A 56,862-nucleotide genomic window follows, 5' to 3' on the forward strand; every position below is an offset into this window, starting at 1 on the left:
AGGGATCCGCACTTCGCAAGATTGCGGAGGGCAATCGAACGGTCGTCGGAATTCCTTGCTACGCTGACGATGTCAGGGCGCTTAATAGTCTGATCGATCATGAGCTGGCAAATGAAAGCCTGCGCATCACGCCGGCCGCGCGCCACATGCTGCTCGAACTTCTAGGTGGCGACCGGATCGCCTCGCGGAATGAAGTCAGGAAGCTCGCACTCTATTGCAGCGGCCTCGGCACGATCGACGAAGACCATGTGGGCGACATTATCGGTGATGCGAGCGCAGTCTCCGCCGATGACGCAGTCGACGCAATATTGAAGGGCGACACAGAGTCCTTCCTTCACGCGACGCAAAAAATCACCTCGTCGAAGACGTCGATCTTTCTCGTCCTGCAGGGTTGCCTGCGGCAATTTCAGCTTCTGGATATCATGCGCGCAGAGATGGATGAGAAGCGTCTCGCAGCAACTCAAGTCATGCAGACACATGGGCGGCACCTGCATTTCAAGCGAAAACCGATTATTGAAAAGGCGTTACAGACCTGGACCGCGCCAGCCATCTCGCGCGAAATGAATAGGCTGCAAGCCGCCATTTTTCAGAGTCGTCAACGCCAAAGCATCGAAGACAGCATTGCGCTGCAGACATTGCTATCCACAACGCTGCAAGCCGCGCGAAAGAATTGACCCAAAGCAAATGGCGCCTAGCGGCGCTCCAGCAGTCTGCAGATCTCCTCCAGCTGCTCAAGACTCTTGTACGCGATGCGAATTTGACCGCCACTTCCCTTGTGATTGATGATCACATCGAGGCCGAGAGCATCTGACAGCGTTCGCTCGAGCGCAACGGTGTCGGAATCCTTGGCGTCACGAATACTCGTTGCAGGACGAGGATCGCTTTGAGCCTTGATATCGTTCTGCGCCAGACGTTCGGCATCGCGCACCGACATACCCTTGGAAACGATCGTACGGGCGAGCGACGCAGGGTCCGATGTGGACACCAGCGCACGGGCGTGTCCAGCGGAGAGACTGCCACCGGCAAGCAGATCGCGAACGGAATCCGGCAACTTAAGCAGGCGGAGAGAATTCGCGACATGGCTGCGGCTCTTGCCAATAATCTCACCAAGATCATTTTGTGTGTAGCCGTGCTCAGCAATCAGCTGCTCGTAGCCCTGAGCTTCCTCAAGCGCATTCAGATCTGCGCGTTGAACGTTTTCAACGATGGCAATTTCAAGCGCGGTCTTATCGTCCACATCGCGGACGATAACGGGAATTTCGATCAGACCCGCGAGTTGGGCAGCGCGCCAACGTCTTTCGCCGGCTATGATTTCATATCGGCCGGCGGAAACCGTCCGCGCCACGACAGGTTGAACAATGCCATGCTGGCGGATCGACGCCGCCAGATCGTGAAGCTCGGCCTCATCGAAATAACGTCTAGGATTCTTAGGATTTCGGCTGACAAACTCGATCGGAACCATTCGATCAGGATTAACCGTCGGCCGCCCGGCTTCCACAGGATCAGGCTGATCCATCTCGCCAATGAGAGCGGCAAGACCCCGCCCTAGACGTCGCTTTGAAAGATCATCGTTCATTGCACATCACTCACTCTTTCACACGACGAATGGTCAGGCAGCAGCTTTAGCTTTCCGCTGCCGCTCTCTTTGAATAACTTCCGACGCCAATTGCAGATAGGCTTGGCTTCCAGCACACTTCAAATCGTAAAGAATTGCCGGCTTCCCATACGAAGGTGCCTCCGACACGCGCACATTGCGAGGAATCAATGTATGGTAGACCTTTTCCCCGAGATGCGTCCGGACATCGCTAACCACCTGCTGCGCAAGATTATTCCGCGCATCAAACATGGTTAACACAATGCCCTGAATATCGAGCGACGGATTAACGGTCCGTCGAACCTGCTCGACTGTTTCCAAAAGCTGGCTGAGGCCTTCCAAGGCAAAAAACTCGCACTGCAACGGCACCAGAACGGAGTGCGCCGCGGCCATCGCGTTCATCGTAAGCAGGTTGAAAGAAGGCGGGCAATCGACGAGAATATAGGAAAACGCCTGGGCATCCGCTGCCTGAAGCGCCCTCCGCAGCCTAAAAACACGGTCGCTTTGCTGCGAAATCTCCATCTCGACCCCAAGCAGGTCCATTGTCGAAGGAACGATATAAAGGTTGGGAACCGCCGTTTCCACGACTGTCTCTCCGATTCCATGGGTCCCAACCATGACATCATAGGACGATAACTTGCGATTGCGGCGTTCGATCCCGAGGCCGGTGCTAGCGTTACCCTGCGGATCAAGATCAATTATGAGAACGCGCTCACCGATGGCGGCCAGCGCAGTTGCCAAATTGATCGCCGTGGTCGTCTTGCCGACCCCACCCTTTTGATTTGCAACAGTGATAATCCGGTTTCGTTCGCCTACCATGCCCGCACACCACCCGACTATGTTAGATTTTTCGTCGCGGCCTGGTTATTTCAAGAATAACCGAGTCCGGATCGACAACACTGACGTGTTTTAACAGATCAAATTCCCAACGACCACGGGCTTTATCCACTTCGCGCTGGTAATCCCGCCCTTTGTGCAGCAAAAGCCTTATATTCTGGTTGCTGGACGCCCACGGTGCAGCGTGGTCAAGCAGAGAATCCAGCTCCGCTAGGGCGCGCGCCGAAATTGCGTCACAACTAGGGATCAATCGAGCTGCCGCATCAATTCGAAGGGCACGCACGGTCCCCCGGGCATCACATTCCTGCAAACAGACACGCAAGAATGCAGCCTTTTTCAGATTGCTTTCAATGAGATCAACGTGCCCATCCCCGTATTCCGCGAGCAAGATCGCAGTTACAACGCCCGGAAAGCCCCCACCGCTGCCAAGATCAACCCAATGGAGAGGCCGCGGCGATAGCTGAAATATCTGAGCACTATCAGCGATATGACGATCCCAGAGGTCCTGAAGTGTCGAGGGCGCCACCAGGTTTATGGATCGCGACCACTTCTGAAAGAGGGCGGCAAAGTGCTCCAATCTCCCTTGTGTTTCACGTGAAACACGTACGCCGTTCAATCGCATCACAGGACTCTCACACCTTGCAAATGGTTCAGGTCAGGCAGATTTTCGAAGAGCCGCCGCCTCAGACTTCCGCAGATGTGCGATAAGCAATGAGAGCGCCGCGGGCGTCATCCCATCAAGCTTGGCAGCCTGCGCAATATTGTTCGGACGGCCGCGGCTTAACTTGAGCTTCAGCTCATTGGAAAGGCCGGGCAAATCTGAAAAATCGAATTCCGGTGGAATAACCTTGTCTTCTTCCCGTTTCGTCTGCGCAATGTCGGATGATTGGCGATCCATATAGACTGCATATGCCGCCTCGATCTCAAGTGCCTCGACCGAGCGCTTATCAATATTGGCCAATTCTGGCCACAACTTCGAAAGAGACGGTATCGAGTGTTCCGAATAGGACAAAAGTTCATAGGCAGTCCGCCGCTGCCCATCCTGGTTCAAGTGAATGCCAGCCCGCTCTGCCTCGCGCGGCGTAACCCTGAGGTCACGCAATACCGCACGTGCAGCGTCCATATTTGAAATATGACCCGCGAAACGGCCGGCGCGCATTTCACCAACGCATCCAATCGCGAGGCCGACCGGAGTCAATCGAAGGTCTGCATTGTCCGCCCGCAGTGATAAGCGGTATTCCGCCCTCGAGGTAAACATTCGATAAGGCTCGGTAACGCCGCGAGACGTCAGATCGTCGATCATGACACCAATGTACGACTCGGCACGGCTAAAATGAATAGCGCTCTCCCCGGCAGCATATTTCGCAGCGTTAAGACCGGCGACCAACCCCTGCGCCGCCGCCTCTTCGTAGCCGGTCGTTCCATTTATCTGGCCCGCGAGAAACAATCCCTGCATCTTCCGCATCTCCAGGGAACTTGTGAGCTCACGCGGGTCTACGTGATCATATTCGATCGCATACCCGGGTTGAAGAATATGAGCTCGTTCCAGGCCCGGAATGGTTCGAATGAAGGCATCTTGAACCTTCGCAGGAAGCGACGTAGAGATACCGTTGGGATATACCGTGTCGTCTTCCAAACCCTCCGGCTCCAGAAATATCTGATGGCCATCCCGCTCGCCAAATTTGACAATCTTGTCCTCAATCGACGGACAATATCGCGGTCCGACGCCCTCGATCTGACCGGAATACATAGCCGACTGCTGCAGATTCTCTGAAATGATCTTATGCGTCGCGGGCGTCGTTCTTGTGATGCCACATTCAATCTGACGATTCGCAATGCGGTCCGTCATGAACGAAAAGGGGATGGGTTCCTCGTCAGCACCCTGGCGCCCCACAGAATTCCAATCAATCGTTCGACCATCAAGACGGGCGGGAGTCCCCGTCTTCAAACGTCCGAGAGCGAGGCCAAGTCTCGACAACGTAGCTGACAGCCCCGCTGAAGGTGGCTCGCCAACGCGGCCCGCCGGAGTCTTTTCATTTCCAATATGTATCAAGCCACGGAGAAAAGTGCCTGTCGTCAGCACAACTGAGGCGCATCGAAAGATCCGCCCGTCCTTCAAGATCACCGCCGCGACGGCATGCTCGACGATATCGAGATCAAAGACATCACCTTCGATAATATCCAGATTCGCAATACCGGCCAATTCGGACTGCATCGCCGATCGATAAAGCTTCCGGTCGGCCTGCGTCCGGGGGCCTCGAACCGCTGGCCCCTTTTTTCGGTTGAGCATGCGAAATTGAATACCTGCCGCGTCCGCAACACGCCCCATCACGCCGTCCAATGCGTCGATCTCGCGAACAAGGTGGCCCTTCCCCAATCCGCCAATCGCCGGGTTGCAGGACATCATTCCAATCGTCTCGCGCTGATGCGTAATAAGGGCCACCGAAGCGCCGAGGCGTGTAGCGGCGCTTGCAGCCTCGCAACCAGCGTGCCCACCACCAACAACAACAACGTTATATTTTTTATTGAACATTCGGGCGCCCGCCTTTTGTTCTGTTTGCCATACTGGATTATAGAGTCAAGAAGGTTTCACGTGAAACACTCGATGAGACTCGCATGCCGCGCATCCGGTGTTTCACGTGAATCATTTTCCAATACAAAACTCGGAGAAAATGACGTCCAGTAGATCTTCAACGTCAACATGTCCCGTAATGCGACCCAGACTCTGCGCCGCCAACCGCAAGAACTCCGCTCTAACGTCAAGCCCGCCATCTTGCTCACAAATAGCGGATTTCAACATCCGGGACGCCTCCGTGATCAGCTGCCGATGCCGAAGCCTACTTGGCAGCGCCATGGAATGACCGGGGTTCAAATTAGACAATTCCTGAGCGAGGCAGGCGCGCAATTCTGCCAACCCCGCGCCGGTTTTTGATGACAGCCGCAAGTCATACTCAGCCGGTCCGTCGACAGAAAGATCGAGCTTCGTTCCGACACGGATCACCCGGCCGCTGAAACCATCGAAATTTTCCTGCGCGCATTCGCCGTTCTCCGCCAGCGACAGCACAATGTCCGCCTCTCCAATCGTCTTCAATGCGCGGCGAATACCCTCGCTTTCAACGATCTCATCGGTCTCCCGCAGCCCCGCCGTGTCGAAGAGCTTCACCGCGAAACCGTCAATATCCAGATCGACCTGGAGAACATCGCGCGTCGTCCCCGCGACGCTTGTTACTATAGCCACATCCCGCTGAGCCAGGGCATTGAGCAGGCTTGATTTTCCACTGTTGGGCGCGCCGGCGATCACCACCTTGAGCCCATCTCTGACGATCTCCCCGAAGGCCGCACCAGCGAGGTGGGACTCCAGCTCATCGTGGACGGCTGCCATATCGGCCCAGACGCGGTCGGAGACCGATCCCGGGACATCATCTTCATCGGCAAAATCGAGTTCAGCCTCTATCAAGGCACGCGCGCGAGTAATCCGATCCGCCCACGCTTTATACAGGCGCGATAGACCGCCCGAGCTGTGCTCAACGGCCAGCCGACGCTGCATCTCCGTCTCCGCCGCAATCAAGTCGGCCAAGCCCTCAATCTCGACCAGGTCCAGTTTGCCGTTTTCAAGCGCCCGACGTGAGAACTCACCATGTTCAGCCAACCGACAACCTTCGAAGGTCGACAGCTCCTTCAGTAGAGCCGAGACCAAGGCCTTTCCGCCGTGAATGTGGAGCTCAACGCAATCTTCCCCGGTAAACGAAGCAGGCCCACGGAAGGTCAGCACCAAACCTCGATCTAGCACCAAACCGTTACGAGTCCGAATCGTTCTAAGCGAGGAATGCTGCGGTGGCGGCAATTCTCCAACGAGAGCGGCCGCGGCAAGGAAAGTCAGCGAGCCACTCAACCGTATTACAGCGACGCCTGAGGGCAATCCACCGCTGGAGAGAGCAAAGATCGTGTCACTATCCGTGTTCATTGCCTCAACGCCTCAAATCAATCCGCATCCGAATCGATAATTCGAGCAGATCACCCAACGAAATCGGGCCGCTTATCGCGACCCGAGGAACCTGACATGAATCCGGCTAAGTAAACTAGGTATTCATCGAGTCGAAGAAGTCAGGATTATTCTTCGTCTGCTTGAGCTTGTCGATGAGAAATTCGATCGCGTCCGTCGTGCCCATGGGCGCAAGGATACGGCGCAGAACAAAGATCTTCTGAAGGTCCTGGCGCGGTACCAGAAGCTCTTCCTTACGCGTGCCAGACTTGAGGATATCCATCGCCGGGAAGATTCGCTTGTCCGCAACCTTCCGGTCGAGGACAATTTCCGAGTTACCAGTACCCTTGAACTCTTCGAAAATGACTTCGTCCATACGACTACCGGTGTCGATCAGCGCCGTTGCAATGATCGTCAGCGAACCACCTTCTTCAATGTTACGCGCGGCGCCGAAAAAGCGCTTCGGGCGCTGCAAAGCGTTAGCATCCACACCACCAGTGAGAACCTTGCCTGAGGAGGGAACGACTGTGTTATAGGCGCGACCAAGGCGCGTGATGGAATCGAGCAGGATGACAACGTCACGCCCATGCTCAACGAGCCGCTTGGCCTTCTCGATAACCATCTCAGCCACCTGAACGTGCCGCACGGCAGGCTCGTCGAACGTGGATGACACAACCTCGCCACGCACGGAGCGCTGCATGTCGGTGACCTCTTCCGGTCGCTCATCAATCAGCAGGACAATCAGATAGCACTCGGGATGGTTCGCAGTGATCGAGTGCGCAATGTTTTGCAACAGCACGGTCTTGCCGGTGCGCGGCGGCGCCACGATCAGTCCACGTTGCCCCTTGCCGAGAGGCGCAACCAGGTCAATCACTCGGGGCGACAAATCCTTCGTCGTCGGGACGTCCAACTCCATTCGGAAGCGGTCGTTCGGATAGAGGGGCGTCAGATTGTCAAAGTGAACTTTATGACGGATCTTTTCCGGATCATCGAAATTGATCGTGTTGACCTTCAGCAAGGCGAAATAACGCTCACCCTCCTTCGGACCACGGATAGGACCTTCAACGGTATCACCCGTCTTGAGAGAGAAGCGCCGAATCTGAGAGGGTGAAATATAGATATCGTCTGGCCCGGGCAGGTAGTTGGCATTGGCAGAACGCAAGAAACCAAAACCATCCTGAAGAACTTCGACCACGCCTTCGCCGATAATTTCAACGTCCTGGCTGGCAAGCACCTTCAGTATGGCAAACATCAACTCCTGTTTGCGCATAGTGCTCGCGTTTTCAACCTCTAGCGATTCGGCAAACGCCAGTAAATCGGTCGGAGGTTTGCTCTTAAGTTCTTGAAGCTTCATTTCAGCCATGAAGGGACCATTACTCTGTTTTTAAAGGGGAAAGGCGATGTTTGTCGAATTCGGTACCGCGACGAGAACTCGCGGGCGACTGAATGGATACATGCCACGAAGATGAGATTGGCCGGAAAATAGCGATTCACGTGAAACCCCGCAAGGGGGGTGCTTAAAATGAAGCGAATTTAACCTCAGGCCTATTCCCAGCGTTGTCTAGCTGAAAGGCTTGACAACGGCAAGGACTACGATCGCGATCATCAAAACGGTCGGCGCCTCGTTCATGTAGCGCCAGTAGCGGGCTGACCTACGATTATCGTCGCGCGCAAAGGCCTTAACCGACCTGCTGAAGAAGATGTGGACTACGGTCAGCAGCACCACGAGAGCGATCTTGGCATGCAGCCATGTCCCCTGGAAACCATAGACCGACCACGCAAGGTAGAGTCCGAATATCCAGGTCAGCATCATCGCTGGATTCATGATCACCTTCAGCAGCCGCTGCTCCATCATCTTGAAGGTCTCCGACTGTACAGAACCTGGTGCCGCGTCCGTGTGGTATATGAACAGCCGCGGCATGTACAGCAACCCAGCCATCCACGAAATCACTGCGATGATATGCAGTGCCTTGACCCACAGGTAGAGGTCGGCGGGGTTCCAAATCAAAAGCCCGATGGCCACCGCGACAAAGATACCGATGGCGAGATATGCCCGCCGGCGCGCATAATTGGCCGGTTTCAGATCCGTCTGCTCCTCCATCAGTCAGCCCTTCCAGCTACGGACATGCTCAACGAGGGTCGTCACATGTTGAGGGTCCGCCTGCGGCGTAATGCCGTGACCAAGATTGAATATCAGCGGTCCCTGGCCAAGATGCTCGAGGATATCATCCACGCCCTCCTTTAGAGCCCTGCCGCCAGCCACCACCCGCATGGGATCCAGGTTACCCTGAATCGGCCCCTCCTTCTGCAGTTCGACGGCAAATGGCAGGGGTACCGACCAATCCAGCCCGATCGCATCAGCTCCAGTCTTTTGGCGATAGTCCTTGAGCATAAATCCAGCTCCCTTGGCAAAAGCGATAATTCGAGCCTGCGGCCGCCGTGCTTTTACCGAGGCGATCATCTTCGCGACCGGCTTCACCGCAAAAGCCTCGAACTCACGGGCTCCAAGCACACCCGCCCAGGAATCGAAAATCTGGACGGCGTCGGCTCCAGCATCAATTTGAGCAACCAGATAATCGGCCGAAATCTCCGCGAGCAGCATCAGCAGATGTTCGAAAGCCTCCGGATATCGGTACGCGAATAACCGAGCCGGCGCCTGGTCCGGTGTTCCGTGACCGGCAATCATGTAAGTCGCCACAGTCCAAGGCGCCCCACAGAACCCGAGCAACGTAGTTTCGAAAGGCAACTCGACCCGAAGGCGCCTCAAAGTCTCAAACACTGGTTCCAGATGAGCGAGAACATGATCTGCCCTCAACGCCCTTATTCCAGTCTCGTCGATCGGATCCATTTCCGGGCCGCTACCTTCGTTGAAGCGCACGTTTCGTTTCAACGCATCAGGAATGACAAGAATGTCCGAAAACAGAATGGCAGCGTCAAAAGCAAAACGTCTTATCGGCTGTAGCGTCACTTCAACCGCATAGTCGGGCGAATAGCAGAGATCGAGGAAGCTTCCAGCCTTCGCTCGCGTTTGCCTATATTCGGGTAAATAGCGTCCAGCCTGCCGCATGAGCCAGATGGGAGGAGGGCTGAGCGTTTCACCGCCCAATACCCTCATAATCGTCCGGCTCTCATCACTCAATGGCCAAGTCCCCATATAAAAACAAAGATATTCTTAAGGTTTCTATTTCTAAGAGTCGGTGACTATCAAGGATTAAAAGCTGTCCACACCCGACGCCTTTTGACGCGCATGGGGAAATAGCGCTGGAGAAATAGAGAGACATCGTCGGCAAAACGTGAGAAATTCGGATTCCGCTTTATCAAACAAGGACATGAAGTCTCCGACTGCGGATGTCAGCCTGTGGATGAACTGGGGACAGCGGCAAGAGATCAGGACTTATCCACATCACCCACAGGGTTCATATGGAGTACTGCGAAAAATCGCGAATGTGGAAAACTCGGCAGTTTTCCCGGCGCCTCAGCCATGGCCGCGCGAATCTTTTTGGCTCTCCCCATTTATCAACAGATGACGGAATATAGCGTGGAGAACCGCACAAACTTCTTTCATCTTCACCTGATTTCTGACTCGACCGGCGAGACTCTCATTTCCGCCGGTCGAGCGGTATCGGCGCAATTCCATAGCAGTCAGCCGATCGAGCATGTCTATCCATTGATCCGCAATCGGCGCCAGCTTTTGCCGGTGCTTGAGGCGATCGATACCAGTCCCGGTATCGTCCTTTATACAATCGTCGACCGAGAGCTTGCCGATCTGATCGACGGTCGCTGCCGGGAAATGAGCGTGCCGTGCGTCAACGTGCTCGAACCGGTCATGAACGTCTTCCAAACTCATCTCGGTGCCACCTCCCGTCGTCGTGTTGGCGCCCAGCACGTGATGAACGCGGAATACTTCGCGCGCATCGAAGCGCTCAATTTCACGATGGATCATGACGACGGCCAGATGCCGGATGATTACAATGACGCGGATGTCGTAATTATAGGCATCAGCAGGACATCGAAGACGCCCACCAGCATCTATCTTGCCAATCGAGGCATCAAGACGGCCAATATCCCGATCGTTCACGGAATGGTTTTGCCGGAAAGCCTTATCCAGGCAACGAAGCCTTTGATCGTCGGGCTTGTCGCCACAACCGACCGTATATCGCAGGTGCGCGAAAATCGTATTCTGGGCGCGACTGCCGGCTTTGATCGCGGTGGTTATACGGATCGTGCCACGATTTCCGAGGAGCTAAAATATGCCCGTTCAATCTGTGCCCGACATAATTGGCCGATCATCGATGTCACCCGCCGCTCCATTGAGGAAACGGCAGCGGCCATTGTTGCCCTCCGGCCGAAGCTGCGCTAAGCGCGATTTCCTCCCTGCCTTTTCGAGGTCTCTTTGCTCATGACGCCGCGCCTTATCCTTGCCTCAACGAGCCCCTTCCGCAGGATGCTGATGGAGAACGCTGGGCTGCATTTCGAAGCCGTTGCCGCGGCAATCGACGAACGCGCTATTGAGGCGCCGCTGGAGCGGGAGGGCGCCGCGCCGGATGCGGTGGCGCTGATCTTGGCGAGAGCAAAGGCACAGGAGGTCAGTGCTCGTTTTCCTGATGCGTTCGTAATCGGCTCGGACCAAACAATGTCGCTCGGCGAACTGGTGTTTCACAAGCCGAAAGATATTGGCGATGCGGAGAACCACCTGCAGATTTTGGCGGGCAAGACGCATCGCTTGAACAGTGCGATCGCTATTGCGAGAGCCGGAAACATACTCTGGGAGCATGTTTCCCATGCAGAACTGACAATGCGCGATTTGACGCCGGACTTCATTCGCCGCCATATTGCAAGGGTCGGTGATCGGGCAATGGCGAGCGTCGGCGCCTACCAACTCGAGGGCGAGGGCATCCAGCTTTTCTCCCACATCGAAGGGGACTACTTTACGATATTGGGGCTGCCGATGTTGCCTCTGTTGCAGCAATTGCGTGAGTTGGGCTTGGTCGATGGATGATTCACGTGAAACATTAACCCTAAATGCCTTCGTCACCGGCTATCCGATCAAGCACTCGCGTTCACCTCTGATCCACGGATATTGGTTGGCACGCCTCGGAATTTCCGGCACCTACCAATCGCACGAGGTGCGCCCGGAGGATTTCGCCGCCTTCATCGGTGCGTTAAAGAATGGTACTTCGTCCTTCGTCGGCGGCAATGTCACGCTTCCGCACAAGGAAATTGCCTTCAGATTGGCTGACAGGCCAGATGAATTGTCGGCGGAACTCGGCGCGTCGAACACGCTCTGGCTAAAGGACGGCCTATTGTACGCCACCAACACCGATGGCCGTGGTTTCACCGCCAACCTCGATGCGCGCCATCCGGGGTGGGATCACGGCGACAAGGCGGTCGTTCTGGGAGCAGGCGGGGCCAGCCGGGCGATAATCCAAGCCATCCGCGACCGAGGCTTCAAGGAAATCCACGTCGTCAATCGAACGATCGACCGCGCGCGGGAACTGGCGGATCGCTTCGGCAAAAAGGTTCATGCCCATCCGATGGCTGCGCTGGAAGAGGTGATGGGCGGTGCCGGTCTCTTCGTCAACACGACATCGCTCGGCATGGAAGGTGGGAGCTCGCCTCAGATTGATTTTCGTCCGCTGTCCGCTGACGCAGTCGTGACCGACATCGTTTACGTACCCTTGAGAACGCCGCTGCTGGAACAAGCTGAAGCTCAAGGCTTTGCCACAGTCGACGGTCTTGGGATGCTGTTGCACCAGGCGGTACCTGGTTTTGAGACATGGTTCGGCAAACGTCCCGTCGTTGACGAGGCACTTCGCGCGCTCGTGATCGCTGATATGGAACAGCACGGATGATCCGCCTTGGATTAACAGGATCGATCGGCATGGGCAAATCCACGACGGCGAAGCTCTTCGCCGACGCGGGAATTCCAGTCCACGATGCCGACGCTGTCGTGCATGATCTCTATCGCGGCGAAGCCGCCCGGCTGATAGAAATGGCTTTTCCGGGTACGACCCGAAACGGCGCCGTCGATCGTCAGGTTCTCGGAGAGCAGCTCGCGCAGGAGCCAGGCGGCTTCAAGCGACTGGAAGCGATCGTCCATCCCTTGGTACGCGCCCGCGAGCAACGGTTTCTAAAGGAGCAGCAAGCGGCAGGCGCTGACCTCGTGATCCTGGACATCCCACTGCTCTTCGAATCAGGAGGCGCTGAACGGATCGACAAAGTCGTCGTCGTGAGCAGTGATCCACAGATTCAACACCAGCGAGTCCTTGCCCGGCCTGCTATGACGGAGGAGAAATTCAGACTGATTCTCTCGCGCCAGATGCCAGACGCTGAAAAGCGGGCGAGAGCAGATTACGTGGTCGATACCGGCAACGGCATCGAGGCCGCTCGCAAGCAAGTCAACGACATCATCGCGGATTTGCGACGGACAAAGGACGGGGGACGCTAGATGCGCGAGATCATCTTCGATACGGAAACGACGGGGCTCGACAACCGAACCGACAGGATTATCGAGATCGGCGGCATAGAACTCTTCAACCACTTCCCGACCGGACGGACCTTCCACCGATACGTCAATCCCGGCGAGCAAAAGGTTCATCCCGATGCCCTCGCAGTTCACGGGATTACCGACGAATTCCTAAGAGACAAGCCGTCCTTTGCCGAGGTCGCCACCGACATCATCGAATTCTTTGGCGATGCCAAATGGATTGCTCACAATGCCACCTTCGATATGGGCTTCATGAACGCGGAATTGGCGCGGCTCGGCATGCCCTCTATCCTGCCGGAAATGTTTGTGGACACCTTGTCGATGGCTCGACGCAAACATCCGATGGGTCCGAATTCTCTGGATGCGCTTTGTCGTCGATATGGCATCGATAATGCCCATCGCACCAAGCATGGCGCGCTGCTCGATTCGGAGCTGCTGGCGGAAGTCTACATCGAGATGATCGGCGGCCGCCAGACGGCACTGGGCCTCAGCGTCGGCACGTCGTCGGGCGCCGCCAATCACGAAACGGATATCGAAGAAACAGCTGTGGTGATCTTGTCCCGCTCCAGGCCCTTGCCGAACCGCGTGAGTGAGGAGGAACGGCAAGGCCATGCGGCTCTTGTTGCCAGGCTGGGGAACAAGGGCATCTGGTCGAGATACAGCCAACCAAACTGAAAGCCATAAAAAATGCCCGGGCGAGGCCCGGGCATTTTATCGTCCAATCGATGAGATCAGAGAATCTAGTTCGGAACGACGTTGACCTGTGCCCGTGTCTGCTCTTCAGCAACGCGTTGGGTGAACATTGTCGCGAAATCGATCGGGTCGATGATCAGTGGCGGAAAGCCACCATTGCGCGTCACGTCGGCGATGATCTGGCGGGCAAACGGAAACAATAGCCGCGGGCATTCGATGAAGAGCAGCGGCAGCATGTGCTCCTGCGGGAAATCGGTCACGCGGAAAACGCCGCCGTAAACCAGTTCCGTATGGAAGACGACCTTGTCGCCATCCTTGGCTTCGGCGTTCAATGTCAGCACGACGTCGAAATCCGTATCCGACAGCGGGTTTGCGTTGACATTGACGTTGATGTTGATCTCAGGCGGCTTGTCTCGCGACTGCAAAGAGCGCGGAGCGCCTGGATTTTCAAAGGACAGATCCTTCGTGTACTGGGCAAGTACGGAAAGGCTCGGGTTGGTCGAGCCGTTGATGTTGTCGTCGGCCATGGGCTGTTCCTCGCGGCTTCAATGGGTGTCGCCATCTAACATTTCAAAACCGGCCTTACAACCCTGCCGCCGTACCGGCTATAGCCCTAATCCTTGAGGCGCTTTCTATCGGACCAAGGAGAGTTGCGATCGGGCTCTCGGCGAAAATCGTCGTCGTCGAGATCGACAACTGGCCCATGTTCACGTGGCTTTGACGGAGATTGCGGATCACGGCGGCTGCGATTGAAGGCAGGGGAAGAACCGAGGATGACGATGCGCCGGCTTAGGAATTTCCAGGCAAGGTCGCGCACGCCCGGAATGAAAAGCAGCAGCCCGAGAATGTCCGACAGAAAGCCCGGCAGCAGCAGCAGAAAGGCGGCAACGACAATCATGGCGCCATGCACAAGCTCGCGCCCGGGGATGCCGCCGTTCTGACTTTCTTTAGATATGCGCCGGAGGATGCCGATGCCCTGGATGCGGAGCAGCAAGGCACCCAGCACTGCACTGAGAACGACCAGACCGAGGGTCGCCCAAAGCCCGATCGCCTTGCCGACAATCACGAAACCAGCAATCTCTGCAAGCGGCATCAGAAAGATGATGGCGGGAATGAGCGAGAGGCGCATGATGTCCTGTCCTTCGAGTGGTTGGTTTTGCAGCGTTAATCGATTGCGCGCAACAAAGATACCGGTCGGCTATTTGAATGATGGGTCGATGCGGACTATATGGGTACTGAAACTTAGAATGTTAACAGTGGTGCCGGTACGATATGGGTTCGAACGACTTTGTGACGCTCTTTTTCCTTGTGGCGGCGGTGCTGATCTTTCTTCAGCTTCGTAGCGTCCTTGGGCGCCGTACCGGAAACGAGAAGCCGCCGCGCGATCTCTATACACCGCGCGATGCTGCAGCACCGGTCGATGCCCCCGACGCCGGCAAGGTTGTCACCTTGCCACGCCGTGACGTTATCGAGGATGAAAACCGGTTTGCCGCAATCGATGCATTCACCAAGCCGGGAACGCCGCTGAATGATTCGTTGCGCGAACTGAACAAGTCCGATCCGTCTTTTGAGCCAAAGCAGTTCGTCAACGGTGCCCGTATGGCCTACGAGATGATTGTCATGGCTTTTGCGGATGGCGATCGAAAGGCCCTCAAGGGTCTGCTCTCGCGAGAAGTTTATGATGGTTTCGATGCGGCGATTTCGGAGCGTGAGGCCAAGGGCGAGAAGGTTAAGTCGAGCTTCGTCGGTATCGACAAGGCCGACATCATGCATGCGGAGATGAAGGACAGCGAAGCGCTGGTCACCCTTCGCATTGTCAGCCAGATGATTTCCGCGACGTATGACAAGGCCGATAAACTGGTGGATGGCGATGCCGAGCAGGTATCGGAGGTCAGCGATCTCTGGACCTTCTCCCGCGATACCCGCTCGCGCGACCCCAATTGGAAACTCGTGGCGACCGAATCCGAGCAATGAGCGGGCTAGCGCAGGATTTCAGACTGGAGCCGGCAACCTTCCAGGAATTGAAGGGCTGGGAGGATGACGATCCTTCCGGCCTTTTTGATGCCATGCGGGCTTGCCATCGGCATATTACAGAAACCAAACCCTACCGGCCGGGCTCCGTTGGCCTCACGTCGGACGACCTGCTGCCCCTGCTCCGAGATGCAATGACCACCGAACCGAGGGATGCAGCCGAGGCGCGGGCATTCTTCGAACAACGATGCCGACCCTTCTTCATCAGGCGCGTCGAAGGCAGAACCGGATTTGTCACGGCTTTCTTCGAGCCGGAAATAGAGGTCTCGGCAACACCGGATGCGAGCTATCGCTATCCCTTTTACCGCCGGCCAGCGGATCTTGTCGATCTTGATGACCGCAATCGGCCGGCCGATCTGCATTCGTCCTACATGTTTGGCAGACTGAAGGATGGCGTCATTTCCGCTTATCCTAATCGGGGCGAGATCGCGCGCGGCTATCTCGAGGGCCGTTGCTTGGAGATAGCCTGGGCAAAATCCAAGGTCGACGTTTTCTTCGTGCACGTTCAGGGTGCTGCGCGCCTGCGCTATCCGGATGGGTCGCTCGGCCGCATCACCTATGCCGCTAAGGCCGGTCATCCATTTTCGGCGGTAGGGAGGCTGCTTATCGATCGCGGCGAGATAGAGCAGGCGAAGATCTCGATGCAGACTATTCGGGACTGGCTTTATGCTCATCCAGAACAGGTCGACGAGGTTCTCGCCCACAACCGCTCCTATATCTTCTTCCGCGAGGCTGCCGTGGATGACGTCGACGCGGGTCCCATCGCTGCAGCGAAAGTGCCGCTGGTGGCTGGTCGCTCGCTCGCCGTGGACAGGCTGATCCACACCTTCGGGTTTCCATTTTTTATCCGCTCGGAGACCCTGACTCATCTTGACGGGGGTAAACCGTTTCAACGGTTGATGCTGGCGCTCGATACCGGTTCGGCCATCGTCGGCCCGGCCCGGGGCGATATTTTCACAGGCTCCGGATACGAGGCCGGTGAACGAGCCGGTACGGTCAAGAATGATGCCGACTTCTACGTCCTCGTTCCGAAGGCGGCCGCCGCGAGGCTGATGTGATGGCAAAGGATCGCAAACTCAGCACCGAGGACCGTATTCTCTGGAGCAAGGTCGCAAAAAGCACACGGCCGTTGCCGGAACGGCTGAGCCAGATGAACGCATTTGATGCATTTCTGGCCGAGGAGCAGGCAGCGGAAGATGCGGGCGTTGGACAGCCAAACGGCAAGCCACCGGTGCCGGAAAGCCAGCCGGTGCCTTCCGCCAGCCAGAGGCAGCAGCCTTCCCACAAGCATCATCCACTCGAGCGGCCGACGAAACGCAAGATTGCAAAGGGTCGCCTTCCGCTTGAGGCACGCATCGATCTGCATGGGCTTTTCCAGAGCGAAGCGCACGGCATGCTGCTGGACTTTCTGTTGCGCGCCCATCAGCGCGGCATGCGCCACGTGCTGGTTATCACCGGCAAAGGCAGCTCGATGGGTAGTGAAGGGGCGCTGAAGCGCGCGGTCCCCTTCTGGTTTTCCAAACCGGAGTTCCGCTACCTGATTTCATCCTATGAGGATGCCGCCCAGCAGCATGGCGGCGAAGGCGCACTTTACATCCGCCTGGCGCGGCGCCCGGGGGACAGGGAATGACACCCTTCGGTGAAGCGGTGAGGAAGCTCCGGCAACGCAAGGGCGTCTCGCAAAAACAGATGGCCGCGGCGCTCAATGTCACGCCAGCCTATCTCTCGGCATTGGAGCATGGAAGGCGAGGCGTGCCGACCTTTGACCTGCTGCAGCGGATCGCTGGATATTTCAACATTATCTGGGACGAGGCAGAAGAGCTCTTCATGCTGGCAAGGGACTCCGATCCGCGGGTGGTGATCGATACGTCGGGCATGGCGCCGGAATATACCGCACTCGCCAATCGGCTCGCGGCCCAGATTAGGCACCTGGATATGGGGACCGTTGCCGAACTCACGGTTCTGCTGGAAAATACGCGAAAAAGGGGCTGAAAAGCGCCTCAATCCCCTGTTTTATGGACGCTTCAGGGGCCATATATTTGGAAGTTCGGGGAAAAGTCACCTATAGTCCGGAGAGGAAAACCGATGATTCGCCAGGATCATTGCGCTCTCTGTGAAAACACTGGAAAGACCTCAAAGACATGACTGATACGCCCGCGACTGAAAACGCCGCAAGCGCCGAATATGGCGCCGATTCCATCAAGGTTCTGAAGGGCCTCGATGCCGTCCGCAAGCGTCCGGGCATGTATATCGGCGACACAGATGATGGCTCGGGCCTCCACCACATGGTCTACGAAGTCGTCGATAACGCAATCGACGAGGCGCTCGGTGGCCATGCCGATCTGGTGACGGTGACGCTCAATCCAGATGGATCGGTAACCGTGACGGACAACGGCCGCGGCATCCCGACCGACATTCACACCGGCGAAGGTATTTCGGCAGCCGAGGTCATCATGACCCAGCTCCACGCAGGCGGTAAGTTCGACCAGAACTCCTATAAGGTCTCGGGCGGCCTTCATGGCGTCGGTGTGTCGGTCGTCAACGCATTGTCTGTCTGGCTCAAGCTCAAGATTAAGCGTCAGGGCAAGATCCACGAGATCAGCTTCACGCACGGCGTCGCCGATGCCCCGCTGAAGACGCTTGGCGACAGCGGCGGCGAGACAGGCACGGAGGTTACCTTCCAACCGAGCACCGATACCTTCACGATGATCGATTTCGATTTCGCCACGCTGGAGCATCGCCTGCGAGAGCTGGCCTTTTTGAATTCGGGGGTGCGTATCCTGCTGACCGATAGGCGTCATTCCGACGTCAAGCAGGAAGAGATGCTCTACAACGGCGGCCTTGAGGCCTTCGTGGTCTATCTCGATCGCGCCAAGAAGCCGCTGGTCGACAAGCCCGTTTCGATCCGCGGCGAAAAAGATGGCATAACGGTCGAAGTCGCCATGTGGTGGAACGACAGCTACCACGAGAACGTCCTTTGCTTCACCAACAACATCCCGCAACGTGATGGCGGCACACATATGGCCGGCTTCCGTGGCGCGCTGACCCGTCAGATCACCTCGTACGGCGAGTCGTCTGGGATAACCAAGCGCGAAAAAGTCACGCTGACCGGCGACGACTGCCGTGAAGGCCTGACGGCGGTTTTGTCGGTCAAGGTTCCTGACCCGAAGTTCTCCTCGCAGACCAAGGATAAGCTGGTCTCCTCGGAAGTGCGTCCAGTTGTGGAAAGCCTCGTCAACGAGGCGCTGGGCTCATGGCTCGAGGAACATCCCGCGGACGCGAAGATCCTCGTCGGCAAGGTGGTCGAAGCTGCGGCTGCTCGCGAGGCTGCGCGCAAGGCACGTGAACTGACGCGCCGCAAGGGCGCTCTCGATATAGCCTCGCTTCCGGGCAAGCTCGCGGATTGCTCTGAGCGCGATCCCGCCAAGTCGGAAGTCTTCCTCGTCGAAGGCGATTCCGCCGGCGGTTCGGCCAAGCAGGGCCGATCACGCGAAAACCAGGCGATCCTCCCTCTGCGTGGCAAGATCCTCAATGTGGAGCGCGCTCGTTTCGACAAGATGCTGTCAAGCCAGGAAATCGGCACGCTGATCACGGCACTTGGCACTGGCATCGGCAAGGACGAATTCAACGCCGACAAGCTGCGCTACCACAAGATCATCATCATGACGGACGCCGATGTCGACGGCGCCCACATCAGGACCCTTCTGCTGACCTTCTTCTTCCGGCAGATGCCCGCCCTGATCGAGCGCGGCCATATCTACATCGCCCAGCCACCGCTCTACAAAGTCTCGCGCGGCAAATCGATCCAGTATCTGAAGGACGAGAAGGCCCTCGAAGAATACCTCATTGCAATGGGCCTCGATGACGCCAGCCTCAGGCTGGGCAGCGGCGAGGTGCGAGCCGGGCAAGACCTGCGCGCCGTCATAACGGATGCCTTGCGCCTTCGCGCACTGCTCGAAAACCTTCACTCACGCTATAACCGTGCCGTCGTCGAGCAGGCGGCCATCGCCGGTGCACTCAACGCCGATCTGGTCAGCGATGGTGCGCGGGCCCAGGTGGTCGCGACAGAAGTTGCCCGGCGGCTCGATATCATCGCCGAGGAAACCGAACGCGGCTGGGCCGGCACAATTACCAGCGAAGGCGGCCTGCGCCTCGAGCGCATGGTTCGTGGCGTCAAGGAAGTGGTAACGCTTGATATGGGATTGATCGGATCGTCCGATGCGCGTCATCTCGATCAGCTTTCGCCACGCCTGAAGGAGATTTACGACGTGCCGCCGACATTGGTTCGTCGCGATGGCGAGAGCGAAATTTCGGGAGCGCGCGCACTTCTCGAAGCTGTGTTTGCCACCGGGCGCAAGGGCCTGTCGATGCAGCGCTACAAGGGTCTCGGTGAGATGAATGCCGAGCAGCTCTGGGAAACGACGCTCGATCCGAATGTCCGTTCGCTGCTTCAGGTGCGGGTGAACGACGCGGTCGATGCCGATGGTCTCTTTGCTCGCCTTATGGGCGATGAGGTTGAGCCGCGGCGTGAGTTCATTCAGGAAAACGCGCTGAACGTCGCCAACCTCGACATTTAGTCGCCAGTCGTTCTAAACGAGAAGGCCCGCACGGCAATTGTCATGCGGGCCTTTTCTTTGTCTGCGGCTTACCTGGCGATGAAGGTGCCGTTGAAGGCAACCTCCGACAGTGGCTTGCGATGGCTTGGGATTTCGCGTTCGCGCAGGCTGTCCGGCAGCTGGTTTTTGTCGCCAATCTTGCCGATCGCAACAGCCGCTTCGAGGCGAAAGCCATCTGGAATGCCAAGGACTTCGGTTGCCTTGTCGAAATGCACGCCGGTCATGCCGTGGGCCTCGTAGCCCGACAAGTGGGCCTGTAGGGCAAGAAAACCCCAGGCCGTACCCGCGTCGAAGGAGTGACTGTAGATTGCCTTTTGCTCAGTCGACCCAAGTACACCGGAATGTGTGCGGGAAATCACGAACAGTAGAGCGGCGGCCGACTTTACCCAGCCCTGATTGAAATCAATCAGAAGGCTGAGAAATTTGTCCCAATGTTCCGAACCTCGAAGCGCATAGACAAACCGCCATGGCTGGTGATTGAAGGAAGAGGGTGCCCAATGCGCTGCTTCCAGCATCTTCAGCAGATCGGCTTCCGGCATCGTCTCGTTTGTAAATGCGCGCGGCGACCAACGATCGAGAAAGAGGGCGTCGATCGGATGTTGCGATTCGCGACTGTTGCTTGCGGTCATGAAATATCTTTCTGCTGAATGAGCTCGGAGGCCGAGCGTGCGATCGTCGTCATTGGGAAGGACGGCAGGGTTTACAACGCACCCTCGTTGTCAGTCCAGACCACATCGAGCTCCTCGCGGAAGGCGAATCGCTTGAGATGTTCGGCAACGACATTCTGCATCCGCTCCCGATTTGCGGCGTCGGCGACATACAACGTCATCTGAAGCGTCGTCTCGTCGGCCTTGAACTCGACGTTGGAGTCGGGGCTGAACGGAACCTTGCCAGTTTTATCGTCGAATTCGACTGCGAACTTGTGGCTCCAATGCTTGCAAAGCTGCTGCATGTAGCGACTGGCGTGGTCTGTCTTCACGACGGAAACCGATACTGGCATAAAATCTCCATAAGATGAGTATTCAAAGAGAGTTTTATCGGACCGCCGAATTGGATGGCAATAGGAAGGACCTAGCCCCATGAGAAATCCGTTCAACAAAGCGTGATTTCTAACGTGCATGAAAGCGCGGCCATTTTGCGGTTGGCACGAGGCGCTGCTCCAAGATGCCCGCCTAGTCTCGACCGTCTCCGGAAACGTGTTTAAGGTTGCACTGAGGAACGAAACGCGAGCGAGCCGTCGGACGCAGTACGGGATATATCCAACGATGTTGAGGATATCCGCAGTTATGGATCAGCGGGCCTGTTTCCCACTGAAATCGATTGATGACACAGGTGAATGTTTCGTTCATATATGGCGGAACGAATTTTAGAACAGCAAGGAAGGAAGACCCATGAAACTGATGCGCGTAGGCGAGCCGGGCAAGGAAAAGCCGGCGCTTCTGGACAATGACGGCAAGATTCGCGATCTTTCCGCGCATGTCGCAGATATCGGCGGCGAGGCAATTGGTCCTGTGGGTCTGGCAAGGATTGCTGGGCTCGATCCGAAGAGCTTGCCTGAATTGACCGGAGGCCGCATCGGCGCGTGCGTTGCCGGCACCGGCAAGTTTATCTGCATTGGATTGAATTTTTCAGACCACGCAGCAGAGACCGGCGCAACCGTTCCGCCCGAGCCGATCATCTTCATGAAGGCGAGCTCGGCCATCGTCGGACCGAACGACACGGTCCGCATTCCACGTGGTTCCGAGAAGACGGACTGGGAAGTCGAACTCGGAGTTGTCATCGGTAAAACGGCTAAATATGTTAGCGAAGCCAACGCACTGGACTACGTCGCGGGCTATTGCGTATCTCACGATGTTTCCGAGCGTGCCTTTCAGACAGAGCGCTCCGGGCAATGGACCAAGGGCAAGTCATGCGACACCTTCGGCCCGATCGGCCCCTGGCTGGTGACGACCGACGAAGTGGCCGATCCACAAAACCTCGGCATGTGGCTGAAGGTCAACGGCAAAACCATGCAAAATGGCTCGACCAAGACGATGGTCTATGGCGTCGCCTACTTGGTGTCCTATCTCAGCCAGTTCATGTCGCTGCACCCGGGTGACGTCATCTCGACCGGCACGCCTCCCGGGGTCGGAATGGGCATGAAGCCGCCGCAGTACCTGCGAGCAGGCGATATCGTCGAATTGGGAATAGAGGGTCTTGGCGATCAGAAGCAGACTTTTGCTGCCGATCTCTGATCTGTTACATGACGCGATGCACGCGTTTTGAAGCACTGTCTTTGACGCCGGGGAGCAAATCTCCGGCATCTTTGTTGAAGGGCAATGCAAATTTATGTTGCCATGCAGCAAAAGCTGCTAGGTTCGCAAATGGACTCAAAAATAAGGTCGCGCCATCTGAGCGGCGATCACCGGTCGTTTGAAAGGTAATACTTGCGATGTTTTACCAGCTTTACGAACTCAACCATGCTGCGATGGCGCCCATTCGAGCCGCCGCCGACATGATGCGACAGGCATATGCCAATCCGCTCAATCCGCTGGCAGACACTGTTTTCGGCCGCACCATGACCGCAGGCCTTGAAGTCTTCGAGAGAACGACACGCCGTTACGGCAAGCCGGAGTTCGGCCTGAAGGAGACGGTGGTCGATGGCAAGCCGACGTTGGTTCGCGAGGCGATCATCTGGAAGAAGCCGTTCTGCAATCTCATTCATTTCGAACGCGACCTGCCCGCCGCCCGGAACAGGGATCCGCGAATCCTAGTCGTGGCGCCAATGTCGGGCCACTATGCGACGCTGCTGCGCGGAACGGTGGAAGCGCTGCTTCCGGGCGCCGATGTCTGTATCACCGACTGGATCGACGCCCGCATGGTGCCAGTCACCGATGGCACCTTCGATCTCGACGATTATATCGACTACATCATCGAGATGTTGCATCACCTCGGGCCTGATACGCATGTTGTGGCAGTCTGTCAGCCCTCGGTGCCAGTGCTCGCCGCCGCTGCCGTCATGGAAGAGGCCGGAGATCCACTTTCGCCCGCATCGATGACGCTTATGGGCGGGCCGATCGATACGCGTATCAATCCGACTGCCGTCAATCAACTCGCCAAGGATAAGCCGCTCGAATGGTTTGCCGAAAACGTCGTCATGAACGTCCCCTGGCCGCAGCCGGGCTTCCTGCGACCGGTATATCCCGGCTTCCTGCAATTGTCCGGCTTCATGTCGATGAACCTTGACAGGCATGTGAATGCGCAGAAGGAATTCTTCATGCATCTCGTGAAGAACGATGGCGAGCCCGAGAAGCACCGTGAGTTCTACGATGAATACTTGGCCGTGATGGATCTCACGGCCGAATTTTATCTGCAGACGGTCGACCAGGTCTTCAAGAAGCATTCTTTGCCGAAGGGCGAGCTGATGCACCGTGAGCGTCGCGTCGATCCGTCGGCAATCCGCAACGTCGCGCTCCTCACTGTGGAAGGCGAAAACGACGATATCTCCGGCGTCGGCCAGACACAGGCTGCACAGACGATATGCACGAACATCCCCGATAATATGCGCATGCATTACCTGCAGCCGGATGTCGGCCACTACGGCGTTTTCAACGGCTCTCGGTTCCGCCGAGAGATTGCGCCGCGGATTCTCGCTTTTGCCGGAGAACATGCGCGCAGCCGCAAGCCGGTGGTCAAGCGGGTCATCAAGGGCGGAAAGTCTGCTTAAGGGGTTCAATCGGCCAAAATATTCTAAATTATCGGGCTGTATTCAATCAGTTGTACGATTTTCCATAATATTGCATTGAAGGCCGGCGTCGCGGTAACCACATCGATTCCAGCGATCTGGCATTCGGCCAGACGCTGCAATCGAGGTAACTCACGATGAACCAGTCAGCATTGCTTCGCCCGGATTGGACTCCGGCTACTATTGCCCTGATGGTACTCGGCTTCGTGGTCTTCTGGCCCCTGGGTCTGGCCATGCTAGCCTATATTCTCTTCGGTGATCGCCTGAGAGGTTTCAAACGGGACATCAACGAGGCCACTGACGGCATGTTCGCCAGCTGCCGCCGCGGCCCACGCGGCCGTCACCGCCCGCATTTCACAACTGACAACGTGGTCTTTGAGGACTGGCGCAAGGCTGAGCTCGACAGGCTGGAACAGGAGCGCCGCAAGCTCGACGAGATGCGCGCCGAATTCGACAGCTACGTCCGCGAGCTGCGTCGCGCTAAGGACCAGGACGAGTTCGATCGTTTCATGCGTGAACGCAACAGCGTCAAACGCGATGACAACGGCCCGGCTCCGGAATTCCAGACCCCATAACGGGCGCCTCTCGAAAATGGACCGGCATCGCGAGATGCCGGTTTTTCTTTGCCGGATTTCCAACCGAATCATATAAAACGGTGCCATGTTTCCGCTTCTTTCCAAAGCACGCCGAGCCGTTCGGAAACCATCTGCGCCCGAGACACGAACGCTCGATGTCGCCGGCCGACCAATGCCATTGACGATCCGACAGCACGATCGGGCGACGCGGATCACGCTTCGCATCGAGCCCGGCGGACGGGCGCTGAAGATGACCATTCCGCAAGGACTTGCTGCGCGCGAGGTCAATGCCTTCCTTGATCGCCACCAGGGCTGGCTGCTGACCAAACTCGCAAAATTCTCCTCCGACACCAAGCTGCAGGGTGGAAGCGAAATCCTACTGCGCGGCGTCCTTCACAGGATCGAGCATACGGGCAGTCTGCGCGGCCTGACCGAAGCGGTCGAGATCGGCGAGCGACCGGTTCTTCGTGTCAGCGGCATGCCGGAACATGCAGGTCGGCGCATCTCGACTTTCCTGAAGAAGGAAGCGCGCTCCGATCTGGAACGGCTGGTCGCGGTGCATGCCGGCAGAATAGGCGCCAAGGTTTCCTCGGTAAGCATGAAGGATACGCGCAGCCGTTGGGGTTCCTGCTCATCGGAGGGGAATCTGAGTTTTTCCTGGCGCATCGTCATGGCGCCGCCGATGGTCATTGACTATCTCGCCGCCCACGAGGTTGCGCATTTGAGAGAAATGAACCACGGGCCGCGCTTCTGGGCGCTGTGCAAGAAGCTCTGCCCTCAGATGGAAGAGGCGAAGGCCTGGCTGAAGCGGCATGGCACTCAACTCCACGCGATCGACTTCGGTTAAGTCCCTTGTAAAGGCGTTTCAAATCTCCTCGCTCTTGCGAAGGGGCTCGACTCTTTTCCGTTTTCGTGTCACTTCGCTGCCATGAAACCCGATATCAAGATTTGTGGATTGAAGACGCCCGAAGCTGTCGATCGCGCCCTTGAGCGTGGCGCGACGCATATCGGTTTCATCTTCTTTGAAAAGAGCCCGCGCTACATCGAGCCTGACCTTGCCGGCAAATTGGCAGACCGCGCTCGCGGCAAGGCGATGATAGTGGCCGTCGTCGTCAACCCGGACAATGATGACCTCGATGAGATCATGACGCTGGTCAAGCCCGACATGCTCCAGCTCCACGGCGACGAAAGCCCGGAGCGCGTTTTGACCATAAAGACGCTCTATAATGTGTTGGTCATGAAGGCCATGCCGGTGCGCGATAGGGATGACCTGAGACGGGTTGAGTCGTATATCGGTATCGTGGATCGGTTTCTTTTCGATGCGAAGCCGCCTGTCGGTTCCGATTTGCCGGGCGGAAATGGCCTGTCGTTCGATTGGAGCGTTCTCGGTTGGCTTGACGGCCGGGTCGATTACATGCTTTCCGGTGGATTGAACAAGGACAATGTCGGCTTTGCCCTCGCATCCACAAAAGCGACCGGCGTCGACATATCGTCCGGTGTGGAAAGTGCGCCAGGGGTCAAGGACTTGACCAAGATCGACGCCTTTTTCGACGCTTTTGCCGACGCTACCATGCCGGCACACGCATCAGGGAGTTAAGAGTGAACGAGACGCCAAAACCCAATTCCTTCCGATCCGGTCCCGACGAAGACGGACGCTTCGGCATTTACGGCGGCCGTTTCGTCGCCGAAACGCTGATGCCGCTCATCCTCGAGCTGCAGGCGGAATGGGAAAAAGCCAAGGAAGATCCGGCGTTCAAGGCGGAGCTCGAATATCTCGGCGCGCACTATATCGGTCGCCCGAGCCCGCTCTACTTTGCCGAACGGCTGACCGCTGAACTCGGCGGTGCCAAAATCTATTTCAAGCGTGAAGAACTGAACCATACCGGTTCGCATAAGATCAACAATTGCATCGGCCAGATCCTGCTTGCCAAACGCATGGGCAAGACCCGGATCATCGCCGAGACCGGCGCGGGCCAGCACGGTGTCGCATCTGCGACCGTCGCGGCGCGCTTCGGCCTTCCCTGTGTCGTCTATATGGGCGCGACCGATGTCGAGCGCCAGGCGCCGAACGTCTTCCGCATGAAGCTTCTCGGTGCGGAAGTGGTCCCGGTGACGGCAGGCAGCGGCACACTGAAAGACGCAATGAACGAGGCATTGCGCGACTGGGTCACCAATGTCGACGACACCTATTATCTGATTGGCACGGCCGCCGGTCCGCATCCCTATCCTGAGATGGTTCGCGATTTCCAGTCAGTGATCGGAACCGAGGCGAAGCAGCAGATGCTGCAGGCCGAGGGGCGCTTGCCGGATCTGGTCGTCGCCGCGGTCGGCGGCGGTTCGAATGCGATCGGCATCTTCCACCCGTTCCTCGACGACGCAGGCGTCAGGATTCTCGGCGTCGAAGCGGGCGGCAAGGGCCTGCAGGGCGACGAGCATTGCGCCTCCATTACTGCCGGCTCGCCAGGCGTTCTGCACGGTAACCGAACCTACCTGCTGCAAGATGGCGATGGGCAGATCAAGGAAGGCCATTCGATTTCCGCTGGTCTCGACTATCCAGGCATCGGGCCCGAACACTCTTGGCTGAACGATATCGGCCGTGTCGAATACGTGCCGATCATGGACCACGAGGCGTTGGAGGCATTCCAGATGCTGACGCGTCTCGAAGGGATCATCCCGGCCCTGGAACCCAGCCACGCGCTCGCTGAGGTCATCAAGCGTGCGCCGAAGATGGGCAAGGACGAGATCATCCTCATGAACCTCTCCGGCCGCGGCGACAAGGATATCTTCACTGTCGGCAAGATTCTGGGAATGGGGCTCTAAGATCATGACCGCACGCATGGACAAACGCTTTGCCGATCTGAAGGCGGAAGGCCGCCCGGCGCTCGTCACCTATTTCATGGGCGGCGACCCGGATTACGATACCTCGCTTGGTATCATGAAGGCGCTACCTGAAGCAGGCGCCGACATTATCGAACTCGGCATGCCCTTCTCAGACCCGATGGCCGACGGTCCCGCCATTCAGCTGGCAGGTCAGCGCGCTTTGAAGGGCGGACAGACGCTGAAGAAGACACTTAAGCTTGCAGCCGACTTCCGCCAGACGGATCGCGATACGCCGATCGTCATGATGGGCTATTACAATCCGATCTACATCTACGGCGTCGAGACCTTCCTTGACGATGCGATTGCTGCTGGGATCGACGGTCTGATCGTGGTCGACCTGCCCCCGGAAATGGATGATGAACTCTGCATTCCGGCAATCCGCAAGGGCATCAATTTCATTCGCCTGGCAACGCCGACGACCGACGACAAGCGCCTGCCGACGGTTTTGAAGAACACATCTGGTTTCGTCTACTACGTCTCGATGAACGGCATCACCGGTTCCGCGCTGCCGGATCCGTCGCTGGTCTCGGGCGCCGTCAAGCGCATCAAGAGCCACACGGACCTGCCGGTCTGCGTCGGCTTCGGCGTCAAGACCGCCGATCATGCCAGGGTTATCGGCGGCTCCGCCGACGGGGTCGTCGTCGGAACGGCGATCGTCACCCAGGTCGCGACCAGCCTGACCAAGGACGGAAAGGCGACTGCCGACACCGTTCAGGCCGTCGCGACTTTAGTTCGCGGTCTTTCCACCGGAACCCGTTCTGCGCGCCTTGTTGCCGCCGAATAGTGTCGCCACATTAGAGCGCGGCGCGTCCGCAGGGACGCGCAAAGATCGCTCTAACACTTTGAATTGTGCAATCGCTTTGGTCAATTCAGTCATTCAGGAGCATTCGATTTGAACTGGATCACGAATTACGTCCGCCCGCGGATCAACTCCATGCTGGGCCGCCGCGAAGTTGCGGAAAATCTCTGGATCAAGTGCCCGGAAACGGGCGAGATGGTCTTTCACAAGGATCTGGAAGACAATAAATGGGTCATTCCCGCCTCCGGCTTCCATATGAAGATGCCCGCCAAGGCCCGTCTGCTCGATCTTTTCGACAACGGCGAATTCGAGGCGCTACCGCAGCCGAAGGTCGCGCAGGATCCGCTGAAGTTCCGTGATTCCAAGAAATATGCCGATCGCCTGCGAGACAGCCGCATCAAGACGGAGCAGGAAGATACGATCCTTGCCGGCGTTGGAAAGCTGCGCGGACTGAAGATCGTCGCCGTCGTCCACGAGTTCAACTTCATGGGTGGCTCACTAGGCATCGCTGCGGGCGAGGCTATCGTAAAGGCCTTCGAGCGCGCCATCGCAGAGAAGTGCCCGCTTGTGATGTTCCCGGCTTCGGGCGGCGCGCGCATGCAGGAAGGTATCCTTTCGCTGATGCAGCTGCCGCGCACGACGGTCGTGGTCGATATGCTGAAGGAAGCCGGACAACCTTATATCGTCGTGCTGACGAACCCGACGACGGGCGGCGTCACGGCCTCCTACGCAATGCTCGGCGATATCCACCTGGCCGAGCCAGGCGCAGAAATCTGCTTTGCCGGCAAGCGCGTCATCGAACAGACGATCCGCGAGAAGTTGCCGGAAGGCTTCCAGACCTCGGAGTATCTGCTGGAGCACGGTATGGTCGACATGGTGATCAAGCGCCATGACATTCCGGATACGTTGGCACGTCTTCTGAAAATCTTGACGAAGAAGCCGGCGGAAGTCTCGTTAAGAGAGAGCAAGGAACTTGTGCTTCCAATGGCGGTCGGTGCCTGAGCGACGATAGGCGGCCGAAAGGCGGAGGTGCGGGATGATACCGATACCGATGGACCAATCCGCAATGAGCGAAGCCGAACAGGAAATCGAAAAGCTCTTAGGGTTGCACCCCAAGGGCTTCGATCTGTCGCTCGATAGAATTACCCGCCTACTCGACGTTCTCGGCAATCCACATACGAAGCTTCCGCCGATCGTTCACGTTGCCGGAACGAACGGCAAAGGCTCCGTCACAGCCTTTTGCAGTGCGCTGCTGGAAGCGGGTGGCCTTAGCGTTCACGTCCATACGTCGCCGCATCTGGTCAACTGGCACGAGCGGTACCGCATGGGCGTCAAGGGCGGGCGGGGACAACTCGTCGACGACGCCGTCTTTGCAGATGCGCTGCGGCGGGTTGCCGATGCCAATGCCGGCCAGAAGATCACGGTCTTTGAAATCCTCACTGCGGTGACCTTCATTCTGTTTTCAGAGCATCCGGCCGATGCCGCCATCCTCGAGGTTGGCCTTGGCGGTCGGTTCGATGCCACCAACGTCATTTCCAACCCGGCTGTTTCGGTCATCATGCCGATCTCGCTCGATCACCAGCCCTACCTTGGTGATCGCGTCGAGCTGATCGCCGCTGAAAAGGCCGGTATCATGAAACCCGGCTTGCCGGTTGTTATCGGCCATCAGGAATATGACGCAGCGCTGGATGTGCTGACGGCGACGGCTGAGCGGCTGCGTTGTCCGACGGCGGTCTACGGCCAGGATTATTCGGCACATGAAGAATATGGCAGGCTGATCTACCAGGACGAATTCGGGCTCGCCGATCTGCCGTTGCCGCGGCTGCCGGGCCGGCACCAGCACGCCAATGCGGCCGCCGCCATCCGCGCATTGAAGGCTGCAGGTTTCATCGTGACTGAGGCCATGATGGAAAAGGCCATGCTCTCGGTCGACTGGCCGGGCCGGCTACAGCGGCTGAGTGAGGGCAAGCTGATGGCGCATGCGCCGGCAGGTGCCGAAATCTGGGTCGATGGTGGACACAATCCCGGCGCTGGCGAAGTGATCGCCGAGGCGATGGCGGGTTTCGAGGAGCGCCAGTCGCGCCCATTGTTCCTGATCATCGGTATGATCAACACCAAGGACCCCGTCGGTTATTTCAAGGCCTTTGCCGGTCTTGCGGAAAAGGTCTTCTGCGTGCCTATCCGCCACAGCGATGCGATGATCGATCCGGTTATTCTTGCCAATGCCGCCTATGATGCCGGTCTGGTTGCTGAACCCATGTCGACGGTCGGCGAAGCTCTCGATGCAATCCGCCAGGCGCTGTCGACGGACGCCACGGCGCCACGTATTTTGATTGGCGGCTCACTTTATCTGGTCGGCGATGTTCTCTCGGACAACGGTACGCCGCCAAAATGAAAAAAGCCCGGTCGAAACCGGGCTCTTGGCAATGATCTGATCCAACAAGTTAGGCGGCGTTCGAAATCCAGCTCGAGAGAGCCGATTTCGGTGCAGCGCCAACCTTGATGTCGGCAACTTCGCCGGCCTTGAAGATCGCCAGCGTCGGGATCGAGCGGACGCCGAACTTTGCTGCGAGTTCAGGATTTTCGTCGATATTCAACTTTGCGACCTTGACCTTGCCGGCCATTTCGACGGCGATCTCTTCAAGGCTTGGAGCGATCATCTTGCACGGACCGCACCATTCAGCCCAGAAATCGACAACGACGGGTTCTGCAGAGTCCAGAACTTCAGACTGGAAGTTGGATACATCGACTTTCACGGTAGCCATAGGCTGATTGCTCCTTACGGGATTTGCTGTTGAACCACATGTGATGGCGCAGCGTCGGAATTTCAATGTCCGGTATTTCACTTTGTCTTGAGTTCGGCAAGCGCCGATGCAATCGCACCGTCCGTGAGGGTGTGGATCGACGCATTCTCCGTATAGACCAGCACGCAGTCTATCCGCTTGCCTGGGTAAAGCGGAGCCAGGATTTCCCGATAGATCGCCAGCTGCGCGCGATGAGCGAAAGGGATGTCATCGGCGGTCGTCGGCGGCACGCGATTGGTCTTGTAGTCGAGGACCACCACGTGGCTTTCGAGCACTGCAAGACGATCGATCCGGCCCGAGACGGCAAATGTCCGTTGATCGACAGCCAGCGTACCCATGATCGAGACTTCCGCCCGTGCATGGGCGCTGAAAACATCCTGCATTTCGGGGTGTGACATCAACCTCAGGACGGCGTCGACAAGCCTGTCCCGATCAACCTGCGGCCAGAACTTCGCGGCGCGCGCGATATAGCGCCGGGCGGCGTCGACCCGGTCCGAAGATGGGATGTCGGGAAGCATCTGCAGCATCCGATGGATGAGGCGCCCTTTTTCCAGCGATCGATCCGACCGCCCTTTGTCGGCAAACAGCGGCGAGGCAACAAGTAGATCGTCGGCCTCGTCATCGATGATGGTTCCTGCACCGGATGGGCTCAACGGTCGGGGTAGATGACGTTGTGGCGGCAACGGGCGCGCCAGTTCTGCCGGCAGGGCCTTCCGCTCGGCGCGGTGCTCAGTCTTCTCGGCCGATTGGAAAGTACGATCAAGCCGCGCAACGCGCCACTTCAGCCCCTGCCACTCGTCATCGGGACCGGTAAAGCTCGCCGGCGCGCAGCGACCGCCGTCCTGACCGATCGCCGACGAGATCATCATGTGCCAGGTATCCGGATTCTGTCGAACACCACGATAACCACAGACGATCAGTCGGTCGGCCGCGCGGGTCATCCCGACGTAGAGCAAACGGCGATATTCCTCCTCCGCTTGTCCCTGGATGCGGGTCGCATCGGCCTGCGTCAGCGAATTGGCAAGCGCGCTGACAGGAATCCACACTGGCACAGAGACGTCGCCATCCCGGCTTTCCAGAAGACGGAGCTTCGGCAGATGTGTGTGGGTGAAGGATTTCGAGCCACCGTCGACAAGGAAGACAATCGGCGCTTCGAGTCCCTTCGAGGCGTGAACGGTCATGATCCGCACCTCGTTGCGTCCCTTGTCCTGCTCGCGTTTGACAACGGGGGCTTCCAGCTCCAGCGTCGAAACGAAGGATTGCAATCCGGGCAGGCCCGAGGTCTCGTGATCAAGCGCGAAAGTGAGGAATTCGTCGAGAATATCGCTCACTTCGGTGCCGAGACGAGCCAGGAACTGCCGTCGACCACCTTGGCTGCCCAGCACGCGCGCATAAAAATCATGGACGGAATAGGACTTCGATAATGCCATGAACATCTTCATGCGTTCAACGGCATCGGCAAATCGCTCATGGCCGTCGGCGGCGAATTTCTGAAGCTGTTTCCAGCAGCTTTCATTCTCGTCGCGCAGCGCGGCAATTGTGAATACGTCATCTTCCGTCAGGTCGAACAGCGGGCTCTTCAAAACCGCCATCAATGAAAGGTCGTCGCCTGGCAAAAGCAGAAAGCGGCCGAGCGCCAGGAGATCCTGGATAGCGATATGGCTCGTGAGGACCAGCCGATCGGCGCCGGCAACCGGAATATTGTCCCGCCTCTTCAAGGCTCGTGTGAGGGCATTGACGAAGGCATCACGCTTGCGGACAAGGACAAGGATATCACCCGCCTCGATCATCCGCTCCTTGCCCTTCTCGATAATTGTCTCGTGCCCGACAAGGCCGTCGATCGTGTGGGCAATACGGCGTGCGAGGATAGCAGCAGGTGCGCTTTCGGGCGTCGCGTCGAAGGGCGCCGTCCAATCCTCTTCCCGCGGCACCGCTTCCGGCATGATCATATCCCAAAGATCGACGGCGCCAGGATGACCGATCCGGCTGGATCGATGCACGACTGCTTCGCCTGTCGCGCTCAAGCCGCGGGCATTGGCAGGAACTGTAAACACATGATCGACGACAGAGAGTACGTCCTCGGTCGAGCGAAAGGAGAGCGGCAGCCGCACCGGGGAGAAAGCCTGGCCCCCGGCCATGACACGCTGGCGCGTCCGGTCGCTTTCCTCTGAAAATCGCTCCGGTCGCGCGCCTTGAAAGGAATAGATCGACTGTTTTTCATCGCCGACGGCAAAGAGCGTCCGCAGCGTCGGCCTGGCACTTTCGCCGGAAAAGAAATCCTCGGCCAAGGACTGGATGACGCTCCATTGGATCGGGCTGGTGTCCTGTGCCTCATCGACGAGAATGTGGTCGATGCCCTGATCCAGCTTGTAGTGAATCCACGGGCCGACACCGCTCCTCGTCAGCAAATCGGCGGTACGGGTTATCAGGTCTTCGAAGTCGAGCTGGCTACGCTGTTTCTTCAGGTCTTCGTAGTCGTGGTTAAGGCGGTCGGCGAGGGTAAGTGCCGCCCGTGTTGCCCGATACATCCGCATCAGCTTCAGGCGGTCGCGGCACGAAACGACATGCGCCCGCGCGGCCGCAACAGCCTCGGCAAGCTGAGGCGCCTCGGCAAGCATTGCCTTGACGAAGAACTGTCCGTCGCCCTTCGGCTCGCCCTTGGAGGTCAGCAATACCTTTTCCAGGATTTCGGCACGTTCAGTCGAATTGCGCTCCCGTGCGGCAAGCCGCAGCCTGTAGGCAATCTCTTGCGCTTTGGAGCCGCCCTTGAGATCGGCAAGTGAGAGATAGAGATCCAGCGCTGAACCGGAAAGGCCAGGCAAGGGCCAGTATTGCTCGGCGATGCCTTGCTCGGTGTCATTTGCCGACAGGCCGAGGCGGGACCGAAGCAATGTATCGACACCGCCTTGCTGTTCTGCGGCGAGCGTAAAGCGGCGGATGGCATTGCGGTTGGCAACGATCTCTCTCAACAGCCCTTCAAGACCGGATTCGTCGCCGAGATCAAGCACGTAGGCAAAGGCCTCGGCAAGGCCCGCATCCTCTTCCGGTGTCGTTGTCGTCAGTAGCGAGCGGCGGGCATCTGCGAGCAGTGTCGACGCAGCGCGATCGTCCAGCACGGAAAAATGGCCGGCGACATTTGCTTCCAGCGGAAATTGGTGCAGCAGCGCCTCGCAGAAGGCGTGGATGGTCTGGATCTTCAGGCCGCCCGGCGTCTCCAACGCCTTGGCGAAGAGCCGTCGCGCCTCGGCCATCTTGAAGATGTCGGGCACCTCGCCCTCGATCTGCGTGATCCTCGCCCTCAATTCGTCGTCGAATAGCGTCGCCCATTCGGCCAGCCGCTCGAATACGCGGTTTGACATTTCCGATGCCGCTGCCTTGGTATAGGTGAGGCAGAGAATAGCCGAAGGCCGAGCGCCGGCAAGCAGCAGCCGGATGACGCGCTGCGTAAGCACATGTGTTTTTCCTGAGCCGGCATTGGCCGAAACCCAGGCCGATCGGACAGGATCGGAGGCGAGCGACTGCTGGATCGTCGTCCAGCCGATCCACGTGCCGGGATCGTCTCCGTTTGGAAGATCTGCCAGGTCACTCATCGGCTGCTGCCTCTTCCGCTTCGGCAGTCGACCATTCGGCTACTCGGGCAAGGTGATCGTAGTCGCCGCCGAATTCGAATTGTTGCGCCGGAACAAGCCGGGACGAGAAGCCCTTTTCGCCCGATTGCAACAGCAACACGAACTTCACCAGCTGGTCGATCGACTCCTCTGCAAGGTCCACGGCCGATTTCGGCTGCGTCCTCGCGCTTGCGCTGGACAATTCATTGTTGACCTGGTCGACCTTGAAGCGATCGCCTGGCCTGAGACGGACGTAAAGCAGATTGTCCGGGATCAGTGGCCCGGTGTCGCGAAAGGCACCGGCCTGTAGGGCGTAGGCTTCCAGCGCCAGTTGTGGGTCGAGCAGGGTGCGGGCTTGCGCGGGCGATGGGTTGAAGCCGGTTTTGTAATCGATGATGTCGGCAGCATTGCCGCCCTTCAGATCGATCCTGTCAGCGACGCCGGTCAGCTTCACGCCTGCAGGTTCGATCTCGATTCCTCCACGGACCTCCGTGAAAGTCTTGCGGATTTGCGGACGACGCTCGGCCTCCCAGCTGAGAAATGCGCGCGCCACCTCGCGGAAACGTGGCCGCCAGACGCTGTCGATATGCGGCGGCAGTAGCGCGGCGTCAAAAAGCTCACATAGAATCCGCTCCATCGCCAACAAAGCGTCCGGCGTGCCGGCGAGGTGACCCTCGCGGATGAAGCGATCGACAATCTTGTGATAGAGCGTTCCCCGTTCGGCCGCGCCCGGATCCCGATTGAACGGATCGACGGGGTCGAGCCGCAGGATGCGTCTTGCATAGATCGCGTAGGGGTCGCGCCGCAAGCGGCCGACCTCGCTGAAGGAATAGCTTTTCGGTTGCAGCGACGCCGGCGGCGTCGGCGCCGGCCTTTGCGCCGGCCTTTGATCCGCGCCCTCGTCGATCAGCGCTGCCCAGTCACGGAAATGATCGCCGCGCGCCTTCAGCTGGGCCGCAAACTCCTTGCCTCCCAATGCCACCAAGCGCTGCAGCCAGCGCGACGCCACCGTCGGCGTCGAACCCTGGCGCATGGCGCGCGTATAAATCAGCTCTCGCGTACCATTCGCCATCTCGAAATCATGTGCCAGCTGGCCGATACGCCGCTCCGGCGGCTCAAGGCCGATCTCGGTTTTCATCGTCCTCGAAATGAACGGATTGTTAGCGATCTGGCCCGGCCACGATCCTTCGTTCAGCGAGCCGAGAATGAGGGTGTCAACGCTCTGTAGCCGCGCTTCCAGCGTACCGAATATGAAGATGCGCGGATGGCTCATGGCACGTGGCTTCACGGCCTGGCCAGCTGAAAGCGCAGTCACGATATCGATCCACTGCGGCCCGTCAGCTTCCATCTGGCCATCAGCATCCATGACCTCACGCAGCACACTGGCGAGCGAATCGCCAGCCTCGCCCGACCAGAGGGCCGCCAGGTCTCCACGTTCATCCGCAGCTACCGCTTCCAGCGCACGGCCCGTGCGCTCTGCCCATTCGGACAGCGTGAAACTGGTCGTCAGACCTCTATCTCCAGGCCCGCGCCGCACCATAGCCGAGGAGAGCGATTCTACGGCCTCGGTGAGGCGGCGTGTCAGCCTCCGCGCGTGATCGACTGCCTCGGCAGGTAGGCTCTTGCGCCACCGCGGTGTATGCCGGTCAGCCGATTGACTGGCGAGTTGCTGATCGAGCAATGGCTCAAGAGCACCAATGTCGACCTCCGCCACACCGCCGCGCAATGCCAGCAGCTCAAGCGCTTCGGCGCATTGCTCCAGGGTGCCGCGATCAAGCCCAAAGCGGGCAAGCGGATGTTTCAGCAGCGCCACGATGGCAACGGGATCGCCGGGACGAAGCGTCGCTTCGAGAAGCAGCTGCAACAAACCACCCTGAGGTGTCGCGGACAGCGGAGTGCCGGCAGAATCGTCCGCTGTTATGTCGAAGCGGGCGAGTTCTGCGGTTACCCGGCGCGCAAGATTCCGGTCCGGCGTGATGAGGGCCGCCTGGCTTTCGCCGTTCTGCCCAGGCTTTTCCAGCGCAAGTCGAAGCGCGATGGCGATTGCCGTCGCCTCCTCGCGCTCGTTCGCAGCTTCGATCAGCGAAACTCCGGCAAATGCCTCGATCATCGCATCAGATGGCAGCGTCTTTTGCCATTCGCCCCAGCCGCTGGTCGCCTTCGCCGGCGCCAGCGCCCTTGAGAGAACCTCTGCACGCCGTTGCATATCAGGCGCCGCCTGCTGGACGGTCTCGACTTCACAGCGCTCCGCCTGCAGCCGTCTCAACAGTTGCGCCAAGCCATATTGCGGATGGCTGCGGGTCGCGGGATCAACACGCTGGCCATCGCCGAGTACCGGCGCCACGAGCGTCCAGTCTTCGTCCGGCATCGAGAGGTCGAGACCGGGGAGGACGATCACGCCTTGCGGCAGGGCGGCAACGGCGGCAATGAGATCGGCGGTCGCCGGCACCGAACCGGTCGAGCCGGCAATGATGATCGGTCCGGCGTGCTGCATCGTCGCAAGCCGTTGGGCTTCGGCGCGGAGAATGGCGTTGCGATGTCGCGCGGGAGAGGATTTGCCGAGTTCCTCCAGGCGAAGAGGCCAAAAGCTGCTGGCGATCTGCAAAAATTCCGCAGTCAGCTGCCACCACAGTGCATGATCCTGGGCGTCCAGACGGCCAAGTTCCGCCCAGTCGCGGTCCTCGGTCTCGATCGAGTCGATCAGCTCGGCCAGATTGCGTGCCAACCAGATCGCATCGGCGGGGCTTGCGGGCGCGACCAGCGGCGAATCGGAATGGATATCGCGGACGATCTGCGGGAGGCGGTTGCGCCAGGCAAGAATTAGCCGTGCGAGCTCAAGCAGGCGGGCCGTGTTTGATAGCGGCTGGGCGAGATCCACTGTTGCCGGCACGTCCTCGTCGAAATAGCCACTGTCATCGTCTGTCTCTCCAAGTGGCCGGATCACCGGCAGGATGGCGGAACTGCCACCGAGCAGATCGACGAACTCTGAGCGCAAGACACGCGCCGCGCGCCGCGTTGGCAGGAAGATCGTGACTTTGGCAAGCGACAAGGGGTCGCCAGGGTCGTGGCGGAAATGCTCTGTCAGCCGGCCGTCGCACAGCGCCGTGGCAAGCGTTTTCAGGAAGGGAAGGCCCGCCGGGATCGTCAGGATGCGCTGGCGGTGACCCCCGGTCATGTCGACGCGACCTCGCTGATGCGCCGGATCGTCTCTTCTGCCTCGCCGATAGCCTCCAGCGTCCCGACTGTCAGCCAATGACCCTGGAGGACCAAGCCATAAAGCCGGCCACGAGCGATTGCCTTGTCGAAATAGATATTGAGATTGAAAGCGTCGGAGGGTGCGTCGTCGAACAGCGAAGGGCTCATGGCTATGGCGCCCGCGTAAACCACCGGATCGACCATGCCGTCGCCATAGCGCGTGAGTCTTCCATCCTGTGCCAGGCTGAAATCCCGTTTGCCGTTGTGGCCTGTCGTATGTTGGAGTTCGACGCAGAGAAGCGCCATGTCCATTCGTTCCGGATCGAAGAACTCACCGAGCCGTTCCAGATTCGTCGGCACGCCATCCCGCTCGCCGATCCAGAAGAGGTCGGCATTCATGACCAAGACCGCATCGCGATCGAGAAGCATCAGACCCTTCGCCAATCCCCCGCCCGAATTCATCAAGTGCTCGCGCTCGTCGGAGATGATGATTTCCATCCGTCGGTAGGAGCCGAGATGGTCGAGCATCTGATCGGCGAGATAGTGGACGTTGACAACTGCTCGTTCGACCCCGGCATCTGCCAGCGCATCGAGTGCATAGTCGATCATCGGCTTACCGGCGATCTTCACCAGCGGCTTTGGAATGTTATCGGTGATCGGGCGCATGCGGGTTCCAAGCCCCGCAGCCAACACCATGGCCTGTTTGATGGTCATCTGATCCGGAACTTATGATTCGCTGGCCGCTATTCCAGCCCTTGCGCACCAATCGCGCAAGGGGGCAAGCGCCTCATGTTCGAATGCGACCTGAAGATAGGTCAGCGTTCGAGGCATATGCTTGAGATAACCAGGCTTGCCGTCACGTTGCTTCAGACGTACCCACAGGCCCGCGAGCTTGCAATTACGCTGCGCCGACATGATCGCCCAGCTCTTCAGGAATTGGGCTTCGTCGAAACCGCCCTGTGCATGGCGCAACGATAGATAGTCGGCCATCAGTTGGTCGAACAGGTCGCGATGGATGGTGACGCGCGCATCCTGGACAAGTGCGGCCAGATCGTAAGCGGTTGGACCAATCATCGCATCCTGGAAATCGATGAGGCCGACGCGGCGGATACCGGTCTCGTGCGGCCGCCAGATGATGTTCGGCGAATGGAGGTCGCGCAGCAACAGATTCTGTTCCGAATCCTGTAGCTGGTCGATCAGGTCGTCCCAAATAGCGAGGTATTCGTCTCTCTGCGCTTCCGTCGCCGTTGCCCCGCTTTTCCACGGGAGATGCCAGTCCAGCAGCAGCCGTGCTTCCATCTTCATCGCGGGTCGGTCGAAATCGGGGATGTGATGGATGTGCTTTTGCGTAACCTGAATATCGCGCGGGATCGAGAGGGAGTGCAGGTGGGCCAAACAGGCGACACTCTCGCGATAGCGCTCGGGGATCGGCAGTCCGTCCGCATCGAGCACGCCCTCAGTGCCAAGATCCTCGATCAGAAGAATGCCAGCCTGATAGTCGACGTGATAGACCGCAGGTGCGGCGAAACCGTCGTCGCGAAGGACATTTGCAATCGCCACGAAAGGATAGGCGTCTTCGGCGAGGTGCGCGACCTTTGGGTACGGTTTGCCATCAAGCACCGCTGGCCCTTCCGGTTGCCGTGGCCAATCCATCAGGATGACACGCTGTGCCTCTCCTCTGGGATAGATCGATTCATAGGCGCGAAGCGAGGCGTCGCCGGTTAGGAATCGGCGTTCTGCGCCGCGATATCCATGCTCGTCCAGGAAGGAGCGGATCTTCAGTGCTCGGCGAATTCGCGCCGCCTGCGGCGCGGGCGCCCTGATCGTTACCCGACGTCCATCACCTTCATTGTCGAGCCGCAAGTCGATGCGCTCTTTTGGAAGCTCGCCCCCGGCCATCTCTGGCCATTCTATCAGGCAAATGCCAGAATCGAGCACTTCGTCGAGCCCCAACTCCGCGAGCTCGCTGGAATCGCTTAGTCGATAGAGATCGAAATGCGACACCGGAATGCGCAGATCATAGGACTGGACAATCGTGAATGTCGGACTTGGGACGTCCAGCCCGCCGTCATCCGCCATAGCACGAAGAAAGGCGCGGGCAAGCGAGGACTTTCCGGCACCGAGGTCGCCGCTCAGCGCCAGGCAATCGCCGATCTTCAGCGCCAGCGCCAAGTCCTCGCCAAGACGGTTCGTCGCTGCCTCGTCTTCAAGAAAAAGCGAAATTTCCTTGTCCGCGGCGGTCATTCTGCGGCGACGGAGCTGGGCAGGTTGGCGGTGGGGATGCGGCAAGTGACGACGGTGCCCTTGCCGGGCTGGCTATCGATCGAGACCTGGCCGTTGTGCAGGCTAACGAAGCTTTCAACGATCGATAGCCCAAGGCCCGCCCCGCTGCGTTTACCGCCCTTGCCGCTCGAGGCGAAGCGCTTGAAAACGGCCCTTACCATGTCTTCGGGAATGCCGGGACCGTGGTCCGACACCGAGAACACAAAATCGGTGTCGTCGCGATGGCATGTCAACGAAATGACCGAGCCTTCTGGCGCAAAATTCGCCGCGTTATTCAGAAGTTTCAGTACGATCTGCTTCAACCGCTGCTGGTCCGCAACCACGGTGCCAAGGTGTGCCGGCGCGACGATCTCGAGCGTCACTCCGCTCTCCTGCAGCCGGTCCGCGATCTGGATCGAAACGTCGTCGAGGAGACCGTCCAACGAGATGTCTGAATAATTCAGCCGCATGATGCCGGCGTCAACCGTCGCCAGATCGAGGATGTCGTTGACCAGCGTCAAGAGTACCGACGAGGAGGTGGCGATGTGATCGATATATTCGGCCTGCCGGTCGGTCAGTGGGCCAATGCCCGGCGTCTTCAGCAGATCGGAAAAGCCGATGATATTGGTGAGCGGCGAGCGTAGCTCGTAGGACACGTGCTGGACGAAATCATTCTTCAGCTCGTCGGCCTTGCGAAGGGCTTCGTTCTTCTCAGTCAAAGCCCGCTCGGCGCGCACGCTATCCGTCATATTGACGAATGTCAGCATGGTCTGCGCGTTCGGCAGGGGAGTGACCGCGTAGTCCAATACCAGGCCGGAAAGGAGTTCCAGCGTGCCCTGCGATGACGGACGCTCGTCTTCGAAGCTGGTGATCTGCTCGGCAAAGCGCTTCCAGCCGTCCGGCCGATCATAGGAGAGTGCGCAGGCATCTGCCAGCATTCGTATGTGAGTACCAGGCTTCGCTTCCGTCTCGGTGATCCCCCAAAGCGCTCGGAATGCAGGATTGGACAGACGTATACGGCCATCCGCCCCGAACACCGCGACGCCCTCGGAGAGATGGTCGATGGTCTCGCCCTGTACCTTCACCAGAGTGTTGTAGCGCGTTTCGAGATCGACCTGCTCGGTCAGGTTCTCGAACACCCACGTGGCTCCGCCTTGTGGGTGGGCGGTCGCAAATACCCGCAGGGTCTGGCCGTTCGGCAGGTGCCAGAGGTCGGATTGCGTATCGAGTGCGCGGTAGACGGAGAGCGCACTGTCCTTCCAGGATTTCCAGTTTAGCGGTTCCGGCAATTTTTTCGCGGCGCGTAGCCTTTCGAGAAGCTCGCTATTATCAGGCTTGGACTCGAGGAATGCGATATCGAGTTCCCAAAGGCCAACGAAGGCTTGGTTATAGAACTGCAGCTTTCGATCTCCGTCGAAGATCGCCACCGGAGTTCCCAGATGGTCGAGAGTTTCGGCGTGGCTCTTCAGCGTCCGCGCGAGCTCTGCGCGAACCGCCTCGGTCTCGGAGATGTCAGTGGCGATCCCGGACGATCCACTCGGCACCTTGACTTCGACGACGTCGAAGAATGTCCGATTGCCGCGCACGACAGTCGAAATCTTGTCGTGGAACGGCGATTCCGCCGTGGCCGACGAGCGGATGCGCTCACGAGCGACGGTCGTCAGAAACTCACGACCCTCGCGGATCGCTTCTTCCGGCGAGATCGCCTCGACGGCTTCACTGTAGGCCTGGTTGACCCAGGTCAGCTTGCCCAGAGAATCGCGCTGCCAGACCGGCAGATCTATGGCATCGAGGAGGCTTTGGAACGCGGATATGGAAATCATCAGCCGGTCGCGCTCGATCTTGATCTCGGCCAACTCGGCTCGCAGATTGTTAAGCGCAATGAAGCGGACGAACGCGCGACCACCGGAAATACGGCCCTGCGCTTCGAGTATTTCTTCGCGGTTGGTTTCGACCACCATGTCGAACGCCTGGCCGTTGCCGCGCAATTTGTCGATCGCCTTTTCGAGATCGCCTGCCGACCACGATTTCAGCCAGCGCCCGAAGGCGAGGAACTCATGGTCCTGCGGCGCGCCGGTTTCCGCGGGAAGCTGGCCGAGCAATTCGGGCCGCGTATTCGGTCCATCCCAGATGACGATTCGGCGGTTCTTGTCGGCGATCAATGCCTGGTACTGAGAAATGCGCTGGTTCGCATCGGAAAGTGCCGTGCGGATTTCGTGACTTTCAGTCTCGAGATTGCCTCTTTGACGCACGAGCCAGATGGTTGAAAGAAGTGCTGCGGATATGACGCCGAAGATGACTGAGAAGGTTACCATCTCCGAAGATGTGAAGAGGCGCACTGCTGCTGGCACTTTTGCTTCGGTCTGGGCAAAAACGGGATGTGCGAAACCGGCAATCGCCGTCCCGGAGGCGAACAACCGCAGCAGGCGGCCGAATGGCCCCACCGCACCGAAATGAACTCGACGGTGTTCCCGCAGGCAAAGCGTTCCAGCGCCTTGCTGATACACGACGGCGGCGCACAATGGCGCGTCCGCCTGCTCAGGCAGGCTTTCGTTCATTTCCGACATTCCCGGTCTGTCTCCGTCCTATAATGTGCCGCATCTCGACAAGACATCCCATTTCCGTGCGTTCCGAAGATTGGTTCGTCACGAATCAAGTGCCAAAAGAATACCGCCTAAGGGAATCTGCGGAAAGGGATTAGCCCAAAAAATAAGCCGCGGCATTTGTCAATGCCGCGGCCACAACATGTTGTGGATATTGATGTTCTGATCAGTATCTGTAGTGGTCGGACTTGAATGGACCCTGCGACGTCACGCCGATATAGGCAGCCTGTTCGTCAGAAAGCTCAGTGAGCTTTACGCCGAGCTTGGCAAGATGCAGCCGAGCCACCTTCTCGTCGAGATGCTTGGGCAGCACGTAGACCTGGTTGGAATAGGCCTCAGGCTTGCTGAATAGCTCGATCTGGGCGAGCACCTGATTGGTGAAGGAAGCCGACATTACGAAGGAGGGGTGACCGGTAGCATTGCCGAGGTTCAGCAGGCGACCTTCCGAGAGCAATATAATGCGGTTGCCCTTGGCGAACTCGACCATGTCAACCTGAGGCTTGATGTTGGTCCACTTCAGGTTCCGCAGCGAAGCGACCTGGATCTCGTTGTCGAAGTGGCCGATATTGCCGACGATCGCCATGTCCTTCATCTCACGCATGTGCTCGATGCGGATGACGTCCTTGTTGCCGGTCGTGGTGATGAAGATGTCGGCAGACGAAATGACGTCTTCGAGCGTCACGACTTCATAGCCGTCCATGGCCGCCTGCAGTGCGCAGATCGGGTCGACTTCCGTCACCTTGACGCGAGCGCCGGCGCCGCTGAGCGATGCCGACGAGCCCTTGCCGACGTCGCCGTAGCCGCAGACGACAGCGACCTTGCCAGCCATCATCACGTCAGTAGCGCGGCGAATGCCGTCGACCAGCGATTCCTTGCAGCCGTACTTGTTGTCGAACTTCGACTTGGTAACCGAATCGTTGACGTTGATCGCAGCGAAGGGAAGCAGTCCCTTCTGGCTGAGCTGGTAGAGGCGGTTGACACCGGTCGTGGTTTCTTCCGTCACGCCCTTGATGGCGTCGCGCTGCTTGGTGAACCAGCCTCGCGATGCGGCAAGACGCTTCTTGATCTGCGCGAAGAGAATTTCCTCTTCTTCGGAATGCGGGCTCGACAATACGTCTTCGCCAGCCTCGGCCCGAGCACCGAGCAAGATGTACATCGTGGCATCGCCACCGTCATCGAGGATCATGTTGGAAAGGCCGCCGTCAGCCCACTGGAAGATCTTGTCGGTGTAGATCCAGTAGTCGTAGAGCGACTCGCCCTTGATCGCGAATACCGGAACGCCCGAAGCCGCGATCGCGGCAGCGGCGTGATCCTGCGTCGAGAAAATATTGCAGGACGCCCAGCGGACTTCGGCCCCAAGGGCGACCAGCGTCTCGATCAGGACGGCGGTCTGGATCGTCATGTGCAGCGAGCCAGTAATGCGGGCGCCCTTCAGCGGCTTTGTCTCGCCGAATTCTTCGCGGCAAGCCATCAGGCCGGGCATTTCGGTTTCGGCGATCGCGATTTCCTTGCGGCCATAGTCGGCAAGGCCGATATCGGCGACGACGTAGTCCTTTTCAGTGCTCATGAGGAGGTCTCCAACCTGGATGAGGCACCCGGACCGCCGGCAGGTTGCGGCGACGGAATGCACGGGAATTGCCCGCGCTTGGCGCAGGCGGATAGTGCCCGTTTAGCAGGCTTCATCGCGGAAAGCAATGAGGATATAAAGAAGTCTTTATGTCTTTATATGGTCGCCAGATCGATCAAATCTCTTCACCGAACTTGTCGGCAATGAGTTGGTCCAGCGCCTCCAGCGCCTCTGCCGCCTGATTTCCACTGGCGGTGACCACGACGCTGCAGCCGGGACTGGCCGCCAGCATCATCAGGCCCATGATCGAATTGCCGCCCACCGTCGTCCCATCCTTCGAGACAGTGATTGCGGCGTCGAAAGCCTCGACGGTCTGGACGAATTTTGCGGAAGCGCGAGCATGAAGGCCACGCTTGTTGATGATCAGAAGTTCACGGGAGTGCGATGTCATGGGCGCGATAGCGGTCTCGTCATTTGCCGCTCAAGACGCGGCTGGCCACGTTGATATATTTTCGCCCGGCTTCGGATGCCTCGACCAGAGCCTTCTCCATGTTGTTTTCGCCGCGCACGCCGGCAAGCTTGATCAACATCGGCAGATTGACGCCGGCGATCACCTCCGTGTGGCCGCTGTTCATGACGGAAATCGCGAGATTGGAAGGAGTACCGCCGAACATGTCGGTGAGAATGATAACGCCGTTTCCATCGTCAGCCCCGGAAACTGCTCCAATAATGTCCTGTCGCCGCTGGTCCATGTCGTCTTCGGGACCGATCGAGACAGTCTCTATGAATTTCTGCGGACCAACGACATGCTCGACTGCATGCCGAAACTCTTCAGCCAGCTTGCCATGAGTGACAAGCACAAGTCCGATCATGATATTACTGCTCCCACATCGCATAAGCAAACAGGTGGCCCATATCGCAACGCAGCAATCGCGTCCACCGGTGGGGGGACATCTTGGCCATGAAAAGTCGAAGTGCAAGCCAAAAATGCATAAATGGGGTGTCTGCGGGGAAGCTCAAGGGATATCACTGAGGCCCGATCGGTATTTTTGCCATGATTATGGCAAGCGGATTGGGAGCCGTCGCCAGGAGCCGGATGACAGGCAAGGAGACATTCTCAATAACCTCTATTCGTTCGCCTTCAGGAGGCAGCCGTTCCGCTGTCGCTGGATCGACGGGAAGGATGGCGAAGTGCATGAGCGCGGGCGAAACATGAGGAATTCGGATGATCCCGGTGCCGCGAATTTCGATCAGCCCGGCTATGGAAGGCGGGCATTCCGCTGACACATCATTGTCGCGTTGCGAAATGAGCACCCGGTCGTCGGCTACCAGTGCTGCAAACAATCCAAGCGGCTTGGCTGCGGCAAGGCATAAAAACGCCAGCGAAGACTTGCCCGCTCCCGACGGTCCGAGAAAAAGCAGGCCCGTGTCGGCGACAACGATCGCTGTTCCGTGGATGTTGTCCGGGTGCTTTATCATGGGTGTGCTTCGGCCGGCAGCGACAGGATGAAGCGTGCGCCGAGCGGAGCCGCGTTCTCCGCGTCGATAATGTTCTCAGCCCGGAGCGAGCCGCCATGGGCTTCCGCGATCTGCCGGCTGATCGACAGGCCGAGCCCTGAATTCTGCCCGAAGCCCTCCGCCTCCGGCCGGTCGGTGTAAAAGCGTTCGAAGATGCGATCGATATCCTCCGCCTGGATACCTGGGCCGTTATCCTCGATGTAGATGACGCAGCGCGTCCGTGTGCGCACCAGTCGTACGACGATCTTGCCGCCGTCGACCGGCACGAAGGACCGGGCGTTTTCAATCAGGTTGGTGACGATCTGGCTGATGCGCAGATCATGACCGTTGATCAGGAATTTGGTCTTTGTGCCTGGCTTGCGCTCGACGACGTACTCGATCTCGACGGCCTTTTTGGTATGGCGGACCTGCCGCGACAGATCGACGAGATCGCGCAATAGAACCTCCATGTCGATCGGTTCAGCGTCGCTGCGGGCAAGCTCGGCGTCAAGTCGCGATGCATCGGAAATATCGCTGATCAGACGATCGAGGCGACGTACATCGTGCTGGATCACGTCCATCAGCCGCTTCTTGGAATCCTCGTTGCGGGCAAGCGGCAATGTCTCAACCGCGCTGCGAAGGGATGTCAGCGGGTTCTTGAGCTCATGGCTGACATCGGCGGCGAAGCTCTCGATCGCGTCGATGCGATCATACAGCGCGGTCGTCATCTCGCGAAGCGCGATGGAAAGATTGCCGATTTCATCCTGGCGTGCAGAAAAATCGGGGATTTCCTCGCGTTCCTTCGATCCGCGACGCACCCTGATTGCGGCCGCCGAGAGGCGGCGCAACGGGTTGGCGATGGTGGATGACAACAGCAGCGACAGCACGACGTTCACAAGTGTTGCGACGCCGAAGACCCGCATGATCGCGAGTCTTTCCGCATGAACGATCTTGTCGATGTCGCCGGCCTGCGTCGAGAGCAGCAGCACGCCGAGCACCGCGCGCGAGCGCTGGATCGGCACGGCGACGGAAACGATGAGTTCGCCCTTTTCGGTGCTGCGGACGACTGCGCCGCGAACGCCGGTCAGCGCGTTCATCACCTCCGGATAGATCGAGCCGTCGCCGCCAGGAGCTTCCTTGTAGACCGGCAGGTTGCTCGGCTGCAGCATCTTGTTGAGCAAGCCGCTGAACCAGTCGGACCAGTTCTGGACCTCGTCGTCGACCGGAGGCAGGTCGAACCGCAGCACCTGCCCGCGGGAATAGAGATGGCGGCTGTCGAGCAGCAGATTGGCGTCGGCATCGAAGATGCGCGCGCGGGTGCGCGTCGGCGAGATCAGGCGCCGAAGAACCGGGGCAACCTTTTCCGGATCAATCGGAAACTCTAAATCCTCGTCGTTCGGAACCGGCGTGATACTTTGCCCGGCCTGCAGCTCAAGAAGCTTCTGCGGGTCGATGGTAATCGAATTGGTGTCGACGGAGGCCGAAGCCGAGACGGCGCCGGCAATGATCTCGCCCTGCGTCAAGAGACTTTCGACGCGGGCGTCGATCAGCCCTTCGCGGAACTGGTTGAGGTAGAGAATGCCGCCTACGAGCACGACAAGTGCGGTCAGGTTGAAGAATAGAATGCGCCGCGTCAGGCTCGAAAAGACAGCATTTCCGAAGATACGCCGGATGATGGTGAACGGATGCGTCCAGCGCCGACCGGCAATGCGGGCGCCGCTGGGGCTATCCGTGTCGTCGATGTCTCTGTGCTGCACAAGCTGTGCCAAGCTTCGGCCCTTTCGAAGGACAGGACCGGAACCCCATCCACAAGCCCTTATTCCATAGTTTCGCTGTCGGCGACCGACCGTCAGGCCGCTTCGCGGAAGCGATACCCCACTCCGTAGAGCGTTTCAATCATATCAAAATCGGTGTCGACCATCTTGAATTTCTTGCGCAGCCTTTTGATGTGGCTGTCGATCGTGCGGTCGTCCACATAAACCTGCTCGTCGTAAGCGGCATCCATGAGCGCGTCGCGGCTTTTCACCACGCCGGGCCGTTGGGCCAGCGAATGCAGAATGAGGAACTCGGTGACCGTCAGCGTTACCGGCTCGCCTTTCCAGGTGCAGGTATGTCGCTCCTGGTCCATGGCGAGCTGTCCGCGCTCCAGCGACCGGGCCTGCAGCACCGCACCGGTCTTCGGGGCGCCACTGCCACCGGCAGACGCCGCGGCTTCGCGACTGGAGGCGCGTCGAAGCACGGCCTTGACGCGTTCCACCAGCAGGCGTTGCGAGAAAGGCTTGGTGATGAAGTCGTCAGCGCCCATCTTCAGGCCGAAAAGCTCGTCGATCTCTTCATCCTTGGATGTCAGGAAGATCACGGGAATGTCCGACTTCTGGCGAAGGCGGCGCAGTAGCTCCATCCCATCCATGCGCGGCATCTTGATGTCGAAGATCGCCAGCTGCGGCGGACGGGCCAGAAGGCCGTCGAGCGCAGATGCGCCGTCGGTGTAGGTCTCGACCTTGTATCCCTCAGCTTCCAGCGCAATCGAGACCGAAGTCAGGATATTGCGGTCGTCATCAACGAGCGCGATTGTCAGCATGGTATTCATCTCCGTCATCGATGCGCATCTCCCGGGATTGGATTCCAAGCCAGGTGGCTTGCCAGTTCGGTTGGCGGTAACCAGGCGCGCTTATGCGGGATAAAGGTGGAACAAATTGTGGCAAAGATAAAGGGGTAGGATTGACGATGCCCGAGACAGGCAATTAATGGTTGTGCCGTCAAGTCGCCACACTTTTTGAATTTCAAACGATTTAAAAATACCGACATAAATTTAAATCGATTAAATATCTGATATCATTATATTATTTCGCAATTTCGCTCTTGTGCTTTGAAAAAAACGTCTCTACCGTTCGATTACTTTCCCACGGCAACAGCCTCAGCAAAGGAAGAGAAACGATGCAGGTGTTCGGAGTGCACAACCCGGCGATAGGGCTGGAGACAATCGGATTGGGCAATGCGGGAAGCATTTGCTACAACCTTTCCGAGGCCAAGCTTTATGAGGAGGCGATTCGCCGGGGCGAAGCTGACGTGACCGCACACGGCGCCCTTCGCGCGATCACCGGGCAGCACACCGGTCGCTCGCCAAAGGATAAATTCGTCGTCAGAGACGAGACCACCGAAGACCAGATCTGGTGGGACAACAACAAGCCGATGTCGCCGGAACACTTCGCGCTGCTGCACAGGGACATGTTAGCACATGCCGAAGGGCTGTCGCTTTTCGTCCAGGACCTCGTCGGCGGTGCCGACGTCGATTATAGCTTGCCGTCACGCGTCATTACCGAGTTTGCCTGGCACTCGCTCTTCATCCGCAATCTCCTGATCCGCCCCGACCGTTCGGCGCTGGAACACTTTGTGCCGAAGTTGACGATCATCGATCTGCCGAGCTTCCGCGCCGATCCGGAGCGTCATGGTTGCCGGACCGAGACTGTTGTCGCCTGTGATTTCGCCAACGGCCTGGTGCTGATCGGTGGGACCTCCTATGCCGGCGAAATGAAGAAATCGGTATTTACGGTGCTGAACTATCTGCTGCCGGAAAAACACGTCATGCCGATGCATTGCTCGGCCAATGTCGGCCCGGATGGCGACGCCGCGGTCTTCTTCGGCCTTTCCGGCACCGGCAAGACAACGCTCTCCGCCGACCCGAGCCGGACCTTGATCGGCGACGACGAGCACGGCTGGGGCGAGAACGGTATCTTCAATTTCGAAGGCGGCTGCTATGCCAAGACCATCCGCCTGTCGGCCGAAGCAGAACCGGAAATCCATGCGGCGACGCGCCGCTTCGGAACCGTGCTGGAAAACGTCATCCTCGACGAGCAAGGTATTCCGGATCTCGACGATGGCTCACTGACAGAAAATACTCGCGCCGCCTATCCGTTGCATTTCATTCCAAACGCATCTGAGAGCGGTATGACCGGGCACCCTGAGACGATCATCATGCTGACGGCCGACGCCTTCGGGGTCATGCCGCCGATCGCTCGGTTGACGCCTGATCAGGCCATGTATCACTTTCTTTCCGGCTATACCGCCAAGGTCGCCGGCACGGAGAAGGGCGTGACAGAGCCGGAGGCAACCTTCTCGACGTGCTTCGGAGCACCCTTCATGCCGCGGCACCCTTCGGAGTACGGGAACCTGCTGAAGGAACTGATCGGTCGCCACGGCGTAAAATGCTGGCTCGTTAACACCGGCTGGACCGGCGGCGCCTACGGAACGGGTCGGCGCATGCCGATCAAGGCGACCCGGGCGCTGCTTTCCGCCGCCTTGAAAGGTCGTCTCGACGATGCGGAGTTCCGCACCGATGCCAACTTCGGCTTTGCGGTACCCGTTGCCGTCGAGGGCGTCGAAAGTGGAATCCTGGATCCGCGGTCGACCTGGCCGGATGGCGAGGCCTATGATGCGCAGGCAGCCAAGCTCGTGCACATGTTCGTCGCCAATTTTGCCAAGTTCGAAGATCATGTCGACGGCAATGTGCGAGATGCGGCGCCGGGCATATCGATCGCGGCCGAATAGCTCAAGCCACTGATGATTCACGTGAAACCCGGCGGTAGTTCCGCCGGGTTCTGTTTTTGAGCACTATTGTGAAACTCCTCGGATCAGGTTCGACCAAGGACGATTTTGCAACATTCAGCGCGAAAAAGGGACCTTTGCGCTTGCTGGCCTATGCCCGGCGCTACCGCCTGTTTTCAAGTGTCCGACAATGTGGGATAGACGGACGCGGAGATCACAATGGCCAGCGACGCACTCTATATCAACGACCGGATCACTATTGCCGGATGGGAATTGACGGAACAATTCGTACTGGCGGGGGGACCCGGCGGCCAGAACGTCAACAAGGTGTCCACTGCGGTCCAGCTGTTCTTCAATCTCCAAAATTCGCCCTCGATGAATGATCGCGTCAAGGCAAATGCCATGAAGCTTGCCGGTCGGCGCCTCTCGAAGGAGGGCGTCTTGATGATCGAGGCGAGCCGTTTCCGCAGCCAGGATCGCAACCGCGAGGACGCGCGCGACCGACTAAAGGAGATGATCCTCAAGGCCGCCGAACCCCCACCACCGCCACGCCGCAAGACCAAGCCGACCAAGGGTTCGATCGAACGGCGCCTGAAGGAAAAATCCGGTCGAGCCGAGGTCAAGAAACTTCGCGGCAGGGCATCCGGCGGCGAGTAGACAGCTCCCCTCCGCCGTATCGCGCACTATCTCCTGCAGGACCTGTCGCCGGAAAGAGGCTGATGCTGCTACCCAACGGAATCCGACATCTACCGGAATATCTGGACCGTCCTCGCCAAGAGGCGCTCGTCGAGACCATCCGCGCAATCGTTGCTGAAGCGCCCCTCTTTGTGCCCGCGATGCCCGGGACAGGCAAGCCGATGTCCGTACGAATGACCAATTGCGGGTCACTCGGCTGGGTGACGGACAAGGAACGCGGCTATCGCTACCAGGAAATTCACCCTGTGACGGGGAGACCCTGGCCGGCAATTCCCGACGAGTTGCTTGCTCTTTGGCAAGATATAGCCGGCTATGAAAAACCGCCCGAAGCCTGCCTGGTCAATTTCTATTCGGACGATGCCAAAATGGGGCTACACCAGGATCGGGACGAGAAGGATCTCGGCGCCCCTGTGCTGTCGATATCCCTCGGAAATGCCTGCCTTTTCCGCGTTGGCGGCACCACTCGAACGGATCGCACGCTATCCTTCAAACTCTCGAGCGGCGATATCGTCGTGCTCGGAGGCGCGGGAAGGCTATGCTTTCATGGCGTCGATCGCATATATCCGGCTACATCCACCCTGCTGAAGAACGGTGGCCGAATCAATCTGACGCTGCGACGGGTCAATCCCTAATGCTCTTTTAGAGTTTACGCAGAGCCACTTGCTCGATCAGGTGATCGCGGCCCTTCTGCAGGATGAGATCGGCGCGTGGGCGTGTCGGCAGGATGTTCTGCCGCAGATTCTTGAGATTGATGTTCTTCCAGAGACCTTCGGCCGTGAGCAGCGCCTCTTTTTCGGTAATAGAGGCGTAGCGGTGGAAGAACGAGTTGGGGTCCCGGAAGGCCGTTTCGCGCAGGTTCATGAAACGATGGACATACCAGTTGCGTATCAAGGTCTCGTCGGCATCGATGTAGATCGAGAAATCGAAGAAATCCGAGACCATCGGCACGATCTTGCCATCGGCAGGCAGATGCCGCGATTGCAGCACGTTGATCCCCTCGAAAATCAAAATGTCGGGACGATCGACGATCTGATACTCGTTCGGCAAGACGTCATAGACAAGGTGCGAATAGCATGGCGCCTTGACGTTGGGCTGCCCGGCCTTGATGGCGGATAGGAAGCGCAGCAGCGCAGCGGTGTCATAGCTGTCGGGGAAACCTTTGCGCTGCATCAGATTTCGCCGCTGCAGCTCCACATTAGGGTGCAGAAAACCGTCGGTCGTGATCAGATCGACCTTGGGGCTCGAAGGCCAACGGCGCAAAAGCTCCTTCAGAATACGCGCCGTGGTCGATTTTCCCACGGCAACCGATCCGGCGATCCCGATGACAAAAGGCGTCTTCGCGACATTGGAAAGGCTCAGGAACCGGTTACGCTGCTCGAAAAGGATCTGCGACGATTCCACGTGCGAGGACAGCAGGCGCGACAGGGAGAGATAGATGCGCCTGACCTCGTCGAGGTCGATCGGGTCGCCCATCGAGCGCAACCGCGTCACCTCATCCGCCGTTAGTGTCAAAGGCGTATCGGCACGAAAATGCGACCACTCCTCTGATGAGAAGAAATGGTAGGGCGAGTAGGCGTTTGCCTGGAAATGATCGAGCGGTTCGGGCGCTGGGCTTGTCTGGGTCGCTATGGTCATGAACTCTGCCGACTGGCCTTCTCTTTGAGACCGGATTGAACCGTACGCTTCTCAAGTTCAGCCATGACATCGTCCAGCTGAATGTCGGCGATCTTCAACACGACCATAAGGTGATAAAGCAAATCCGCGGCCTCGCAGGTGAGGTTGTCGCGGTCGTTCGTCACGGCCGCAATGACGGTCTCGATAGCTTCCTCGCCAAGCTTCTTGGCTGCCTTCGCCTGGCCGCCTGCAAAGAGCTTGGCGGTCCAGGATATCTCCGGCGCAGCTTTGGAGCGTTCATCGACAATCTTCTCGAGATCGGAAAGGGAAAAACCGCTCATGCTGTCTCTTTCATCGGCTTAATCCAGGCGCATGGCGATGCCATGCTCAGACATATAGTGCTTTGCTTCGCCAATCGAATAGGTACCAAAGTGGAAAATCGACGCTGCCAGCACCGCGCTCGCATGCCCTTGCTTGACACCGGCAACGAGGTCGTCGAGATCGCCGACACCACCGGATGCAATCACGGGTACACGCACGGCATCAGCAATCGCTCGTGTCAATTCCAGATCGTAGCCGACTTTAGTGCCGTCGCGGTCCATCGAGGTGACCAATAATTCGCCGGCCCCGCGCTCGACCATTTCCAACGCGAACTCAATTGCATCGATCCCGGTCGGCTTGCGGCCGCCATGCGTAAAGATTTCCCAACGGTCGCCTTCGCCGGCGCCAGATACTTTCTTCGCATCTATCGAGACGACGATGCACTGGTTGCCGAACTTGTCGGCGGCCTCGGTGACAAAATCGGGTGTGGCGACAGCCGCAGAGTTGATCGAGACCTTGTCGGCACCGCAAAGCAGGAGCTTGCGGATATCGCCGATGGTGCGGACGCCGCCTCCAACCGTGACCGGCATGAAACACTGTTCGGCGGTCCGGGACACAACGTCGAAGATCGTGTCGCGATTGTCTGATGAAGCAGTGATGTCAAGGAAGCAAAGCTCGTCGGCTCCCGCAGCATCATAAGCCTTGGCGGCCTCCACGGGATCGCCGGCGTCGACGAGATCAAGGAAGTTCACACCTTTGACGACGCGTCCGTCCTTGACGTCGAGGCAGGGAATGATGCGGGCCTTGAGTGTCATAGCGCTGCCTCCTTGCTGCGAGCGGCCCTGATCAAGGCCAGCGCTTCAGTTGGATCTATTCGTCCATCATAGAGTGCCCGGCCGGAAATCGCACCCTCCAGCTTGCGCGCATCCGGTTCGAGCATGCGCCTCACGTCGTCAAGCGAGGCAAGGCCGCCCGAGGCAATCACAGGGATCGAGACCGCTTCGGCAAGTTCCAGCGTCGAGGCCCAGTTTATTCCGGCGAGGATGCCGTCGCGGTCGATATCCGTATAGATGATCGCGGCGACGCCTGCGCCCTCGAACTTGCGTGCCAATTCGATGACGCCGAGCTCGGAGGCTTCTGCCCACCCCTCCACGGCAACCTTGCCCCCCTTGGCATCGATGCCGACGGCAACGCGACCGGGGAACTTGCGGCAGGCTTCGATCACAAGCGCTGGATCGCGGACCGCGATGGTGCCGAGAATGACGCGGGACAGCCCGCGTTCCAGCCAGTTTTCGATGTGATCGAGCGTGCGGATGCCGCCACCGAGCTGCACCGGGTTTTTCGTGGCTTTCAAGATTCCGTCGACTGCATCGCCATTGACACTTGTGCCAGCGAAGGCGCCGTTGAGATCGACGACATGCAGCCACTCGAACCCCTCATCCTCGAAGGATCTCGCCTGCGCGGCAGGGTCGGGATTGTAGACGGTCGCCTGCGTCATGTCGCCAAGCTTCAGACGCACGCACTGGCCGTCTTTGAGGTCGATTGCAGGGAAAAGGATCATGATATTCCGGTCCGTTCAATACGCGAGGCCGTCAGGGCTTCCAGCGCAGGAAATTGGCGATCAGGGCGAGGCCGAGCTTCTGGCTTTTCTCGGGATGAAACTGCGAGCCGGCCATGTTGTCCCGCCCAACGAAAGCGGTCATCGCGCCGCCGTAGTTCGTCGTGGCAATGACATCCTCCGGCTGCTGCGCGGCGAGATGATAGGAATGCACAAAATAGGCGTGCAATCCCTCGCCGCCGGTGGGAATGCCGTCGAAGAGCGGGTGCGGACGGTGCAGGTCCAAGGTGTTCCAGCCGATCTGGGGGATTTTCAACTCAGGATCGTCGGGCGTCATTTCAACAACGTCGCCCTTGATCCAGCCAAGACCTCGTGTTGTCGTCTTCTCGAGCCCGCGCGATGACATCAGCTGCATGCCGACGCAAATACCGAGGAAGGGGCGCGCCTTTCGCTCGACGACGTCAACCAGCGCCTCCGTCATGCTGGCAACGGCATCAAGCCCCCGCCGACAGTCGGCATAGGCACCGACGCCCGGAAGGACGATCCGGTCTGCAGTCGCAACGCGATCCGCCTTGTCGGTCAACTCGATCTCGGCGTCGATGCCGGCCTCGCGGGCGGCGCGCTCGAATGCTTTCGTGGCGGATCGGAGGTTTCCCGAGCCGTAGTCGATGATTGCGACGCGCATTACTCAGCGCCCTCCGTCGTAGCCGATGAGGCCCAGCGCCGCACCGCCGGGGCCGCCATTGCTGCTGGTCGGAATATCCCAGCGCACAGGAGGAATATTCCGGGGGGTTTCATCAGGAATTTTGGCAAAATAGATCTCCTCGGCCTCCGCCAGCCTTCTGGCAGAGACCAGGCCATTTTCCTTCCAGCCCGTCTTGACGAGTTTCTGGGCGACAAGCCTGCGTCCTTCGAGCGCCGCAAGGACGCTGACCCCGAGGAGCACGGCAAATCCTGCGGGCCATAGGGCAGGCACGCGAAAAAGCGCGATGCCCGCCCCTTGCAGCAGAAACGCGACGACGGCGTAAATCCACATCCGCTGCCAAAGCAACCAGAGGCCGGGAATGAAAAACGCGAGAAACGAGAACCCGTCGCGGATGAAGCGCGTGTCCTCATGGTCTTTGCCCGGTCCGCTTGCGGAGGTCAGTACAAGATAGGTTGCCATTGTCTCGCTATGCTCTTGATCCGGCTCAGGCGAGCGTTCCCTTGGTAGAGGGTATGCGGCCTGCCTGCCTTGGGTCGATCTCGGTTGCCACGCGCAGGGCGCGAGCAACGGCTTTGAAGCATGTCTCGGCAATATGGTGATTGTTCGCGCCATAATGGTTGAGGATGTGCAACGTGATTCCAGCATTCTGTGCGAGCGCCTGGAAGAACTCGCGTACCAGTTCGGTATCGAAGCTCCCGATCTTGGGGGAGCTGAACGCGACGTTCCAGACCAGGAAGGGCCGGCCGGAGAGATCGACTGCGGCCTTCGTCATCGTCTCGTCCATGGCAAGGTCGATCGAGGCATAGCGTGCGATGCCGCGACGGTCGCCGAGCGCCTTGGCGATCGCCTGGCCGATGGCGATGCCGGTGTCTTCGACAGCGTGGTGATCGTCGACGTGCAGATCACCCTTGGTCTCGATCTCCATGTCGATCAGGGAGTGACGCGAGAGCTGGTCGAGCATATGGTCGAAGAAGCCGACTCCTGTCGAGATGGTCGACTTGCCGGTGCCGTCGAGATCGACGGAAACCGATACGGAGGTCTCGTTCGTCTTGCGGGAAACGCTTGCCGTGCGGCTCGCTGCGGTCTCTGCCATGGCCTGCTCCATCGGAATAATGGCCGTTCCATATCAGGCACATGTGGAAATATCCAGAAGTTCCATGAAGCTGGTGGTTGTTTGGCATTCCCACAGTCACGAATCGGAAACGCCCGCTGTCACAAATGGAAACGAAGGACATTTGCAATCCTCGAAAGCCCACTTACATAGGTCTCAACAGGGCCGATGCGCGGTCCGTCGAAACGACCCGACAACCGGGCAAACAGGTGTTTCATGACAACGATCATAACAGTACGAAAGGGTGGCCAGGTGGTGATGGCCGGCGACGGCCAGGTCAGTCTCGGCCAGACCGTGATGAAGGGCAATGCCCGCAAGGTTCGCCGCATCGGCAACGGCGACGTCATCGCGGGCTTTGCCGGCGCGACGGCTGATGCCTTCACGCTGCTTGACCGTCTTGAGAAAAAACTCGAGCAATATCCGGGTCAGTTGATGCGTGCAGCGGTCGAGCTCGCCAAGGACTGGCGCACCGACAAATACCTTCGCAACCTCGAAGCGATGATGCTCGTTGCCGATAAGTCCATTACGCTAGCGCTCACCGGCAACGGCGACGTGTT

The 56,862-nt window shown here is 58.6% G+C and carries 55 protein-coding genes (2 of these 55 running past the window's edge); 24 read left to right on the forward strand and 31 right to left on the reverse strand.

Annotated elements, in window-relative coordinates:
• Positions 1-674, forward strand: the 3' portion of a protein-coding gene (gene holA, locus CPY51_RS26320) for a DNA polymerase III subunit delta (RefSeq protein WP_111163152.1). The gene continues 364 nt to the left of window position 1, outside the view; 674 of the gene's 1,038 nt are visible here — the last part of the coding sequence; its start codon lies off the left edge, out of view; the stop codon is at positions 672-674.
• A gap of 17 nt (positions 675-691) precedes the next feature.
• On the opposite strand, the gene CPY51_RS26325 is transcribed toward holA, so the two are convergent.
• The 8 genes from CPY51_RS26325 to hemE form a co-directional block, all read right to left on the reverse strand.
• Positions 692-1,576 carry a ParB/RepB/Spo0J family partition protein gene (locus CPY51_RS26325; protein ID WP_111163153.1) on the reverse strand — a complete coding sequence of 295 codons (885 nt, stop codon included), beginning with the start codon at positions 1,574-1,576 and terminating at the stop codon, positions 692-694.
• Between the two features lie 33 nt (positions 1,577-1,609).
• Positions 1,610-2,413 carry a ParA family protein gene (locus CPY51_RS26330; protein WP_111163154.1) on the reverse strand — a complete coding sequence of 268 codons (804 nt, stop codon included), beginning with the start codon at positions 2,411-2,413 and terminating at the stop codon, positions 1,610-1,612.
• Between the two features lie 22 nt (positions 2,414-2,435).
• Positions 2,436-3,053 carry a 16S rRNA (guanine(527)-N(7))-methyltransferase RsmG gene (gene rsmG, locus CPY51_RS26335; RefSeq protein WP_111163155.1) on the reverse strand — a complete coding sequence of 206 codons (618 nt, stop codon included), beginning with the start codon at positions 3,051-3,053 and terminating at the stop codon, positions 2,436-2,438.
• 33 nt (positions 3,054-3,086) lie between these two features.
• Positions 3,087-4,964: a tRNA uridine-5-carboxymethylaminomethyl(34) synthesis enzyme MnmG gene (gene mnmG, locus CPY51_RS26340; protein ID WP_111163156.1), complete on the reverse strand. Its 1,878-nt coding sequence runs from the start codon at positions 4,962-4,964 to the stop codon at positions 3,087-3,089.
• 111 nt (positions 4,965-5,075) lie between these two features.
• The gene (gene mnmE / locus CPY51_RS26350) at positions 5,076-6,395 is read right to left on the reverse strand and encodes a tRNA uridine-5-carboxymethylaminomethyl(34) synthesis GTPase MnmE (RefSeq protein WP_111163157.1); all 1,320 of its coding nucleotides are present in this window, start codon (positions 6,393-6,395) and stop codon (positions 5,076-5,078) included.
• A 115-nt stretch (positions 6,396-6,510) separates the two neighbouring features.
• Complete coding sequence (gene rho, locus CPY51_RS26355; RefSeq protein ID WP_111163158.1) at positions 6,511-7,776, reverse strand: transcription termination factor Rho; 1,266 nt, start codon at positions 7,774-7,776, stop codon at positions 6,511-6,513.
• A gap of 198 nt (positions 7,777-7,974) precedes the next feature.
• Positions 7,975-8,514, reverse strand: coding sequence for a protoporphyrinogen oxidase HemJ (gene hemJ, locus CPY51_RS26360; RefSeq protein WP_111163159.1), 540 nt, complete (start codon positions 8,512-8,514; stop codon positions 7,975-7,977).
• 3 nt (positions 8,515-8,517) lie between these two features.
• Complete coding sequence (gene hemE / locus CPY51_RS26365; RefSeq protein WP_111163246.1) at positions 8,518-9,552, reverse strand: uroporphyrinogen decarboxylase; 1,035 nt, start codon at positions 9,550-9,552, stop codon at positions 8,518-8,520.
• Between the two features lie 399 nt (positions 9,553-9,951).
• Between hemE and CPY51_RS26370 the strand changes: the two genes are divergently transcribed.
• The 5 genes from CPY51_RS26370 to dnaQ are packed head-to-tail and all read left to right on the forward strand — an operon-like array spanning position 9,952 to position 13,575.
• A complete protein-coding gene (locus tag CPY51_RS26370) occupies positions 9,952-10,773 on the forward strand; it encodes a pyruvate, water dikinase regulatory protein (RefSeq protein ID WP_111163247.1) in 822 nt (273 codons plus the stop codon).
• A 39-nt stretch (positions 10,774-10,812) separates the two neighbouring features.
• Positions 10,813-11,412, forward strand: a complete 600-nt coding sequence (locus CPY51_RS26375; protein ID WP_111163160.1) for a Maf-like protein — start codon at positions 10,813-10,815, stop codon at positions 11,410-11,412.
• Positions 11,405-12,265: a shikimate dehydrogenase gene (locus CPY51_RS26380; RefSeq protein WP_111163161.1), complete on the forward strand. Its 861-nt coding sequence runs from the start codon at positions 11,405-11,407 to the stop codon at positions 12,263-12,265. Before CPY51_RS26375 ends, CPY51_RS26380 begins: the two co-directional genes overlap by 8 nt.
• The gene (gene coaE / locus CPY51_RS26385; protein ID WP_111163162.1) at positions 12,262-12,861 is read left to right on the forward strand and encodes a dephospho-CoA kinase; all 600 of its coding nucleotides are present in this window, start codon (positions 12,262-12,264) and stop codon (positions 12,859-12,861) included. The genes CPY51_RS26380 and coaE overlap by 4 nt, the downstream gene beginning before the upstream one ends.
• Entirely contained in the window at positions 12,862-13,575 is a 714-nt protein-coding gene (gene dnaQ, locus CPY51_RS26390; RefSeq protein WP_111163163.1) for a DNA polymerase III subunit epsilon, read from the forward strand. It begins immediately after the preceding gene.
• A gap of 65 nt (positions 13,576-13,640) precedes the next feature.
• On the opposite strand, the gene secB is transcribed toward dnaQ, so the two are convergent.
• Both secB and CPY51_RS26400 read right to left on the reverse strand, forming a co-directional pair.
• Positions 13,641-14,120 (reverse strand): protein-export chaperone SecB, encoded by a 480-nt coding sequence (gene secB / locus CPY51_RS26395; RefSeq protein ID WP_111163164.1) that lies wholly within the window; start codon positions 14,118-14,120, stop codon positions 13,641-13,643.
• Between the two features lie 86 nt (positions 14,121-14,206).
• Positions 14,207-14,722: an FxsA family protein gene (locus tag CPY51_RS26400; protein WP_111163165.1), complete on the reverse strand. Its 516-nt coding sequence runs from the start codon at positions 14,720-14,722 to the stop codon at positions 14,207-14,209.
• Between the two features lie 143 nt (positions 14,723-14,865).
• On the opposite strand from CPY51_RS26400, the gene CPY51_RS26405 reads away from it, so the two are divergent.
• From CPY51_RS26405 to gyrB, 5 genes are all read left to right on the forward strand, one after another.
• Positions 14,866-15,567: a Tim44/TimA family putative adaptor protein gene (locus CPY51_RS26405; RefSeq protein ID WP_111163166.1), complete on the forward strand. Its 702-nt coding sequence runs from the start codon at positions 14,866-14,868 to the stop codon at positions 15,565-15,567.
• The gene (gene mltA, locus CPY51_RS26410) at positions 15,564-16,682 is read left to right on the forward strand and encodes a murein transglycosylase A (protein ID WP_111163167.1); all 1,119 of its coding nucleotides are present in this window, start codon (positions 15,564-15,566) and stop codon (positions 16,680-16,682) included. Before CPY51_RS26405 ends, mltA begins: the two co-directional genes overlap by 4 nt.
• Positions 16,682-17,254 (forward strand): Smr/MutS family protein, encoded by a 573-nt coding sequence (locus CPY51_RS26415; RefSeq protein ID WP_111163168.1) that lies wholly within the window; start codon positions 16,682-16,684, stop codon positions 17,252-17,254. The genes mltA and CPY51_RS26415 overlap by 1 nt, the downstream gene beginning before the upstream one ends.
• Positions 17,251-17,616 carry a helix-turn-helix domain-containing protein gene (locus CPY51_RS26420; protein WP_111163169.1) on the forward strand — a complete coding sequence of 122 codons (366 nt, stop codon included), beginning with the start codon at positions 17,251-17,253 and terminating at the stop codon, positions 17,614-17,616. Before CPY51_RS26415 ends, CPY51_RS26420 begins: the two co-directional genes overlap by 4 nt.
• Positions 17,617-17,765: 149 nt before the next feature.
• Positions 17,766-20,201 carry a DNA topoisomerase (ATP-hydrolyzing) subunit B gene (gene gyrB / locus CPY51_RS26425; protein WP_111163170.1) on the forward strand — a complete coding sequence of 812 codons (2,436 nt, stop codon included), beginning with the start codon at positions 17,766-17,768 and terminating at the stop codon, positions 20,199-20,201.
• A 68-nt stretch (positions 20,202-20,269) separates the two neighbouring features.
• Here the strand turns inward: gyrB and CPY51_RS26430 are convergent, their stop codons facing one another.
• Positions 20,270-20,869, reverse strand: a complete 600-nt coding sequence (locus tag CPY51_RS26430) for a nitroreductase family protein (RefSeq protein WP_111163171.1) — start codon at positions 20,867-20,869, stop codon at positions 20,270-20,272.
• Positions 20,870-20,940: 71 nt separating this feature from the next.
• Positions 20,941-21,240, reverse strand: coding sequence for a DUF2218 domain-containing protein (locus CPY51_RS26435; protein ID WP_111163172.1), 300 nt, complete (start codon positions 21,238-21,240; stop codon positions 20,941-20,943).
• A 391-nt stretch (positions 21,241-21,631) separates the two neighbouring features.
• On the opposite strand from CPY51_RS26435, the gene CPY51_RS26440 reads away from it, so the two are divergent.
• From CPY51_RS26440 to CPY51_RS26480, 9 genes are all read left to right on the forward strand, one after another.
• The gene (locus tag CPY51_RS26440) at positions 21,632-22,474 is read left to right on the forward strand and encodes a fumarylacetoacetate hydrolase family protein (RefSeq protein ID WP_111163173.1); all 843 of its coding nucleotides are present in this window, start codon (positions 21,632-21,634) and stop codon (positions 22,472-22,474) included.
• A gap of 197 nt (positions 22,475-22,671) precedes the next feature.
• Positions 22,672-23,946 carry a polyhydroxyalkanoate depolymerase gene (locus CPY51_RS26445; RefSeq protein WP_111163174.1) on the forward strand — a complete coding sequence of 425 codons (1,275 nt, stop codon included), beginning with the start codon at positions 22,672-22,674 and terminating at the stop codon, positions 23,944-23,946.
• A gap of 155 nt (positions 23,947-24,101) precedes the next feature.
• Positions 24,102-24,539 carry a DUF2852 domain-containing protein gene (locus tag CPY51_RS26450; protein ID WP_111163175.1) on the forward strand — a complete coding sequence of 146 codons (438 nt, stop codon included), beginning with the start codon at positions 24,102-24,104 and terminating at the stop codon, positions 24,537-24,539.
• A gap of 85 nt (positions 24,540-24,624) precedes the next feature.
• Positions 24,625-25,386: a M48 family metallopeptidase gene (locus CPY51_RS26455; RefSeq protein ID WP_111163176.1), complete on the forward strand. Its 762-nt coding sequence runs from the start codon at positions 24,625-24,627 to the stop codon at positions 25,384-25,386.
• 81 nt (positions 25,387-25,467) lie between these two features.
• Complete coding sequence (locus tag CPY51_RS26460) at positions 25,468-26,136, forward strand: phosphoribosylanthranilate isomerase (protein ID WP_111163177.1); 669 nt, start codon at positions 25,468-25,470, stop codon at positions 26,134-26,136.
• 2 nt (positions 26,137-26,138) lie between these two features.
• Positions 26,139-27,359 carry a tryptophan synthase subunit beta gene (gene trpB, locus CPY51_RS26465; RefSeq protein ID WP_111163178.1) on the forward strand — a complete coding sequence of 407 codons (1,221 nt, stop codon included), beginning with the start codon at positions 26,139-26,141 and terminating at the stop codon, positions 27,357-27,359.
• Between the two features lie 4 nt (positions 27,360-27,363).
• Positions 27,364-28,203 carry a tryptophan synthase subunit alpha gene (gene trpA, locus CPY51_RS26470; protein WP_111163179.1) on the forward strand — a complete coding sequence of 280 codons (840 nt, stop codon included), beginning with the start codon at positions 27,364-27,366 and terminating at the stop codon, positions 28,201-28,203.
• 108 nt (positions 28,204-28,311) lie between these two features.
• Positions 28,312-29,220 carry an acetyl-CoA carboxylase, carboxyltransferase subunit beta gene (accD, locus tag CPY51_RS26475; protein ID WP_111163180.1) on the forward strand — a complete coding sequence of 303 codons (909 nt, stop codon included), beginning with the start codon at positions 28,312-28,314 and terminating at the stop codon, positions 29,218-29,220.
• A gap of 64 nt (positions 29,221-29,284) precedes the next feature.
• Complete coding sequence (locus CPY51_RS26480; protein WP_111163248.1) at positions 29,285-30,613, forward strand: bifunctional folylpolyglutamate synthase/dihydrofolate synthase; 1,329 nt, start codon at positions 29,285-29,287, stop codon at positions 30,611-30,613.
• Between the two features lie 49 nt (positions 30,614-30,662).
• Here the strand turns inward: CPY51_RS26480 and trxA are convergent, their stop codons facing one another.
• The 12 genes from trxA to CPY51_RS26540 all read right to left on the reverse strand — a co-directional run bounded on the left by trxA (position 30,663) and on the right by CPY51_RS26540 (position 48,335).
• Complete coding sequence (trxA, locus tag CPY51_RS26485) at positions 30,663-30,983, reverse strand: thioredoxin (protein ID WP_111163181.1); 321 nt, start codon at positions 30,981-30,983, stop codon at positions 30,663-30,665.
• A gap of 77 nt (positions 30,984-31,060) precedes the next feature.
• Positions 31,061-34,612: a double-strand break repair helicase AddA gene (gene addA / locus CPY51_RS26490; RefSeq protein ID WP_111163182.1), complete on the reverse strand. Its 3,552-nt coding sequence runs from the start codon at positions 34,610-34,612 to the stop codon at positions 31,061-31,063.
• The gene (addB, locus tag CPY51_RS26495) at positions 34,605-37,805 is read right to left on the reverse strand and encodes a double-strand break repair protein AddB (RefSeq protein ID WP_111163183.1); all 3,201 of its coding nucleotides are present in this window, start codon (positions 37,803-37,805) and stop codon (positions 34,605-34,607) included. Before addB ends, addA begins: the two co-directional genes overlap by 8 nt.
• A complete protein-coding gene (locus CPY51_RS26500) occupies positions 37,802-38,539 on the reverse strand; it encodes a nucleotidyltransferase family protein (RefSeq protein WP_111163184.1) in 738 nt (245 codons plus the stop codon). Before CPY51_RS26500 ends, addB begins: the two co-directional genes overlap by 4 nt.
• 12 nt (positions 38,540-38,551) lie before the next feature.
• Positions 38,552-40,069, reverse strand: a complete 1,518-nt coding sequence (gene tsaE / locus CPY51_RS26505; RefSeq protein WP_111163185.1) for a tRNA (adenosine(37)-N6)-threonylcarbamoyltransferase complex ATPase subunit type 1 TsaE — start codon at positions 40,067-40,069, stop codon at positions 38,552-38,554.
• Positions 40,066-42,654, reverse strand: coding sequence for a PAS domain-containing sensor histidine kinase (locus tag CPY51_RS26510; RefSeq protein WP_111163186.1), 2,589 nt, complete (start codon positions 42,652-42,654; stop codon positions 40,066-40,068). The genes tsaE and CPY51_RS26510 overlap by 4 nt, the downstream gene beginning before the upstream one ends.
• A 202-nt stretch (positions 42,655-42,856) precedes the next feature.
• Complete coding sequence (gene ahcY, locus CPY51_RS26515) at positions 42,857-44,257, reverse strand: adenosylhomocysteinase (protein WP_111163187.1); 1,401 nt, start codon at positions 44,255-44,257, stop codon at positions 42,857-42,859.
• 175 nt (positions 44,258-44,432) lie between these two features.
• Entirely contained in the window at positions 44,433-44,708 is a 276-nt protein-coding gene (locus CPY51_RS26520) for an HPr family phosphocarrier protein (RefSeq protein WP_111163188.1), read from the reverse strand.
• A gap of 19 nt (positions 44,709-44,727) precedes the next feature.
• Complete coding sequence (locus CPY51_RS26525) at positions 44,728-45,129, reverse strand: PTS sugar transporter subunit IIA (protein WP_111163189.1); 402 nt, start codon at positions 45,127-45,129, stop codon at positions 44,728-44,730.
• Positions 45,130-45,283: 154 nt separating this feature from the next.
• Positions 45,284-45,736 carry an HPr kinase/phosphorylase gene (locus CPY51_RS26530; RefSeq protein WP_111163190.1) on the reverse strand — a complete coding sequence of 151 codons (453 nt, stop codon included), beginning with the start codon at positions 45,734-45,736 and terminating at the stop codon, positions 45,284-45,286.
• Positions 45,733-47,523, reverse strand: coding sequence for a sensor histidine kinase (locus CPY51_RS26535; RefSeq protein WP_111163191.1), 1,791 nt, complete (start codon positions 47,521-47,523; stop codon positions 45,733-45,735). The genes CPY51_RS26530 and CPY51_RS26535 overlap by 4 nt, the downstream gene beginning before the upstream one ends.
• An 80-nt stretch (positions 47,524-47,603) precedes the next feature.
• A complete protein-coding gene (locus tag CPY51_RS26540) occupies positions 47,604-48,335 on the reverse strand; it encodes a response regulator transcription factor (protein ID WP_195909629.1) in 732 nt (243 codons plus the stop codon).
• Positions 48,336-48,691: 356 nt separating this feature from the next.
• Here CPY51_RS26540 and CPY51_RS26545 point away from each other — a divergent pair, with 356 nt between their 5' ends.
• From CPY51_RS26545 to CPY51_RS26555, 3 genes are all read left to right on the forward strand, one after another.
• Positions 48,692-50,302 carry a phosphoenolpyruvate carboxykinase gene (locus CPY51_RS26545; RefSeq protein WP_111163193.1) on the forward strand — a complete coding sequence of 537 codons (1,611 nt, stop codon included), beginning with the start codon at positions 48,692-48,694 and terminating at the stop codon, positions 50,300-50,302.
• A gap of 216 nt (positions 50,303-50,518) precedes the next feature.
• Positions 50,519-50,956, forward strand: a complete 438-nt coding sequence (gene arfB, locus CPY51_RS26550) for an alternative ribosome rescue aminoacyl-tRNA hydrolase ArfB (protein ID WP_111163194.1) — start codon at positions 50,519-50,521, stop codon at positions 50,954-50,956.
• A gap of 62 nt (positions 50,957-51,018) precedes the next feature.
• Entirely contained in the window at positions 51,019-51,627 is a 609-nt protein-coding gene (locus CPY51_RS26555) for an alpha-ketoglutarate-dependent dioxygenase AlkB family protein (RefSeq protein WP_420820739.1), read from the forward strand.
• A gap of 7 nt (positions 51,628-51,634) precedes the next feature.
• On the opposite strand, the gene coaA is transcribed toward CPY51_RS26555, so the two are convergent.
• From coaA to hisB, 7 genes are read right to left on the reverse strand one after another with little or no spacing between them, the layout of a single operon-like run.
• Positions 51,635-52,630, reverse strand: a complete 996-nt coding sequence (gene coaA / locus CPY51_RS26560) for a type I pantothenate kinase (protein WP_111163196.1) — start codon at positions 52,628-52,630, stop codon at positions 51,635-51,637.
• The gene (locus CPY51_RS26565; RefSeq protein WP_111163197.1) at positions 52,627-52,950 is read right to left on the reverse strand and encodes a phosphoribosyl-ATP diphosphatase; all 324 of its coding nucleotides are present in this window, start codon (positions 52,948-52,950) and stop codon (positions 52,627-52,629) included. Before CPY51_RS26565 ends, coaA begins: the two co-directional genes overlap by 4 nt.
• Positions 52,951-52,968: 18 nt before the next feature.
• Positions 52,969-53,745 carry an imidazole glycerol phosphate synthase subunit HisF gene (gene hisF / locus CPY51_RS26570; RefSeq protein ID WP_111163198.1) on the reverse strand — a complete coding sequence of 259 codons (777 nt, stop codon included), beginning with the start codon at positions 53,743-53,745 and terminating at the stop codon, positions 52,969-52,971.
• Positions 53,742-54,491, reverse strand: a complete 750-nt coding sequence (hisA, locus tag CPY51_RS26575) for a 1-(5-phosphoribosyl)-5-[(5-phosphoribosylamino)methylideneamino]imidazole-4-carboxamide isomerase (RefSeq protein WP_111163199.1) — start codon at positions 54,489-54,491, stop codon at positions 53,742-53,744. The genes hisF and hisA overlap by 4 nt, the downstream gene beginning before the upstream one ends.
• Before the next feature lie 31 nt (positions 54,492-54,522).
• Complete coding sequence (gene hisH, locus CPY51_RS26580; protein ID WP_111163200.1) at positions 54,523-55,173, reverse strand: imidazole glycerol phosphate synthase subunit HisH; 651 nt, start codon at positions 55,171-55,173, stop codon at positions 54,523-54,525.
• Between the two features lie 3 nt (positions 55,174-55,176).
• Positions 55,177-55,653, reverse strand: a complete 477-nt coding sequence (locus tag CPY51_RS26585; protein ID WP_111163201.1) for a DUF2628 domain-containing protein — start codon at positions 55,651-55,653, stop codon at positions 55,177-55,179.
• A 25-nt stretch (positions 55,654-55,678) separates the two neighbouring features.
• A complete protein-coding gene (hisB, locus tag CPY51_RS26590) occupies positions 55,679-56,287 on the reverse strand; it encodes an imidazoleglycerol-phosphate dehydratase HisB (protein ID WP_111163202.1) in 609 nt (202 codons plus the stop codon).
• Between the two features lie 234 nt (positions 56,288-56,521).
• On the opposite strand from hisB, the gene hslV reads away from it, so the two are divergent.
• Positions 56,522-56,862 carry the 5' portion of an ATP-dependent protease subunit HslV gene (gene hslV / locus CPY51_RS26595; protein WP_111163203.1) on the forward strand. 187 nt of this gene lie beyond the right edge of the window, so only the first 341 of its 528 coding nucleotides appear in the window; its start codon is at positions 56,522-56,524; its stop codon lies off the right edge, out of view.

The organism is Arminella tubonensis, assembly GCF_003240585.1.
GTDB lineage: Bacteria > Pseudomonadota > Alphaproteobacteria > Rhizobiales > Rhizobiaceae > Rhizobium > Rhizobium tubonense.

What these genes read in the sequence shown, in the direction of transcription:
- CPY51_RS26325 (WP_111163153.1), bottom strand. Translation starts at nt 1,576, where the DNA reads ATGAACGATGATCTTTCAAAGCGACGTCTAGGGCGGGGTCTTGCCGCT.
- CPY51_RS26330 (WP_111163154.1), bottom strand. Translation starts at nt 2,413, where the DNA reads ATGGTAGGCGAACGAAACCGGATTATCACTGTTGCAAATCAAAAGGGT.
- rsmG (WP_111163155.1), bottom strand. Translation starts at nt 3,053, where the DNA reads ATGCGATTGAACGGCGTACGTGTTTCACGTGAAACACAAGGGAGATTG.
- mnmG (WP_111163156.1), bottom strand. Translation starts at nt 4,964, where the DNA reads ATGTTCAATAAAAAATATAACGTTGTTGTTGTTGGTGGTGGGCACGCT.
- mnmE (WP_111163157.1), bottom strand. Translation starts at nt 6,395, where the DNA reads ATGAACACGGATAGTGACACGATCTTTGCTCTCTCCAGCGGTGGATTG.
- rho (WP_111163158.1), bottom strand. Translation starts at nt 7,776, where the DNA reads ATGGCTGAAATGAAGCTTCAAGAACTTAAGAGCAAACCTCCGACCGAT.
- hemJ (WP_111163159.1), bottom strand. Translation starts at nt 8,514, where the DNA reads ATGGAGGAGCAGACGGATCTGAAACCGGCCAATTATGCGCGCCGGCGG.
- CPY51_RS26375 (WP_111163160.1), top strand. Translation starts at nt 10,813, where the DNA reads ATGACGCCGCGCCTTATCCTTGCCTCAACGAGCCCCTTCCGCAGGATG.
- CPY51_RS26380 (WP_111163161.1), top strand. Translation starts at nt 11,405, where the DNA reads ATGGATGATTCACGTGAAACATTAACCCTAAATGCCTTCGTCACCGGC.
- coaE (WP_111163162.1), top strand. Translation starts at nt 12,262, where the DNA reads ATGATCCGCCTTGGATTAACAGGATCGATCGGCATGGGCAAATCCACG.
- dnaQ (WP_111163163.1), top strand. Translation starts at nt 12,862, where the DNA reads ATGCGCGAGATCATCTTCGATACGGAAACGACGGGGCTCGACAACCGA.
- secB (WP_111163164.1), bottom strand. Translation starts at nt 14,120, where the DNA reads ATGGCCGACGACAACATCAACGGCTCGACCAACCCGAGCCTTTCCGTA.
- CPY51_RS26400 (WP_111163165.1), bottom strand. Translation starts at nt 14,722, where the DNA reads ATGCGCCTCTCGCTCATTCCCGCCATCATCTTTCTGATGCCGCTTGCA.
- CPY51_RS26405 (WP_111163166.1), top strand. Translation starts at nt 14,866, where the DNA reads ATGGGTTCGAACGACTTTGTGACGCTCTTTTTCCTTGTGGCGGCGGTG.
- mltA (WP_111163167.1), top strand. Translation starts at nt 15,564, where the DNA reads ATGAGCGGGCTAGCGCAGGATTTCAGACTGGAGCCGGCAACCTTCCAG.
- CPY51_RS26415 (WP_111163168.1), top strand. Translation starts at nt 16,682, where the DNA reads ATGGCAAAGGATCGCAAACTCAGCACCGAGGACCGTATTCTCTGGAGC.
- CPY51_RS26420 (WP_111163169.1), top strand. Translation starts at nt 17,251, where the DNA reads ATGACACCCTTCGGTGAAGCGGTGAGGAAGCTCCGGCAACGCAAGGGC.
- gyrB (WP_111163170.1), top strand. Translation starts at nt 17,766, where the DNA reads ATGACTGATACGCCCGCGACTGAAAACGCCGCAAGCGCCGAATATGGC.
- CPY51_RS26430 (WP_111163171.1), bottom strand. Translation starts at nt 20,869, where the DNA reads ATGACCGCAAGCAACAGTCGCGAATCGCAACATCCGATCGACGCCCTC.
- CPY51_RS26435 (WP_111163172.1), bottom strand. Translation starts at nt 21,240, where the DNA reads ATGCCAGTATCGGTTTCCGTCGTGAAGACAGACCACGCCAGTCGCTAC.
- CPY51_RS26440 (WP_111163173.1), top strand. Translation starts at nt 21,632, where the DNA reads ATGAAACTGATGCGCGTAGGCGAGCCGGGCAAGGAAAAGCCGGCGCTT.
- CPY51_RS26445 (WP_111163174.1), top strand. Translation starts at nt 22,672, where the DNA reads ATGTTTTACCAGCTTTACGAACTCAACCATGCTGCGATGGCGCCCATT.
- CPY51_RS26450 (WP_111163175.1), top strand. Translation starts at nt 24,102, where the DNA reads ATGAACCAGTCAGCATTGCTTCGCCCGGATTGGACTCCGGCTACTATT.
- CPY51_RS26455 (WP_111163176.1), top strand. Translation starts at nt 24,625, where the DNA reads ATGTTTCCGCTTCTTTCCAAAGCACGCCGAGCCGTTCGGAAACCATCT.
- CPY51_RS26460 (WP_111163177.1), top strand. Translation starts at nt 25,468, where the DNA reads ATGAAACCCGATATCAAGATTTGTGGATTGAAGACGCCCGAAGCTGTC.
- trpA (WP_111163179.1), top strand. Translation starts at nt 27,364, where the DNA reads ATGACCGCACGCATGGACAAACGCTTTGCCGATCTGAAGGCGGAAGGC.
- CPY51_RS26480 (WP_111163248.1), top strand. Translation starts at nt 29,285, where the DNA reads ATGAGCGAAGCCGAACAGGAAATCGAAAAGCTCTTAGGGTTGCACCCC.
- trxA (WP_111163181.1), bottom strand. Translation starts at nt 30,983, where the DNA reads ATGGCTACCGTGAAAGTCGATGTATCCAACTTCCAGTCTGAAGTTCTG.
- addA (WP_111163182.1), bottom strand. Translation starts at nt 34,612, where the DNA reads ATGAGTGACCTGGCAGATCTTCCAAACGGAGACGATCCCGGCACGTGG.
- addB (WP_111163183.1), bottom strand. Translation starts at nt 37,805, where the DNA reads ATGACCGGGGGTCACCGCCAGCGCATCCTGACGATCCCGGCGGGCCTT.
- CPY51_RS26500 (WP_111163184.1), bottom strand. Translation starts at nt 38,539, where the DNA reads ATGACCATCAAACAGGCCATGGTGTTGGCTGCGGGGCTTGGAACCCGC.
- tsaE (WP_111163185.1), bottom strand. Translation starts at nt 40,069, where the DNA reads ATGACCGCCGCGGACAAGGAAATTTCGCTTTTTCTTGAAGACGAGGCA.
- CPY51_RS26510 (WP_111163186.1), bottom strand. Translation starts at nt 42,654, where the DNA reads ATGTCGGAAATGAACGAAAGCCTGCCTGAGCAGGCGGACGCGCCATTG.
- ahcY (WP_111163187.1), bottom strand. Translation starts at nt 44,257, where the DNA reads ATGAGCACTGAAAAGGACTACGTCGTCGCCGATATCGGCCTTGCCGAC.
- CPY51_RS26520 (WP_111163188.1), bottom strand. Translation starts at nt 44,708, where the DNA reads ATGACATCGCACTCCCGTGAACTTCTGATCATCAACAAGCGTGGCCTT.
- CPY51_RS26525 (WP_111163189.1), bottom strand. Translation starts at nt 45,129, where the DNA reads ATGATCGGACTTGTGCTTGTCACTCATGGCAAGCTGGCTGAAGAGTTT.
- CPY51_RS26530 (WP_111163190.1), bottom strand. Translation starts at nt 45,736, where the DNA reads ATGATAAAGCACCCGGACAACATCCACGGAACAGCGATCGTTGTCGCC.
- CPY51_RS26540 (WP_195909629.1), bottom strand. Translation starts at nt 48,335, where the DNA reads ATGCTGACAATCGCGCTCGTTGATGACGACCGCAATATCCTGACTTCG.
- CPY51_RS26545 (WP_111163193.1), top strand. Translation starts at nt 48,692, where the DNA reads ATGCAGGTGTTCGGAGTGCACAACCCGGCGATAGGGCTGGAGACAATC.
- arfB (WP_111163194.1), top strand. Translation starts at nt 50,519, where the DNA reads ATGGCCAGCGACGCACTCTATATCAACGACCGGATCACTATTGCCGGA.
- CPY51_RS26555 (WP_420820739.1), top strand. Translation starts at nt 51,019, where the DNA reads ATGCTGCTACCCAACGGAATCCGACATCTACCGGAATATCTGGACCGT.
- coaA (WP_111163196.1), bottom strand. Translation starts at nt 52,630, where the DNA reads ATGACCATAGCGACCCAGACAAGCCCAGCGCCCGAACCGCTCGATCAT.
- CPY51_RS26565 (WP_111163197.1), bottom strand. Translation starts at nt 52,950, where the DNA reads ATGAGCGGTTTTTCCCTTTCCGATCTCGAGAAGATTGTCGATGAACGC.
- hisF (WP_111163198.1), bottom strand. Translation starts at nt 53,745, where the DNA reads ATGACACTCAAGGCCCGCATCATTCCCTGCCTCGACGTCAAGGACGGA.
- hisA (WP_111163199.1), bottom strand. Translation starts at nt 54,491, where the DNA reads ATGATCCTTTTCCCTGCAATCGACCTCAAAGACGGCCAGTGCGTGCGT.
- hisH (WP_111163200.1), bottom strand. Translation starts at nt 55,173, where the DNA reads ATGCGCGTCGCAATCATCGACTACGGCTCGGGAAACCTCCGATCCGCC.
- CPY51_RS26585 (WP_111163201.1), bottom strand. Translation starts at nt 55,653, where the DNA reads ATGGCAACCTATCTTGTACTGACCTCCGCAAGCGGACCGGGCAAAGAC.
- hisB (WP_111163202.1), bottom strand. Translation starts at nt 56,287, where the DNA reads ATGGCAGAGACCGCAGCGAGCCGCACGGCAAGCGTTTCCCGCAAGACG.